Consider the following 56,166-nt stretch of genomic DNA (forward strand, 5'->3'; position numbering starts at 1 on the left):
GGCTGCGTATTGGCTGAGTTAATACCCAGGCTCGTGTTTCTTATGCACACGGATGGTTTCGAGCACCTCGCAGCTCCATTATTTCTAATTTTTAAAAGGATAAAAAATGCCCGCTCAATGGCTTATTGGTAACTGGAAAATGAATGGTAGCATGGACAGTAACGCAGCACTTCTGACAGAAATTCGCCAAGTCTCAGGTTCGGCCAAAATGGCAGTGGCTGTACCGCATCCCTATCTCTCGCAGGCGAGAGATGCATTGTCTGGCTCTGAGGTTCAAGTATCAGCTCAGAATCTATCCGCGTTCGAGAAAGGCGCTTATACAGGTGAGGTCTCAGCCCTAATGCTTTGCGAGTTCGGTGTGAAGCTCGCGCTGGTTGGCCACTCAGAGCGTCGTCATTTGTTTGGTGAGTCGGACGAAGTGGTTGCAGCCAAAACCATAGCGGCGCTTAATGCTCGATTAACACCTGTTGTCTGTGTAGGTGAGACTCTGACTGAGCGTGAAGCAGGCAATGCCAAAGAGGTTGTCTTGCGTCAGCTTAATGCAGTCATTGATGGCATCGGAGCAGAACGCTTAAGCCGCTGCATTTTGGCTTATGAGCCCGTATGGGCCATCGGTACGGGAAAAACGGCCAGTCCTGAGCAAGCTCAAGAAGTCCATGGCTGGTTGCGAGAGATCGCTGTGCAGTCAGGTGCGGCAGGTGTCAGCATTTTGTACGGTGGCAGTGTGAAAGCCAATAATGCCGCAGAGATGTTTGCTCAGCCCGATGTCAATGGCGGTTTGATTGGTGGAGCCTCGCTCGATGCCAATGAGTTTATCGCGATTTATCAAGCGCTGTGTGCATAGGTTTCGGGCGTTTTTATTCCGCTTGTGTATTTTAGTCACAGCCCGCAAGGCATCTGCTAGAATACGTGATTTTTATTTCGGAAATGCGGCGCGCTGTGTTTCCTCTACTTTCTCAATAAAATTGTTAAGAGGTTTTCATGTCAGCAAGCAATAAACAAATGGCGAATGCTATCCGTGCGTTGTCGATGGATGCAGTTCAAAAAGCGAATTCTGGCCACCCTGGGATGCCGATGGGTATGGCTGATATTGCTGTGGCATTGTGGAGTCCAGCCAGTGGGTTGTTTAAACATAACCCAACGGATTCAAAATGGTTTGATCGCGATCGCTTCATTTTGTCGAATGGACACGGCTCAATGTTGCTTTACTCGTTGTTGCATCTGACGGGTTACAAGCTGACAATGAATGACATCAAAAACTTCCGCCAATTGCATTCAAAAACAGCGGGTCACCCTGAGTATGGCTTTGCCGAAGGGATTGAAACCACCACGGGCCCGCTGGGTCAGGGTATTGCTAACGCAGTGGGTATGGCCTTGACTGAGAAACTCCTTGCGCAAGAATTCAACAAAGATGGTCACAATATCGTTGATCATTCGACTTTTGTTTTCCTTGGTGACGGCTGCATGATGGAGGGTGTGAGCCACGAAGCGTGCGCGTTGGCAGGTACATTAAATCTGTCGAAACTTATCGCTATTTATGACGACAACGGTATTTCGATTGACGGCCAAGTTGATCCTTGGTTCACAGATGACACGCCTAAACGCTTTGAGTCTTATGGTTGGAACGTGATTCGCAACGTCGATGGCCATGATGTTGCTGCCGTCAAAAAAGCGATTGAAGACGCGAAGAAAAACGCGCCAAAAGACACTGGCCCGACATTGATTTGCTGTAAAACCACCATTGGTTTTGGCTCACCTAAATTCCAAGGTACGGACAAAGTTCATGGTGCTGCATTGGGTGCTGAAGAAGTGGCAGCGACGCGCGCACACATTGGCTGGGAATATCCAGCATTTGAAGTGCCTCAAGATATTTATGATGCTTGGGACTCTAAAACCACGGGTGCAGCGGCACAAAAAGAATGGCAAGAACGCTTTAATGACTACGCGAAAAAATTCCCCAGAGAAGCCAAAGAATTCACACGCCGCATGAAAGGCGAATTGCCCGCGGACTTTGACAAGGCCGTTGAAGCATATCTCAAAACTTGCGCTGAAAAAGCGGAAACCATCGCTTCACGCAAAGCTTCTCAAAACGCCATTGAAGCCTATGCGCCTTCATTGCCTGAGTTCCTCGGCGGTTCGGCTGATTTGACCAGCTCGAATCTAACCAACTGGTCAACCTGCGTTCGCTTAAAACCAGGTCAATGGGGCAATCATATTAGTTACGGTGTGCGCGAATTCGGCATGAGTGCGATTATGAACGGCATTGCTTTGCACGGTGGCTATTTGCCGTTTGGTGCGACGTTCTTGACATTCTCTGATTACTCACGCAACGCATTGCGTATGGCTGCGTTGATGAAAATCCGTACGCTGTTTGTCTTCACACATGACTCGATTGGCGTGGGTGAAGATGGTCCGACACATCAACCTGTCGAGCACACAGCCAGCTTGCGTTTGATTCCGAATCTCGATGTATGGCGCCCATGCGATACCACCGAGTCAGTCGTGGCTTGGGCCCAGTCGATTAAGCGTCCAGACGGCCCATCGACCATGATTTATACCCGTCAAAATTTGCAGTTTCAAAAACGCAATGCGACACAAACCAAAAACATCGCCAAAGGTGGCTATGTTCTCCGCGATGTTAAAGCCGCGAAGGAAAAAGCACAAATCGTCCTCATCGCCACTGGCTCAGAAGTCGATCTTATTGTTAAAGCTGCAGACGTGCTCGTAGCCAAAGGTGTTTCAACTCGCGTGGTTTCGATGCCGTGCACCAATGTATTTAATCGCCAAACTGCTGCTTACAAAAAGAGCGTACTCGGCGAAGGCATCGCACGCGTGGCCGTTGAAGCTGGTGTGACAGATACATGGTGGCGTTATCAGTGCGCGGCGGTGATTGGGATGGAATGTTTCGGTGAGTCTGCGCCCGCGCCAGAGTTGTTTAAGTTGTTTGGTTTCACTGTTGAAAACGTGGTGAACACCGCTTTATCAGTATTGCAGTAAATGGCTCAAAGCATCTCGCTTTCATAGCGAGGTGCTTGTGAGTTGCGATAGACAGTAGTACCGTGGACAAGTCGCTTGTCCGTTTATAAAAAAGAGGGAAGTTATTTTTAACTTAATATTGGAGAAACAACAATGACCATCAAAGTAGCCATCAACGGTTATGGCCGTATTGGCCGAAATATTTTGCGCGCGCATTATGAAGGCGGCAAAAAGCACGACATCGAAATTGTCGCCATCAATGACTTGGGCGATGCAAAAATCAACGCTTATTTGACACAGTTTGATACGGCTCATGGCAAATTCCCAGGTACCGTAACCGTAGATGGTGACTCTATCATCGTCAATGGCGACCGTATCAAAGTATTGGCAGAACGCGATCCTGCCAAATTGCCTTGGGGCGAATTGGGCGTGGACGTCGTTATGGAGTGCACAGGTTTTTTCACCACCAAAGAAGCGGCATCTAAACATCTCCAAGGCGGAGCGAAAAAAGTCATTATCTCAGCACCTGGCGGTAAAGACGTGGATGCAACCGTTGTGTACGGTGTGAATCACCATGTGCTCAAATCAACGGACACAGTGGTTTCTAACGCGTCTTGCACCACCAATTGCTTGGCTCCTTTGGTCAAACCACTGCACGATGCGATTGGCGTGGTGAGTGGTCTCATGACCACTGTTCACTCATACACAAATGATCAACGTCTGACTGACGTTTATCACGAAGACATGCGCCGCGCGCGCTCTGCCACCATGAGCATGATTCCGACGAAAACAGGCGCAGCGGCGGCGGTTGGTCTCGTATTACCAGAGTTGAATGGTAAGCTCGATGGTTATGCGATTCGCGTACCAACCATTAATGTGTCTTTGGTGGATTTGTCATTCGTAGCAGCACGTGACACAACGGTTGAAGAAGTCAATAGCATCATGAAAGCAGCGTCTGAAGGCCCACTCAAGGGTATTTTGGGCTACGTCACCGAGCCGCTCGTTTCAGTAGACTTTAATCATGACCCAGCGTCGTCATCGTATGACGTGAGTCTCACCAAAGTTTCTGGACGCTTGGTCAAAGTGGGTAGTTGGTATGACAATGAATGGGGTTTCTCTAACCGCATGTTGGACACGACTGTCGCATTGATGAGTGCTAAATAAAATCAAGTATCAATGTACTTGAATGGAGGCGGGCTTTATGCCCGCCAACTGCGTATTAGAAGGTCATTGATTTGTGGTTTTGAGTACGAGACCAAAAATGAATCACCGTATTTAAGAAGATGAAAGCAGAGCGATGACAACACAAGATTTATTGGTTGAATTATTGACCGAAGAGTTACCACCCAAAGCCCTCAACAAATTATCAACAGCCTTTGCCAATGGCGTGTATGAAGCATTGACTCAGCTGGGTTTGGCGGGTTCAGAATCACAACGACACGCTTATGCGACACCGCGTCGTTTGGCGGTCAGTATTTCAAATGTTGTTGAGCAGGCCGCTGATGTTACGCGCCGCGACAAAGTGCTGCCTGTTTCAGTCGGCTTGGATGTGAATGGTCAGGCGACAGCGTCACTGACGAAAAAACTCACAGCGATGGGTTTTCCAGACAAAACGCCAGCAGACTTAGACATTGAAAATGATGGCAAGCAAGACGTGTTTTTTATTAGCTATACCCAAAAAGGGGCGATTTTGGCTGAGGTTTTGCAAACAGTTTTGTCGGACGTTTCTGCCAAATTACCGATTCCGAAAGTCATGACCTACCAAATTCACGCAGGCACGGCAGCGCAAGAAGATGTGCAGTTTGTGCGACCCGTCAAACGCGCCTTGGTTTTGTGGGGCGATGATGTGTTGCCTGTGACTGTATTTGGTGTCAAAGCCGACCGCTTGACCGATGGTCATCGGTTTATGAGCGAGCCTGCATTGTCTGTAAAAAACGCCGCAGATTACACCCATGTGCTGCGCAATCAAGGCATGGTTGAACCTGATTTTAAAGTGCGTCGTGAAAGCATTTATGAGCAGTTGAAACTAAAGGCAGACGCTCATCAAGTCATCATGCCCGATGAGTTACTGGATGAAGTGACGGCCTTGACTGAGTGGCCTGTGGTATATAAGGCATCATTCGATGAATCGTTTTTATCTGTGCCGCAAGAGTGCTTGATTTTGACGATGCAAACCAATCAAAAATACTTTGCCATGACAGACGCCACAGGTGCGCTGGTTAATGAGTTTTTGGTCATATCAAACATTCTCACAGATGAACCTGATAACATCATCGAAGGCAATGCGCGTGTGGTGCGTCCCCGTCTGGCCGATGCGCAGTTCTTCTTTGAGCAAGACAAGAAAAAATCACTCGATAACATGGTGGCCAAACTGAGTAATGTGGTCTACCACAACAAACTCGGTTCGCAAGGCGAACGCGTCACGCGAGTGAAAAACATCGCGGCTTATCTCGCCACAGCCTTGAATGCGAATGTCGCTAACGCACAGCGTGCCGCAACCATTGCTAAAGCGGATTTGGTTAGCGACATGGTCGGTGAGTTTCCTGAGTTGCAAGGTGTGATGGGGCGTTATTATGCAACGCACCATGGTGAGAGTGCTGATGTTGCTGCGGCGTGTGCAGAACACTATCAACCGCGCTTCGCAGGTGATGAGTTGCCAGCCACAACCACGGGTTTAATCACTGCGTTGGCTGACAAGCTCGAAACCTTGGTGGGAATCTGGGGGATTGGTTTGCAGCCGACAGGCGAGAAAGACCCATTCGCTTTGCGTCGCCACGCCTTGGGCGTGGTGCGGATGATTCTTGAGAAAAGACTACCTTTATCTTTATCTGAAACCTTGGCGGCGGTTCAGTCAGAGTTTAACGACAATATGCAAGTGAAAAACAGCGAGCAAGCTGTGAAGACGTTCATGCTGGATAGGCTCAAAGGCATGCTCAAAGACCAAGGCTATGCACCCGCACACATTGAAGCGGTGTTGTCGAATAACCCTGATCGTTTGGATGAAGTTGAGGACAAGCTTGCTGCTGTCAAGGCATTCGCAGTGTTGCCCGAAGCCACGAATCTGGCTGCTGCCAACAAACGTTGCGTGAATATTTTGCGCAAAGCGACTGAGAAAGATGAAGCCATTGCGCCTGAAGTCGATAAAACCCTATTGTCTGAGTCCGCTGAGCAAGCATTGGCCAATGCGGTTGAGGCGGTTCGCCCATCGGTACAAACGGCGATTGAACAGCGTGCTTATCAGACAGCCTTGACGTCATTGGCGAGTTTACGTGAACCTGTTGATGCGTTTTTTGTGGATGTGATGGTGATGGTGGATGATGCGGCGGTGCGTGCGAATCGCTTGAAACTGTTGCAAGACTTGGCGCAATTAATGAACGGCGTTGCGGATATTTCGCAACTTGCGGTGTAAACACGGTGAATAACATGGACAGTGTTGAGCGTCTGATTATCTTGTCTCGTGATGGTGTGATTAACGAAGATCGCGGCATCATCACAAAGCCAGATGACTGGGTGCCGATTGAAGGTAGTCTGGAGGCTTTGGCGCGCTTGCATCGAGCGCATTTTAAAGTTGTGGTTGCCACCAATCAACCGGGCATCATGTTGGGCAAGCTCACGGTGTCCGATTTGAATGCGATTCACCAAAAAATGCATGCAGAGGTTGATGCGGCCGGTGGCAAGATTGAAGCGATCTTTTTCTGCCCGCACACGGCCGATGCAGGTTGTAATTACCGAAAACCATCCCCTGAAATGCTCAATGACATCGCACAGCGGTTCGATGTGAGTTTGAACGAGGTGATTTATGTTGGCGACACGCTCAACGATATGAGTGCAGCGCATAAAGCGGGTTGCCAACCGTATTTGGTACTCACGGGGCAAGGCGGTAAAACTTACGCCGATGGGGTGCTCAATGATACGCATGTTCGCGTCAATTTGGCAGCGGTAGTGCGTGAGTTGGTGGGTAAAGTTTGACTGTGAGAGGCCAAGAACACCTAATTTTGTGTCGAGCCTCAAATCTTCATTGGATGAAGTGCTAACACTTCAATAAAAAAACAGATACGTATCGGTATCTGTTTTTTTATTGATTGAGTATTTTTCCAGGATTTATCATGTTTAGTGGATCTAAGCTCTGCTTGATGACCCTCATTAGATTGAGTTCTACAGGGCTTTTAAGTTGTTCTAACCAATCTTTCTTAAGTAACCCTATCCCGTGCTCAGCAGAAATACTGCCCTTGTGCTGTTGGACTTGATTGTAAACAATTTGGTTGATGTCTGTTTCAGCGGCCATGAGGGCGTTCGCGTTTGCAAATGCCTGACCACGAGACACATTAAAGTGCAAATTGCCGTCGCCGATGTGGCCAAAAATGGTTGGTTCAATGGAGGGGTAATGTTGCTCTAGTTGCGAGCACGTGACTTCAACAAAGTTGGCAATGGCACTGATGGGAACACTAATGTCGTGTTTGATGTTTTTACCCACTCGTTTTTGAGCGGCAGATATCTGTTCACGAATTTGCCAAAACTGCATTTGTTGTGTACCGCTTTGTGCAACGATGGCGTTTTTGATGAAGCCTTGCTCAATGGCTGCGCTGATGTGATGATTGAATGATTGATGCAATGCGTTCAGTGCATCGGTTTGTGTGCTGGTGTGGCTGATTTCAATCAAGGCAACGTGGGCTTGGGTATCGTCGGCGAAAGGGTGCTGATGGTTAAACTGGTCACAAACCAAGTTCAGCGCATTCGGCGAGATGTATTCAAAAGCGGTGAGTTGTGCATCAAATTGTTTTTGACAGGTATTGAACGCTTGTACGATGTGATGCAAGTCTTTGGTGGCAATAAAAGCGGTCAATGTATCAACGGGTGAAGGGAATAATTTGAGCACCGCTGCCGTGATGATGCCCAGTGTACCTTCGGCACCGATGAACAGGTGTTTCAAGTCGTAGCCTGTGTTGTTTTTGCGCAGCGTATTCAATCCTGACCAAATATCGCCGTTCGGTAAGACCACTTCTAAACCCAGACACAGATCACGGGTGTTGCCGTAGCGTAGGACTTGCGTGCCACCTGCATTGGTGGCGAGATTGCCGCCAATGGTGGCCGTACCTTCTGAAGCGAGTGACAGTGGATAAAGCAAGCCATGCTCTTGTGCGATTTGCTGAGCGTGTTCAAGTGTGACGCCTGCCTCAACTGTCATGGTGCGATTGGCCTCGTCAATCTGACGTACCGCATTCACTCTTGTGAGATTGAGCAACACGCTGGGGTGATCGGGTAACACAGCAGCACCGCCGACCAAGCCTGTGTTGCCGCCTTGCGGAATGATGGCGATTGGCGGGTTTTGAGCCACACAAAGTTTGACCACTTCAGCGACTTCGGCGGTGTTTTTGGGCAATACAACAGCGATGGGCGCATGATGATAGCGGTTGCGCTCATCTGTGTGGTAGGGCTGTGCGGCTTCATTTGTCCGAATGTTTGTCGTACCAACGATGCTGCCCAATGATGTTAAGAAATCGTTCATGATGCATTCCGTGGTTGAGCGCGTCGAATGCTCAAATAGACACCCATCAAGCTCAAGACCAAAGCCGACCATGCATAAGGGGTTTCATAAAGCAAAGGATCGGCGGGAGCCGACCACAAAAGAGCGGCACTAGTGGTCAAAATAATCGGGCAGGTGATGAACAAGGCGGCTTTTTCGGTCAATATAAAACTGACAATCAATGGTAGAAACAGCGCAACTTTTAATGCCAAATAGCCATCCGTGGTAAAGCCAATGGCGCCCCAAATCACACACAAAGCAATGATGTATTGTGGTCCTGTGATTTTTTTTCGTGCGGGTTTTTTAGTGCTTGGTGGGGTGTGTTGGAGATTTTCGGTACGTAGATGGCGCAAAGTGAGGATGAAAATCAAAGTAGATAAAACAATCTCGCCCCAAGCAAATGCGCGTTGCATCGGCAATGTGTCTGCATAAGCCCGCATAATGCCTTCGAGTAAATAAGCCAAAATCAACAAGCTGAGTATTTGGAAGGCTCGTCGTTCACCACGCCAAGTTTTCCAGACAAATGGCAATAGCAAAAGACCTTTTAAGGCCAACCACGAACCACCTACTCGAATCGGTGCGCCGATGGTCTCCCACACCGCGCAAAAGACAATCAATACGGCCAGCGTGAGTGATACTTGCTGTGCAGACTTCATGGCGTGCCTAACTTTTGGGCGATGCGTGCCAAATGCTGCCCCATGAAAATAGCGAGCTTTTTCTCTGTGTCATCAACAGAGCGAGTGCCTGAATGACCTGCTAAATGAGACACCCCATAAGGTGTACCGCCACTGCTGGTGTGCATTAACTCCGATTGACTGTAAGGCAGCCCGACGATGAGCATACCGTGGTGCAGCAAAGGAATCATCATGGAGGTGAGGGTGGTTTCTTGACCACCGTGTAACGAACCTGTACTGGTGAAGACACTCGCGGGTTTTCCGATCAACGCACCGTTTTGCCACAAAGGGCTGGTTTGGTCGATGAAGTGTTTCATCGGCGCTGCCATGTTGCCGAATCGAGTGGGGGAACCGAGTGCCAGTCCTGCACAACTTGCTAAATCATTGAGTGTGGCATAGGGCGCACCTTCAGGCGGGATCGGTGCGATAGTTTGTTCTGTTTGTGCTGCCACGGGGGGGACAGTGCGTAGGCGGGCCTCTATCCCAGCAACTGACTCGACGCCTTGTGCAATACACTCGGCCAGTCGTTGCGTGTTGCCATTGCGTGAGTAAAATAAAATTAAGACGTAAGGTTGGCTCATGTGGAATTTCAAGGGTTTGTGACCGCAGAATCGGGAAGTTGTTTACAATGGCGCATTATATCAGTGTATCTGTGCTGCTCAATACAGCGAGTCCACTGAACAGATGCAGTGAAACGCAATAAATAAAGAATTGAATTGATATGAAACAGTTTTTCCCTCTCATTCGTGAAGAATGGCAACGCTTTCGCGCGGCGATGCGCTTTTTGACGGCTCGCATGGCCACGCATCGTCTCACGCAGGTTGCGGGTAGCCTGAGCTTTACCACGGTGTTGTCCTTGATTCCCTTGTTGGTTGTGACCTTGTCGGTACTCACAGGTTTTCCCGTGTTTGCTAAATTTCAAACCGAAATCCAACAAATGATGCTCGAGAACCTCATGCCTGAGCGAATGAGCCAAGTGGTGATGAAACAAATCACACAGTTCGCTGAGCAAAGCTCGAAGTTGTCGGTGCTCGGTGGTGCGCTGTTGTTTGTCTCTGCGCTCTTGACCATGGGTACAGTCGATCGCGTGTTCAATGATATTTGGCAGGTGAGACGCCGTGGGCTTTTACGCAAAAATGTCTTGGTGTATTGGGCGATTTTGACGGCAGGGCCGATATTGTTTGTATTGGTTTTGTTGTTGGGCAATTATTTCGTGGATGTGTTGAAGGCTTGGCCTAGAGTTGAAGTCGCTTTGAGTTTGGTGGTTCCCTTTTTGGTGGCAACGTTTGCATTCTCTTGTCTGTATGTGTTTGTCCCGAATCGGAAAGTGGCTTGGAAAGATGGTTTGGTTGGTGGCGCAGTGGCCGCGGTGTTGTTTGTGGTTTTGACGCAGTCATTTACGGCGATCTTTAAAACATTCCAAGTCTATGCGGTCTTGTACAGCGCTTTTAGCATTATTCCCGCGTTTTTTCTGTGGCTTTATGTATTTTGGTTGGTGATTTTGTTTGGCGCGAGCATTGCAGCGAGTTTGCCGATTCTCAAGTATGAGCGTTGGCGTAAAGTACCGCGAGCAGGTGATGATTTACCAGAAGCATTGATGATTTTGTATATTCTGTATCAGGCGCAACGCTCGCCATCACGGATGGTGAGCTGGTCATCGATTCAGACGCAGTTGCGGCTCAATAGCGAAGACTTGGCTGACATCATGAACAAACTTCAGGAGCATGGCTGGATTGGTCGTGTGCGGCGCCCTGACGACAGCACGGGCTGGGCGTTGATTTGTGACACTGGCGAAGTGACATTGGCTCATTTATACGATGTGTTTGTTTTTGACTCACAGTATTTTGCAGCCCAAGCACAGAAACACGAGTTGCCGTGGGCTCGTCGATTCACGGATATGCATAAATCTGGTCATCACCGAATTTATCTTAGTGAGCTTTTTGAGCAGAGATAGAAGAATCAAACCGTGGTTTTTGGTTTTTCGGTGTTTGTGTGATTAAAAGGGGTGCAATTGCGCACACTTATGGTTACAATGCGCTTAAATTATGTGCTGCTTGTTGCGTGGCTCATCTCACTATTTACATTTCCTGTTGGAGAAGATAATGAAAGTCGCTGATATTTTAAAAACCAAAAGTTTTGCGCTTTTTACCGCTACCCCTGATACTGAGCTTCAAACGGCTGTTGACCTAATGGCTGAAAAAGATATGGGTTCGCTGGTGGTCTTGGAAAATGGCTTTTTGGTCGGTATGCTCACTTTCCGTGAAATCAATAAATCATTGAGCTTCACACGCGGCACGATCACTGGCACATTGGTTAGAGACGTCATGGATGCAGCGCCATTGATTTTGACCTCCGAAACAGATGTGAACGAAACGCGCCAACAGATGCTTGACCGTCATGCACGCTATGTACCGATTATGGACAATGGCACCCTCATGGGGGTGGTGTCTTTTTATGATGTGGCCAAGGCGATGCTGCAAGCGCAGCAGCTCGAAAATCAAATGCTCAAGGCTTATATCCGCGACTGGCCAGCTGAAAACTGATTCAAGATAGATTTGATTAAAACGGGCAACGATGGGTTGCCCGTTTTTTTGTCCTCTTTTACTTGGGTTTTGGCAAGATTGGAACTTTGCTTTGTCTCATTGGCTCGCTATGATGCTTGTTGGTCAATGACTGAATCTTTTGGAAAGAAAAACATGGTCTTAAAACGAAATATCTCGATGCGCCAAGGTGTCATACTCGCTATTGGCATGGTGTTGGGTTCTGGATTATTTGGCTTGCCTGGATTGGCAATTGAGCTTGGTGGCGCAGATGTGGCATTGCTCGGCTGGTTGGTGATGGCGCTGGTGATGTCGCCAATGCTGTATGTGTTCATTGTGTTGGGACGCGCTTACCCACAAGCAGATGGTTTGACGCAGTATGCGCAGGTGGCGGTGGCGGGAGCGGCGCTTGATTCTGTCCGAGGTCGTATGGCAAAGGGGGCTGTGTTGGTTTTGCTCACAGGGACTTTTGCACTCGGGATTCCCGCATCGATTTGGGTGGCTGCTAGTTATGTGTTGCATGCTTTTGGTGTGGAGGCCTCATGGGCAAGGGCAGCATTGACAGCCGTTTTCTTGTTGGCGTGTACAGTGATGAATTTACGTGGTGTGAGCGTGCTGGCTAAGGTGAATGCGGCGAGTCTGTATGTTTTACTGGCGGTGGTGGCTGTGCTGATTGTGGGCAATTGGGATGCTTTGGACGGTACGGTGACGCATGTGGTGGCATGGCGAATTCAGAATTTTTCAGCTCAGTCATTGTGGGCTGTGATGGCGTTTCTGTTTTGGGCGAGTTGCGTGACCCGCAACGAAACATCCCGCGCGTGTATGTCTGGAGTTTCATACTCGTGGTCGCACTGTACGTGGCACTGGCTGCTGTGATGTCGGGTGCTGCGTGGCGCGGGCAAAATGTGGCTGGCGAATCGGGTTTGTTGGTGTTATTTAACAGGCCGTGGCTGATATTTGTTTTAGGTGTGACGATGGGATTGATGATTATCGCATCGCAAAATGCGTGGATTTTTGGGCGTCACGGATGTTATATAGTGCGGCAAATGAGGGGTTTTTTCCAAAATCATGGGCGGTTTTGAATCAGGCACAGATGCCTGAGCGGGCATTGTGGCTTTTGTTTGTTGCGTTTAGCTTATCCTTGGTGATTTTAAGCGTCGGTTGGCTGAGCGTGGCACAGATGATGACGCTGGTGAGCCAAAACTTCATGGTGTTGTATGCGGTTTCATTGCTTGCATACTGGCGTATTATTTGGCTGCGGCCAAGTGTGGTGGCTGTGCTGATGGGCATCGTAGCGACTGGGTCGTGTGTGTTTCTGTTGCAGGGGTTTACTTGGTGGTGGTTGTTTCCTTTGACTTTGCTCGGGTTTGGTGCATGGCGCGGTCGATGTTGTTTGGGAACTTAGAAGGCTGAAAACGCTGTGTTATGATGTGAGTCACATCAGTTTTTATGATTTTTTATTGAGCAAAATATGAATGTTGAAAAGAACTCTCCTTTGCAATTTGAAACGGCCTACGACTGGCTTGGTGGCGAAGCGCGTGTGCGTGAGCTGACGACACGGTTTTATGATTTGATGGATTTGGAGCAGAAATTCGCTGCGCTGCGTGCCGCGCATGGTGTGTCGTTGGGTGAGGCACGCGAGCGCCTGTTTCTGTTTTTGTCGGGGTGGTTAGGCGGGCCACCGTTGTACATGCAGACGCATGGTCATCCGAAGCTGCGTGCGCGGCATTTGCCATTTAAAATTGGTGTCACTGAACGTGACCAGTGGGTGGCGTGTATGGCGCAGGCGATGCGTGAAATCGGTGTGCCTGATGATTTATATCAGCGGTTAATTGAATCGTTTTATAACACAGCCGACTGGATGAGGAATCAACCTGACTCGGTAGAAGGCGCGCCGCAGATGCCGTCACCTGCTGGGGTTTATCAGCCACAAGTCAAACAGAAGTTGCATCAAATCACTGAGGCTTATGGTGTGCCGAAAGAGTCAATATGAATAACATCCTAGTGTTTTTGTACCTTTTGTTGGCTATTTTATTGATTTTGTTGGGGTTTGTAATGGTTTTGTGGTTGCGTTTAAACCAATCGCAAAGAATCAGCGACCAAATTTTGAATAATCTTGATTCATCGTTTGATGAAACGCATCAGTTGTTTCGTGAGCAGGGTTTAAAGGCGCGTGAGCACGCTGGTGTGTTGGCTCATCAGCAGCGTGACGAGTTGGGGCAGTCGTTATTTCAAGTGCAAACGCTGCTCAATACGCAGCTCAAAGAAGTGCGTGAGACGCAAAGCACTGAGAGTGCCAATGCACGAGAGACGCTGGTGCAGCAGCTCAATGCAACGACCTCACAGCTCATGCAACAGTTGCAACTGCTCAATGACACCACGGAGCGACGTTTGACCCAAATGCGTGAAAACATTGAGCAGCGTCTTACCTCCATCGAGCAAAAAAATGAAACCAAACTCGAACAAATGCGCCAAACCGTGGATGAAAAACTACATGCCACATTGGAAAAACGCTTGGGTGAGTCCTTTAAACAAGTCTCCGATAGGTTGGAGCAAGTGCACAAAGGCTTGGGCGAGATGCAGTCGCTCGCGGCGGGTGTGGGTGATTTGAAGCGCGTGTTGACCAATGTCAAAACGCGCGGCACGTGGGGTGAGATGCAACTGGCTAATTTGCTTGAGCAGGTATTCACCCCCGAACAATACGCTGCCAACGTGGCCACTGTGCCCGAATCAACCGCACGTGTTGAGTTTGCCATCAAACTGCCTGGACGTTCTGAGAGCGAGCCTGTTTGGTTGCCGATTGACGCGAAGTTTCCGCGTGAGCAGTATGACCGAATGCAAGATGCCCAAGACGCTGCCGATGCTGAAGCATTGGCCAAGTCGCAAGGTGAATTGGTGAGTGCCATACTGAAAGAAGCCAGAACCATTGCTGAGAAGTACGTCTCTCCACCGCATACCACGGACTTTGCGATTTTGTTTTTACCCACAGAAGGCTTGTATGCCGAAGTGGCTCGTCAAGCCGGGCTGCTTGATACCTTGCAGCGTGAGTACCGTGTGGTGGTCGCTGGACCGACGACGCTGATGGCAATTTTAAATAGTTTGCACATGGGCTTTAGAACCCTCGCTTTAGAAAAACGCGCCAGTGATGTGTGGCAGGTATTGGGCGCGGTGAAAACAGAGTTTGGCAAATTTGGCGATGTGCTGGCCAAAACCCGTGATAGCTTAGAGCGTGCTGCAAAGAATATAGACTCTGCGCAAGTGCGTACACGGGCCATGACGCGCGCGCTATCTGGTGTGGAGCAATTAGAGACGGGCAAGAGTGCGGCGTTATTGTCTTTAGATGCAGAATTGCCTGATGAGTGAGGATATCAGAGGGGCGCAAAACCGCTTTCCCAATTGTATTGCTCTATGTCACAATACAGTTTATCCGCCAAATTTTTAACTGTATCGGTACTGTACTGTTTAAATGCGCTATATTAAGGTCGCAATATCATCCCCCATGAGGTCATTATGTCGTATTCCCAATTGTTTTCTCAACGTGCCACAGCCATCAAAAGCTCAGTGATTCGCGAAATTTTAAAAGTTACCGCGAATCCTGATGTGATTTCGTTTGCAGGTGGCTTGCCTGCGCCTGAAAGTTTTCCTGTGGCGCAGATGAAAGCAGCGTTTGATAAAGTGCTGGTCACCGACGCTCAAAGCGCCTTACAGTATTCAACCACCGATGGTTATGCGCCGTTGCGTGAGTGGGTAGCGAGTCGTATGAGCACTGATGGTGCGACCATTACACCAGACCAAGTGATTATTGTGTCGGGTTCGCAGCAGGCACTGGACTTGATTGGCAAAGTGTTCATTGATGAAGGTGATACGGTATTGGTTGAGACACCGACTTATCTAGGGGCATTGCAGGCATTTTCACTGTTTGCGCCCAAGTTTGTTTCCGTGGCATCAGATGAGCAAGGTTTGGATGCGTCTCAATTAACGGCAGAGGATGCTCAAGCGGCTAAGTTTCTCTACGCATTGCCAAACTTTCAGAATCCCACAGGGCGTATGATGAGTGAAGAGCGTCGTGCGAAATTGGTGGAAGTTGCTCGTGCGAATGATTTATTGGTGGTGGAAGATGACCCATACGGTGCGTTGTGGTATCAGGCCGCACCGCCAGCGTCGTTGTTGTCACGCATGCCTGAGCGCGTGATTCACATGGGTTCGTTCTCAAAGGTACTCGCACCTGGTTTGCGCCTTGGTTACATTGTCGCTCCCGTAGAAATCGCGCGCAAGTTTGAGCAGGCCAAGCAAGCGACCGATTTGCACACCTCAACCATTGCACAGCGTGTGGTGTACGAAGTGGTCAAAGATGGCTTTTTGGATGAGCACATTCCCTCGATTCGTACCCTTTACCATGGTCAAGCACAGGTGATGTTAGAGGCATTGTCTGAGCACATGCCAAACGGTGTGGTTTGGAATGTGCCTGCGGGTGGGATGTTTTTGTGGGTGACTTTGCCTGACGGACTCAATGCAGAAAAACTGCTTGAAAAAGCTGTGGCGCGCAATGTCGCTTATGTTCCAGGCACACCTTTTTATGCGAATGTGGCGCAGGACAATACGTTGCGTCTGGCTTTTGTGACGGTACCTGCTGAGAAAATTCGGCATGGCGTGGCGCAGTTGGCTCAAATTTTTGGTGAGTAACGTGGGCTTCATCAATAAAAAACGCGCCGTGTTGACACGGCGCGTTTTTTGTTGTGAATAACGATGAGCGGCTATCGCTTGATCAGACGCAACAGCAGGAGTAGAACCACTGCGCCGATAGTACCCGTGAGAATAGCACCCAAAAGACCGCCACCTAGAGACAATCCAGCCATATTGAGTAAGTAGCCGCCCACGACGGAACCAATTAAACCCACAATGATGTCACCAATAAGGCCAAAAGGACCGCCGACCAAAACACTGGCCAACCAGCCAGCTGCCAAACCAATCAGTATGGTGATGATAATGCTTTCCATAGCCACGACAATCTCCTTATTAAGGAATTAAAAATCACACTTAAGGTGTGTTGATTTTAGTATATGGGTTCTAAAATCTGAATTTATTGTATCAGAAGTTTTACGTCAATACTACTAAATGTCGTTTTTTTGTGAATTGATTTTTTGCCCTGTAAGCAAAAAAAAGCTGCTCAAATAATGGAGCAGCTTTTTGTGAGGGGTGTAGATTACGCAAAGTTTGCCGCAACAAAATCCCAGTTCACCAAGCTCCAAAACGCTTCCACATACTTTGGACGCGCATTGCGGTAGTCCACATAGTAAGCGTGTTCCCACACGTCGCAAGTGAGCAGAGGTTTGTTGTCCGTGGTCAATGGTGTGGCCGCGTTAGAGGTTGATACCAATTCCAAATCACCCGCTGGTGTCTTGACCAACCATGCCCAGCCAGAACCAAAGGTGGTGACGGCTGTTTTGGTGAATTCGGCTTTGAAATTGTCAAATGAACCCCATTTGGCGTTGATTGCTTCAGCCAAAGCACCCGTTGGTTCGCCTCCGCCGTTGGGTTTTAAACCATTCCAGTAAAACGTGTGGTTCCAAACTTGAGCGGCGTTGTTGAAAATGCCAGCAGATGATTTTTTGACGATTTCTTCGAGGCTTGAGTTTTCGAATTCTGTGCCTTTAATCAAACCATTGAGGTTGGTGACGTAGGTTTGGTGGTGTTTGCCGTAGTGAAACTCAATAGTTTCCTGTGAAATGATTGGTGCGAGTGCATCGGTAGCGTACGGCAGTGCGGGTAACGTGTGTTCCATGGTGTTCCTCTTTTTTGGTTGAAATTAGGGTGACTCTGTGTGATTGACTGTGCTTATCACACGCCCATCGGCGAATTGAATCGTGATGCCATCGCCTGACTGTAGTGACGCTGCATTATAAACGATAGTGCCGTCTTGCGCACGGACGTAGGTGTAACCTCGTGCGAGCACATTGTCAGGGTTCAGTTGTTTTAGGTGGCTGATGCGGTGGTTGAGCTTTTGTTCTTGCAGGACGAGGTGACGGCTCACGGCATGGCATAATTGGTTGTTGCTGCGCTGCAATTGGCTGATAGGTTTCGATAAGTTTGGGCGAGCGCGTTGCCAACGTTGGCTCATCTGTACCACCGCGGTACTTGTGCGCTCAAATTGACGAAGCATACTGTGTTTTAAGCGGGTGCGCAGCTCGTTTAGTGTCTGTTGTTTGTTTTGTAGCCTTTGCGCGGGTGTGAGTAGACGCAGCATGATATGGTCGAGCTGCTGTTCTTTGTCATGCATTCGGCTCATCATGGCACGGTTGAGGTGGTTCTGTTGTTGTTCTATGTGGTGGAGCAATGCCTCTTGACTGGGCGTGCTGATGATTTCAGCCGCAGCGGTTGGTGTGGCTGCTCTAATGTCCGCAACATAGTCAGCGATACTGGTGTCGGTTTCGTGACCTATGCCGCTGATGGTGGGGATTCGTGATTGGAAGATGGCGTGTGCGACTTCGGGCTCATTAAATGCCCATAAATCCTCAATGCTGCCACCACCTCTGACGATGAGAATCGCATCAAGGACTTTATTTTGATTGGCTTTTTGAATTGCAGAGGCGATTTGGCGGGGAGCTTGCTTACCTTGTACCAGTGTGGGGTAAAGCAAAATAGAGATGTGCGGCGCACGACGTTCTAATGTGTGACAGACGTCTCGCAATGCCGCGGCTTGTGGCGAGGTGATGATGCCAATGTGGTGAGCAAAGCTGGGTAAGGCTTTTTTGTGTGCTGCATCAAACAAGCCCTGACGCTGTAGCTCATCTTTGAGTTGTAAAAAGCGTTCGTGTAAGTTTCCTTGACCAGCACGCCTCATGGTCTCGACAGACAGCTGAAAGTCGCCACGTGGTGCATACAAAGAAGCCAAAACGTGTGCTTCTACGGCATCTCCTTCGCGTGGTTGAAAGCTCAGCAAGCTATTTTTGTGGCGAAACATCACGGCACGGACTTGAGCTTTGTCATCTTTGAGTGAAAAATACCAGTGGCCACTGGCAGCACTCGTGAGGTTTGAAATTTCACCTTTGACCCAAAGCAAAGGAATTTGTCGCTCAATTAGCTGGGCGACGCGTGTATTAAATTCTGATACGGAGAGGCTATCGGTGCTCATGGTTTCTTTGATGTTTTCGTTATACTGGTTTGTTCTATGATAAGGGTTTTGTATGAGTAGGTGGTTTTTACTTGGGTGTATTTTTGGGGAATTTTATGGATTTTGTTCTAAAAAAATTTGATTTACTGTTTTTTTGGGCAATCCTCCGTAAATACCGATGTATTGCTGTTTTTTGAGTTATACTTAAGTTTAGTCATTTTTCGTTTTGTGGTAGATACGTATTGCAAACTATTTTAATTTTATCAAAAAAATTCACATTTTTGAGAAATACTCATGCGGAAATAAGGACAGAGGGTGGGAATTAACAAAAAACACAGAATCAAAAGTACCACCAGTGATCAAACTTATCATGGTCAGTGGGGTGCAGGGTTTGGACAGGGCATGAATGGCTTGTCCATGAGCGCTCGCGCGCAGAGAGAGGCTGCATGGCTGTCTCTGTGGGGGCAGCGTGGCTTAAAAAACTACGCATTGGCACCTTTGGCTGCTTTATTCCAATTGTTTTCGTGGTTGCGACGGGTCTTTTACCAGACTGGCGTGATGGATGTTTTGTTCGCTCCAGTACCTGTGGTGGTGGTGGGTGGTGTTATGGTTGGGGGCGTGGGGAAAACCCCCGTGGTGACTGCGTTAGCGAGGACATTGCGCCGAGCTGGTTATCGACCAGGCATTATTGCGCGTGGTTATGGTGGCTCTAACGCACGACAAAGTCGGATGCCGATGGCAGTGACGGCTATGAGTGATAGCCGAGTGGTGGGTGATGAGCCAATGCTGCATTTTCTCAATACAGAGTGCCCTGTGTGGGTGGGCGCGGATCGTGCGAGAGCTGCCAAAGCTCTTTGTTCAGCTCATCCTGAGGTGGATGTTTTGCTGTGCGACGATGGCTTACAGCACTATCGTTTGTCGCGAGATATTGAAATTGTGGTCATGGATGGGCGCGGTGTCGGCAATGGTTTGTGTTTGCCTGCTGGACCTTTACGTGAAGGGCTCAGCCGATTGAAAGAGGTTGATGCGGTCGTGTGGCATCGACGTGGTGATACGGCGATGACGTGCCCCGTTCAGCAAGTCACTCGAAATGACGTCCCTCATTTTGTTTTTGAGAGTCACATTGCGGATGCTTATGATTTGCTCAATCCTTCCGACCGTGTGCCATTGTCATTCTTTTCTGGTAAATCTGTCACAATGATGGCTGCAATTGCTCAGCCTGTCAGGTTTTTTCGGATGCTCGAAGGACAAGGCGTGGTGGGGTTAGAGGTGCCGCTACCCGACCATGCTGCATTTGATTTGTCGGTCTTTAGGCAATCGCTGGTGCTCGCCTCTAAATATGTGCTGATGACCGAAAAGGATGCGGTAAAATGCCGAGACATCCTTGAAAAATCGAATGAGGACAAAGGCCGATACTGGGTTGTGCCACTTGATGTGGTCAACACCGATGATTTGGCTCGATTACAAAGCTTTCTGCTTGAACGTTTGGAAAGCCTTAAGTCGATATGAATGGCATAAGCTGATTTTATGGCACTTGGCCTTCTTAGGGTTTTAAAGCAAAGCCAAATAATGCGTGTTTTATTGCTCAAGGGGCGCTCATTTTCTGGGCGTCGTACTTACATTTTTTATGAGAAACATTTTTATGTCCCAACCATCGTGGCTCACACACATTACCTGTCCCAAGTGCCAAGGTAAACTGACGCAAATAGAGAATGCAACAGGTTTGTTGTGTGCTCATGATCAATTGGTTTTTCCCGTGCGCGACGGCATCCCCATTATGTTAATGGAGCAGGCTGTTGTTGTGGATCACCAAGCATGAGCCAAGTTCACATTGTTATCCCTGCCCGTATGGGCAGTTCTCGTTTTTATGGCAAGCCTCTGGTGAAACTTTCTGGGAGAGAGATGGTGCTGCGCGTGGTCGATCGCGCGAAATTGACGGGCGTCTCCAGCATTGTGGTTGCGACGGATGATGCAGCGATTGCGCAATGTGTCCAGCAAGCTGGTTTCGATGCCCAGATGACGGATGTGGATCATCCTTCAGGCACAGACCGAATCGCGCAAGTTGCAGAGGCTCGAGTATGGCCAGATGATGACATTGTTGTGAATGTGCAAGGCGATGAGCCACTGATAGAGCCTGAGCTGATTGAGGAGGTTGCTTTGGCCTTATCTGCTCATCCTGATTGTGTGATGTCGACGGCAGCACATGTATTGATTGACGCGGCCAGTTTGCTTAATCCGAATATCGTTAAAGTGGTTTTAGACAATCAGCAGCGCGCATTGTATTTTTCTCGTGCGCCGATTCCTTTTCCGCGTGATGCGATGCGAGCGGCAGGCGGTGATGGATTGGTTGCGTTGCCCGCAGGGCTACCAGTGCTGCGTCACATGGGTATTTATGCTTATCGTGTGGGCTTTTTGAAACAATACGCTGATTTACCTGCCAGTCCTTTAGAGCAGTTTGAAAGCTTGGAGCAATTGCGGGTCTTGGCCAATGGTCATCAAATCAGCGTCTACATCAGCCCAATGGCTTCCGCGCCGGGTGTCGATGAACCGAGCGATGTGGCTATTGTTGAAAACTTTTTGGCTCAATATTCTAAATAAAAAGCTAAAACCACATTTTTATTGCTTTACCGTCACCCTAAATCTTGACCAAAAGGCTCGACTGCGGTAAGGTTACGTGTCAGGGTGCGACTTGAGTAGTCGCGTTTTTTGTGCCCAAAGTTGCAGACCACTCAAATATCCATTAACCAGCAGAGGAAAAAATATGCGCATCATCCTGTTAGGCCCACCAGGCGCCGGAAAAGGTACACAAGCCGCTTTCATCAAAGAGCATTTTGCCATTCCACAAATTTCGACAGGTGATATGCTGCGCGCGGCAGTCAAAGCAGGCACTCCACTGGGCATTGAAGCTAAGTCGGTTATGGAAGCGGGTCAACTGGTTTCCGATGCATTGATTATTAATTTGGTCAAAGAGCGTCTGACTGAGTCTGACTGCCAACAAGGTTACTTATTTGATGGCTTCCCTCGCACCATTCCACAAGCCGATGCACTCAAGGATGCCGCAGTGAGCATTGGCTTTGTCCTCGAAATTGATGTGCCTGCCGAAGAAATCGTCACACGAATCAGCGGTCGCCGTGTACATGAGGCTTCTGGCCGTGTTTATCACACTACATTCAACCCACCGAAGGTTGAGGGTAAAGATGATGTGACTGGTGAAGACTTGATTTTACGCGAAGACGATAAAGAGGAAACCGTACGTAAGCGTCTGGATGTTTACCAACAGCAAACACGCCCACTGATTGACTATTACAGCGCATGGGCTGCCAACGGTTCACAAGATGCACCGCAATATCGCAAAATTTCTGGTTTGGGTTCGGTTGATGAGATTCGCCAACGGATTTTGGATGCTTTGAAATAATTTTGTTCAGTGATACAAAAAATCCCGATGCACGTGCATCGGGATTTTTGCTTTGGGCTTTAAGCCGCAGTTTAATCAGCGTTCGCCGTAAATGTGGTGTTGTTGACCCCAAACATTTTACGATAGACCACCCCCAGAGTAGTGTAGGTCGCTGGAATCGTCCAAATCCAACCAATGACGGTAACAAATCCCAAAAGGTTGATTAAACCCAACATCAAGATGAGCCCAAACATAGAAAACCAGCGGTGTGTGATCGCTTTACGTGAGGCTTCCATTGATTCCCAAACAGGTATGCCTTTGTCAGCACGAACGCGCAAGGCAAATACATAAGCAACCGATAGGTAAAGACCTGGAATGACAAGTAATACAAAACCGATGCAAATCAGCAATACCATCAATAAAAATGACCCCAATAATGGGCCAAACAGTTTAAAGCCATCAAAAGCCTGTCCCACATCTGTTTTTTTGCCCACTGCTGCACGAACGCCCATCATTTCCAAACTTGCCGTAAAAGGGCCTGCAATTAACAGTGATGCAAAAGGAATAAACGCCGCAATCAAGCTCAAAACATAAATAATCAACATGCCAATATTGATGGGCAGCTTGTGGCCGTTACTCAAAGTAAAGCCTTCTGAAATGGCATCGAATACACGAAAATCGTATTGTCCTTGAATTGCATTATCTAAAGAGCCTTCTCCAATCGTGCCATCCGAGTGGATAGTGTTTGTGATTAGATCAGTTTTGGGTGTACTGTAAGGATTGTGGCTATTCATTTGAGCTCCCTTTCTAAAATTGTGAGTGAGGCTGTATTTTAAACTGTTATTCCATTCTGCTATAGGTTGTCATCGGTCTTTATACGAAGAAGCGTTGATTTGTCTTTGGTGATGTCTTTGGTTGGGAGCGTGGGTCAAGCTCTCGCAAAGAGCTGTCTCAGTAAAAATTGTGTATGGTTTATATGACGAATATCAACTTAATGACGCTACTAGCTGGTCAAAATGACTGAAAATGCGCACGGTATTGTTCTGTGTGAGTGCATGCTCAATCGCTACGCCTTCGTTGTAACCATAATTAAACACGACACATTGACAGTTGGCTGCCTGTGCGGCAAGGACGTCGTTCATGGAGTCACCAACCATAAGTGCTTCGCTGACCGAAATGTCCAGCTCTGAGCAAGCATGGAGAATCGGTGCTGGATGGGGTTTTTTGTGCGTCAGCGTGTCGCCGCAGACGATGCTGCCAAAATACTCTTTCCAGCCAAATTGTGTGAGTAGGGGGAGGGTGAATTCGCTCGGCTTATTGGTGACAATGGCCAGTTTGAATCCTGCCCGATATAATGCACTTAGGCCGTTGGTGACTTCAGCGTATTCTTCAGTCGAATCGCCATTGATAGCATGATAGTGCTGTGAAAACTGCTGGTAAGCCATGGTCAAGTCAACCGTGGTGAGGGCATCGGCGAGGGCGCGTTTGACGAGGTTTTGTGCGCCTTTGCCCACCATGCTAATAGCCGATTCAAATGGCAACGCGGCCAAATGATATTCATGGCGCAGCTGGTTGATGGCTTTGACCAAGTCAGGCGCGGTGTGCAGCAATGTGCCATCTAAGTCAAACAAAATGCCACGTGGTTGAGAATGAGGAGGCATGGATAAATCAACCCGTAGATTAAAAAAGAGACTGAATGAGCGGTAGGGCTTTATGAAACGGATGTTTTAGCGTATGACTGTCGCGAGTTCAGCACGCATGTTATCAATAACTGTTTTGTAATCTGGGGCGTTAAAAATTGCAGAACCTGCCACGAAAGTATCTGCACCCGCAGCAGCGATTTCAGCAATATTGTCTACTTTGACACCACCGTCCACCTCAAGCAAAATCGGTTGGCCGCCAGCAGCGACATGAGCGTCAATTCGTGCGCGGACAAGTTTGATTTTGTTCAGTGTCTCTGAGATGAACGACTGACCACCGAAACCTGGGTTGACCGACATGAGGAGAATCATGTCGAGCTTATCCATAACGTGACCAAGCACAGAAAGTGGTGTGGCAGGATTAAGCACCAAGCCTGCTTTACAGCCTGCGCCTTTAATCAAAGATAAACTTCTGTCGACGTGACGAGACGCTTCAGGATGAAAGGTAATCATGTTCGCGCCTGCTGCTGCGAAGCTACTGATGAGCGAATCGACAGGCTCTACCATTAAATGTACGTCCATCAAAGCACTGCCTGCGTAAGGTTTGATGGCTTCTAAAATCATCGGGCCAAAGGTCAGATTGGGCACATAATGATTGTCCATCACATCAAAGTGAATCCAATCAGCACCAGCGGCCAATACGTCAGAGATTTCTGCGCCAAGCTTGGCAAAATCGGCGGAAAGAATGGAGGGAGAGATGCGGTAGGTGGTCATGTGATTGCCCAAAATGGATGAAATAAAAGACTTGCGGTCAACTCCCCGTTATTTTACTATGAGTCCATTCACACGGCTGATAAAAAGAGGTTATGCATGTTTGATATTCACGTCGAGAGTGCTTTTTGGCCAGAACAATCTGAGCCAAAGAATGATACCTATGTGTTTGTTTACACGATTCGCATCACCAATAACGGTGAGCAAACGGCTCAACTGATTTCGCGTCACTGGGTGATTACCGATGGTTTTGGCGTTAGTCGTGAGGTTCGTGGCGATGGTGTGGTGGGGATGCAGCCACACATTGCTCCCAATGAAACATTTGAATACAGCAGCACCTGTCCGCTATCTACGCCGTATGGCACGATGCATGGTGAGTATTATTGTGTGGATGAGCAGGGTGGGCAATTTATTGTCGACATCCCGCAGTTTTTACTGGTAGCGGCGACGGTGGTTCATTGATTGAAAAAAAATCCCAAAACGGGATAAAAAATAAAATGCTGCTTTCATTGATTCAATAAAACAACATCGGCAACACATTTATTGGTTGCTGCGTGGGTGTTTTTAAGGTGCTGTTGGTACTTCTTCTGGTGCGCTCATATCACATATTTGAGCGGTTGTATCCCATGCCCCTCCCGCGTTTTGGCATCGAGCGATGCTTTGCGTGTTGTCATAATACAGATAAGCCATCGTGGCAATCAGTGTGATGAGCGAGGCAATGAGTAGAGTTCGGATGGGATGGTTCATAACGTCTGTTTGCGTAGGTTGTATATGGCGGGCAGCATGACTTCGGTGACCATCATGCGGCTGTTTTTGTGGCGGTTGTGGTGAAAGATGCAGCGGCGCGCCCAAATGTGCTTTGGTAAAACCAGCCCATGGTTGGCGACGGCTGCTTGAGTGGTTTGGTATAGCTCGTCTCGTTCGCTCAGGCGAGTGTATTCAAAGTGTGCGCGTCGAATCAGGGGGTTGGCAAATAATGCCACACCGAGTGCTTGATTGCCCAGTCGTTTAAAAAATGGCCAGTCGCGAGAAACGCTTTCGAGCGGGGTAATGGTGTGCGCGTAAACCACAGGGATGCCATCACAGAGCAATAAAACTTCGCGTTGCCATGTACGTCGTCGGTTCGGCATATTGATGGCGTGACTTTCGGCTAAAGGGGTGGGCGCACGTTGCTGGGCTTGGCGAAGTACGGTAAATCCTTGACTGTGTTGTTTGAGCTTTTGAGTCAAAGAACCGACGTCGGTCAGCCAATGACGATGTGCTCGGTCAATGCGTGGCACATAAATTTGCCAAGGAGAGTGTAAAGCTGGCATGCTGGTTAGGGCTGTGGTGGTGTGGTGACGGGAAGATGCAAATACTCAAAAAATCCTCGGCTCTTTGGCCAATACAAACTAATTGGGCGTGAGGCTGCTGCGATGCCAAGCAACAAACACAGGACAAACAAAGCGCCTATCCATTGATGGCGACGTGTGAGGCGACGTTTACTGTTGTTGAGGTCTTCTGTGTTGGCTACTGCTTGCTCGGTCGGGGGTGTCAAGAGAGCTGCTGTCTCTGGTAAGGTCACCATCGGTACTACATTGGTGGTGTGGATGTGTACGTTGCCTAAGGCGGTGTTTTTGATCTCTTCTAAATCATTGCTGGTTTTAGATGACTGCGTGACTTTGGTGTTTGGTTTGATGATTGTGAATGCTGCAGTTAAACGGGGCACGCCGCTACTATTGGGTGATGCATTTTTTGGTAAAAACGTCAGCGTGTGGTCAGGTGGCAGAAGTTGCAACCTAGCTTGTGCATCAAACACATGCTGACACTGGCCACACTCACACCAGCCAGAAGCCACGCGCAATAAATCGTGCGTGAGCTTAAATGAGTTGTGGCAAGCAGGGCAGGTGACCGCGTATGTGTTCATGGCTTTTTACTGTGTTAATTGACTGAGGTGGTTTTTTGGCCGACCAAGCAAATCCAACCATCATCTGCTCGCCACACGTGCATTGGCATGTAGGGTGCATAAGCGGCGATGAGCTCGTTGGTTTGACGCTCTAATATACCAGATAGAACCAAATGTCCACCATCTGCGACGTAGCCAACCAGCGCTGGTGCGAGTAGCTTAAGAGGGTTGGATAGAATATTGGCCACCACCACACCATATTGACCTGAGGACATACCATCCGGCAAAACAAACTGTGCTGCCGCGTCGTTGGCCGATGCGTTGTCCACCGCACTTTGTACGGCTTGAGGGTCAATGTCTGTGCCGATGACCTTGCTTGCGCCGAGTTTTTTTGCGGCAATAGCCAAAATGCCACTGCCACACCCATAGTCCAGAACCGTTGCATCTTTGGGCAACTCAGCAGAGAGCCACTGTAAACACAGGCGTGTTGTGGGGTGACTGCCTGTGCCAAACGCCAATCCTGGATCAAGGCGTAGGTTGATTCGAGTCGCATTGCCCTCAGTCTCGTGCCATGTTGGGACAATCCATAAATGTTCGGTGATGGATATTGGTTCAAATTGACTTTGTGTTAAGCGAACCCAGTCTTGGGCTTCGACCTTGCGTGTTTCGTATGCGGGTACAGTCATCGAGATAGCATCGCAGGCAACATCCAGCATGTCATCAATACCTGTCTCAGGATCAACCAATATCACCAGTCGAGATTGTGCCCATGCATTAGTAGTGGGCTCTAAGCCTGGTTCACCATACAGTGGTTGCTCAGCGTCAGTGTCCGCCCACTCGTCCTCCACTGCGACTGATAGTGCGCCAGCTTCCATTAAGGCATCAGACAAGTCTTCTGTATGCTCAGCAGGCACACTTAGTATTACTTCAATCCACATAAATCAGCTTTCAATCGTAGGAAAATTAACATTTTCCGAAGGTTAACATCAATAAAATAAAGCATCACAAGTTCAGTAATACCTCACACAGTTCAATCGGCGCACTAATCATCGCGTCATGACCTGTTTCAATTTCACGCACATGCCAATGCGGTTCAGTGCGGACACGCTCCCGCATCACTGCAATTGTTTTTAAAGCGGGTGATGTGCAGTCGATGAACGTGCGTGGCACGCCCGAGAGACGAGGTGCATTGAAGTGCAGCACATCTTCATACACGCCGAACGGTTGCGGAGTCATGCGTCGATTCACCCAGCGCAAATCGTCACCAGTCAGACCAAAAACAGAAGCATCAGATATGGGTAATGCCAATCCATTTTCCTCGGAAGCGCTGGCTATTCGTGCGGCTTTAGTCTCGGGTGAGTGACATGAGCTCCAGGATTCACCATCGTGTGGTGTGACAGCGTCGAGATACACCAAGTGCTTGATAGGATGCTGCGTGCTTTGGAGTAACTCATCTGCCACGCCCGTGATGACCATGCCCGCATAACTGTGGCCGACCAGCACCACATCGGTCAACTCTTCATGACGAATCACCGCCAGCACATCTTCAATGTGGGTTTTCAAATTTATTCTGGCGTTAAGTAAGTGCTCGCGCTCACCGACACCCGTTAAGCTCACGGCATGTACCTCATGTCCTGCCTGACGTAAAATCGGACATACGCGTTTCCAACACCACGCGCCATGCCAAGCACCGTGAACGAGAAGGAACTGAGCCATAACGAAATCCTGTGAGGGTTGAAATTGGCCGTATTATCGCAGATATCGCAGTGATAAATCAGTTCTTTGGTTCGGGGGATTAATCTCAGCTATGCCTCAGAAAGCTTCATTTTTACTGAGACAATCGATGCCATGCCATCGGAATGTCCGCTTCTAATGCACCAGTCAAGCCTTTAATACGTCCTTTAAAAACCCCCTCGATCTCAAAACCCAGTGTTTTATAAAAATCAATGGCGCGTTGGTTGCTTTCCCTTGCCAGTAATTCTACTCGTAATATGTGGCGGTGCTCCTTAGTAACTTTTTGTAATAACTCACAGAATAGGGCACGTCCAATACCCCGTCCCTGATAAGCTGGATGGACGGCAATGGTGAGGTCAGACAGTACATGAGAAAACACCTTAGGAATTGGTTGAAAAGCGTGAATTTCGCCGACAATGCAATCACCAATGCGTGCGACCAAAGAAATGCCACGGTTTAAGCTCGACGAGATATTGTCTCGGACATAAACCTCTGAGATTTCATCAGCCGTTCGCGCTAGTCCTCCTTCAATAGCCGCCACGCTGACATACAGTGATAACACAGCGGGTATGTCCGCTAGTGTTGAATGTGTGATGAATAGTTCAGGCATCAATATTTCCTCGTAAAATCGTCAATCATGCAAGCAAAATTGCACCAGTCTGTTTTCTTATTGGGTGGTGTTTTGGTTTAAATGTGACCCAGCAGGAGTGCTTTTAACGCCGTCAGTGAGTTGACTTCGTGATGTGGTCGTATGTTTTCAGATGCGATTTTGCCGTTCGAATTAACCCAGCAGGTTGTCATGCCCGCATTCAATCCGCCCAGAATGTCAGACTCCAGTGTATCACCCACCATCAGCACGCGTTCCCGTGCAGGTGAGCCCATTAATGATAAAGCATGGTCAAAAATTCGTGCATCAGGCTTGGCCACACCCACTTCCTCAGAAATGACCAAAATATCAAAGTGCTTTTGTAGCCCTGTTGCAGCTAATCGAACACGCTGTAGCTGCGTGAAGCCATTGGTAATGATTCCGAGCTTCACACGATGGCGTAAAGAATCCAGTAAATTGACAGCCCCTGACATGGGTGCACAGATTTCTGCCATGGACGTTAGAAAAGCTTGATTCAAGTCATGCGGGCCTGTGGCGAGTTTCTTTGCCCAGCCATCGAATCAGCGCACTTGTAATTCACGTGCGCTGATGATGCCATTTTGACAGTCCACCCACAAGGGTTGATTGACTTGTTGGTATTGGGCGAAATCTGCTTGGGTAAATGTGACGCTAAACCCTGTCATCATACGTTGCAAACCCGCAAACGCATCGAAGTGAAATAGCGTGTCATCTGCATCAAATAGCACCCAATCATAATTTTAAAAACTCACCAAACGCCCTCAAGCGAAATAAGCCTCACAAAAACGCCCCATCGCAGCCAAACAGGCTAACCACCAAAACGCGCAATCCAAGTCTCAACCGCCAAATACAGTTGCGCCGCAGCCAAGCCTTTTTCCGTCAGCGTATAACAACCGTCCACCTTCGCAATGATGTTGTGCCCCATCGCCTGCACCAGCGTTCGATTCAACTGCCCAGCAGTCATCAGCGGAAAATTATCTTCAAGTGCGCCAAATCGTTTCTCAGACTCATACAAGCTGAGCACAATCCCGCCCAGCCAACGCGATTTAAGCTGCGCAACGCCCTCACTGAGCGCACATTGGTTGATATTGCAGTCATCAGAACGAACTATTTCAGTCATTTAAAGCCTTTGGTTTGGCAAGCCTAATCATCCAACCGCGCTCGCAATATTGAGAGTATTTATACGTGCGTAAAACATTTAGAATGCCGCACTTGCCATCATTCAACGGCATGTTTTGATATTTTACAGGAATCTGACACATGTCTAAAAAACTCATCGTTATCACAGGCGCCAGCAGTGGTTTTGGTTTAGAACTGGCCAAAGAGTTTGCCGCGCAAAATTATCCCATGCTATTAATTGCGCGCCGCACCGAAAACTTACACGCATTTAACTTTAAAAACACGCTCATCAAATCAGTGGACGTTGCAGACTATCAAGCATTTCAAAATGCCATTTTAGAAGCCGAGACCCTGTACGGCAAAACTGACTTACTGGTCAACAACGCAGGCGTGATGCTGCTGGGCAGCTTGTTAGATCAAAACCCAGACGAATGGCAAACCATGCTCAACGTCAATGTCACAGGCGTTTTAAACGGCATTCAGTTGGTACTCAAAGACATGGTTGCCACCAACACGGGCACAATTGTGAACGTGTCATCAATTGCAGGCAAAAAAACCTTTGGCAGCCACGCGGCGTATTGCGGCACAAAATTTGCCGTACATGCGCTCACTGAAACCGTGCGCCAAGAGGTCGCGCTGAGCAACGTGCGCGTGTTGACCGTTGCGCCAGGTGCCGCAGAAACTGCGCTATTGAGCCACACCACGTCACAAGACATCATTGACGGCTACAACGAATGGAAAGAAACCATGGGCGGCAAATCGCTTGACCCAAAATACATCGCTAGCTCGGTACGCTTTATGTATGAGCTACCCCAAGAAGTCTCGATTCGTGAATTGGTTATTTCAGCGACGCGTCAAGACGCGTAATTGACTAAACAGAATCGCTTCAACAGTGGCCGAATGGCAAAGAGTTTTGCCCATTCGGACTTTATTGTCAAAAAAATTTGAAGTTTTAATCAAGCGTTTTTACGTATGTTTTTTTAGGATTGTTATGAAAAAAAATTTCACCTTTAAGTTACTCAATGCCACTTTGGCCACCTCATTGCTATTTGGTTTTAGCAATAGTTATGCCAAAAACCCTGCACCACACACTGGTGCGCCCATTTTGCAAAACACAATATCAAACGTAGCGGGTATTGAGTCTGTGGTATTTGACGCCAAAAGAAACCGCTATTTTGCGAGCTTGCAAGCAGGCGATAAAGTTGGAGACGGCTCAATTGTCGTTATCTCAGCCGATGGCACAACAGTCGAAAAAACCATCGCTACAGGTTTGGATGATCCCAAAGGCATCACCATTGTGAAAGATCAGCTTTACGTTGGCGACTTAACCAAGCTCGTGCAAATTGACTTGAATACTGGCGCCATTACCAAGCATTCACCAGAAAACGCACAATTTTTAAATGACACCGTTGCAGACAGTCAAGGTCGTGTTTATGTGTCTGACATGTTCACTTCGGCGATTTATCGCTTGGAAAATGGCAAAGTTTCATCGTGGATGCAATCGCCTGAACTCGAAAATCCAAATGGCCTGCTCTTTGTTAAAAATGACCTGTATGTTGCCGCTTGGGGGGCGTTTCAGGATGGCAAACCCATCAACGCACCGCATGGTCGCTTGTTGAAAGTCAATCCAAAAACCAAAAGCATCACACAAGTCACCCCAGAAACTTTTGGTAATTTAGATGGTTTGCAGCTTGATGACAAAGGCAATTTTTTAGTATCCGACTGGAAGCAAAGCGCTGTATTTTCAGTCACCCCCAAAGGCGTTGTGACCAAAATACTTGACTTACCAAGGGGTGCGGGCGATATTTTGTATCAACCCAAACAAAAATCATTGCTCATCCCAATGGCGCGCGACGGACAACTGCATCGCTACACTTGGTAATATATGGCGCCGTGCGGCGCTTGCCCACGGCGCAATCGCAACAATAAAAAAACAGCGACGTGTCGCTGTTTTTTGTTTAACTGGAATCAACACAAACGTTTTGCACAACCAACGGTTCTGTTGCATTAAGGTCAAAATTGCCCGAGACTGTCGAAAAAGAGGCAATAAGTAGCCCATTGCCTGAAATGCAGGCCGAATTATGCCACTACGGCATTAAATCTTTGAAAAATGGACATGTTTTTGCTGTTAGGAATGTCAAATTGATTCTTGCGCAGCATGTGCACGATTTCAATAGCAGACAGAATATTGCTAGCGGAGTTAAAGGATTTGAAACCGAGCATGGGTCTGACTGCGTTTAATGGCTCGATGGTCTTGCTCGACAATATTATTTAGGTATTTGACTTGTCTCACGTTGATGGCAAGGTGTTTATTATCGATGATTTTCTCGATGGCCGCTTTGTTGGAACCGCTTTTGTCCATCACCACTGTTTTAGGAGAACTGTGCTGTTTGATGGCTTGATTGAAGAAGCGCATGGCGGTAGTTTTATCGCGTTGTTTGCTCAACAGGAAGTCGATTGTTAACCCATGTTTATCAACGGCTCTGTAATAGTAATACCATTGACCGTTGATGAGAATGTAAGTTTCATCCATGGGCCAGCTGGGGTTCACTGCCCATTTGCGCTTGCGGACCAACAAGTTTAATACGGGGATAATCTTGCGGGTCCATCTATAAATCGTGGTGTGGCTTCAATCAAACAAGCCACGCTCTTCCATCATCTCTTCTAAGTTGCGGTAACTCAATGAATACGATGCATACCAGCGAGCGCACTGTAATATAATATCCCAGGGGTAACGCATGCCTCGAAATGCAATATCCAATGCGTTCATTTCCTTACTCCACTATTAATTCGTTGAACCCAAAATTATAAACCTTTACCCGTCAACGCAATAGAACCTTGTTCATCCATTACCGTAAGAAAAAATGGTGGTTAAACCACCCAGTTCTTCATCTTATTTCTGCGCCAATGCAGCGAGTCTGTCTGCTTCTCGTTGCGCCATTTTTGCATCATGGCGTGCTGCTGCGACTTTTTGTACGTCGCCACCGATGTGGGATTCACCACGTTGCTCAGCGAGCTTGATTTGCTTGTCGCGCTCTAAGAATCGGGCTTTTCTATCAGCGTCCAGCGTGTCGTAGCAATGTGGGCAACTCACTTGTGGTTGGTACTTTGGACTCGCTTTATCCGCATCTGTGATGGGGTATCGGCAAGCGTGGCATTGGTCATAATGACCTTTTTCGAGCTTGTGATTGACGGCGACGCGGTCATCAAAGACGAAACACTCACCTTGCCACAGACTTTCTTCTTCAGGGACTTCTTCGAGGTATTTTAAAATACCACCTTCTAGGTGATAGACTTCCTCAAAGCCTTGTTCTTTCAGATAAGCGGTTGATTTTTCACAACGAATTCCGCCTGTGCAAAACATCGCAACTTTTTTGTGTTTTGTCGGGTCTAAGCTTTTCTTCACGTATTGCGGGAATTCTCGGAATGTTTCGGTGTTTGGATTCAGCGCGTGTTTGAACGTGCCAATCTCAAACTCGTAGTCGTTACGGGTGTCAATGGTGATGACTTCGGGGTCTGAAATCAGTGCATTCCAGTCTTTCGGTTTGATATAAGTGCCCACGACACGGCGCGGGTCAATGCCTTCTACGCCCATTGTGACGATTTCTTTCTTTAACTTCACTTTGCTGCGGTTAAATGGCATGGTGTCGTGGTGGGAGAACTTACAGTCAATGTTTTCTAGGCCATTTTGTTGGTTGAGCCACGCGCGCAGATGATCAATAGCCGATTGCGAGCCTGCAACCGTACCGTTAATGCCTTCTTTGGCCAGCAGCAGCGTACCGCGAATCGAGTTGATGGCCATGACATCTAAGAGTGGCTGGCGCAGTGATTCAAAATGCGGCAAATCAACGAATTTATACATGGCGCAGACAACAACTTGGGACATGATTCTTTTCCTAACACATTAAAAACAAAGGGCAATTATACGATTTTTGGCAGCTAAAAGCGAGTAGCGGCTGATGAGTGTTCTCCCATATTGCTGATTCACCGATGAATTTATACCAATGTTTCACCTACTGATTGACTGGTTTAAACTCTCTAGTTCGTCGTTCATGATTAACCACTCTTCTTCCAGCGGTGCCAATAGATTAAGTAAATCAGCATGTCGTTTGCTCGCGCTGATAACGGCCTCTTGCTGATCTGTTTGGTAGGCAACTTCCGATGCCAGCCAACCTTGCAACTCATCGAATTCGTTTTGAAAAATCGCCATTTGTTTTTCTAGCTTGGCGATTTTTTGTTTGAGTGCTTTTTGTTCAAATTGCTGTGTGGCGGCACTTTTGGCAGGAGCGTCTGGAGTTTTTTTGCCAGTTTTATCATTTGCCGAGTTGTGGTTGTTTTGTTTGTGCAGTTGCCAGCGCTGGGCGCACCAAGTGCGGTAGTCGTCAAGGTCTCCGTCGAATGGGCGCACTGTTTGGTCGGCAACCAGCCAGAAGTCATCCACGCAGTTGGCGAGTAGGCTGCGATCATGTGACACAACGATGAGTGCACCGTCGAACTGCTGTAGTGCCATGACAAGAGCGTGGCGCATGTCGAGGTCCAAGTGATTAGTTGGTTCGTCAAGCAGCAACAGATGTGGTTTTTGCCAAATGAGCAGGGCGAGTGATAAACGGGCTTTTTCACCACCTGAGAAATTCGTGATCGGCTCACTGACCATGTCGCCACCGAAATTAAAGCCACCCAAGTAGTTGCGCAGTTTTTGCCAGTTTTCGTTCGGCGCGAGGCGCTGCATGTGCCACAGTGGTGATTCGTTTTCGCGCAAAGTGTCCAAGTGTTGTTGCGAAAAGTAGCCGATGCGTAAGTTTGGCGCGGTGATGATTTCACCAGACAGTGGCGTGAGCTCGCCAGCGAGGGCTTTAATCAGCGTGGATTTACCTGCACCGTTCATGCCGAGTAGGCCGATGCGGTCTTGGGACTGGATGGTGAACTCGATGCTTTTGAGCAGAGTATTGTCCCCATAGCCCAAATCGAGCTTGTCGGCTTGCATCTGTGGGTTCGGTAGGTCAGGCAAACTGTGAAACTCGAACGAAAAGGGGGAGTCCAAATGCGCAGGTGCAATGAGTTCAAGCTTGTCAAGTGCCTTGATGCGACTCTGTGCTTGGCGAGCCTTGGTGGCTTTTGCACGGAATCGATCAATATAACTTTGCAAATGAGCCACGTGACGTTGTTGTTGCGCATACAGGGCATTTTGCTGCATCAGTCGCTCGGCACGGGTGCGCTCGTAATTGCTGTAGTTGCCTTTGTATGTCGTCAGTGTTTGCTGAGCCACTTCGATGGTGTGTGTGCATAGTGCATCAAGAAAGTCACGATCGTGAGAGATGATGAGTAGCGTGGCGGGGTGGCTTTTGAGGTAGTTTTCTAACCACAGCACCGTGTCCAAGTCCAAGTGATTGGTTGGCTCATCGAGTAGCAGTAAATCTGAGCGACACATCAGCGCACGCGCCAGATTAAGGCGCATACGCCAGCCACCAGAGAACGAGCGCACCGCATTGCCTTGCTGGGATTGCGCAAAACCTAAGCCATTGAGTAGTTGCGCCGCACGTGACGGTGCTGTGTACGCGTCAATTCGTGTCAGCTCTGCGTAGATTTGCCCGATTTTTTCACCGTCGTTTGATTGCTCTGCTTCAGAAAGCTGTTGGTTCAGGCTGGTTAATTCTGCATCGCCTGCCAAGACATAATCGAGCGCGGATTCATCGGTTTCGGGCATTTCTTGCGCCACATGAGCGATCACCCATCGAACAGGAATGGATACTTCGCCTTCGTCCGCTTGTAGCTCCTTGCGTAATAAGGCAAACAAACTCGATTTGCCAGTGCCATTTCTTCCCACCACGCCGACTTTTTGCCCTGTATCAATACGGGCGTTGGCGTCTTTTAACAAAACAGAGGTGCCGCGCTGGAGGCGCAGGTTGGAGATGGTGATCATATTCGTTGTGACAATAAACAAAAGCCTTGCGGATGCAAGGCTTAAAAAGACGGTAATTATAGCAAAATTAGTCAACAGACTCGTCTGTGAAGTCAACTTTCTCTGTGACTTTGATCAGATTAGGCGGGTACGGGTGGAAAAACGTTGCTATACAGGCCTCGATTAATTTTTTGGCTGGTGTGCTGATCTGGCTTGAATGCGGCAAGTAAATAGGTCTTTGCCTGATCCACTTCGGCGTCACCGCACATAAAAATATCAATCGCAGCATAACCATGCTCAGGCCATGTGTGGATGCTCATGTGTGATTCTTTGAGCAACAACACCCCTGTTACACCCAGTTGGTGGCCAAAATGGTGAAAATGGCTATTGATGATTGTTGCATTGGCTCGGTGAGCAGCGTTTTTGATAAGCAGGGTCAATTGTTCGAGCGAAGACAAAAGCGCAGCATCACACCCATACAAATCAAGTAAAAGGTGTTGCCCTGTTGCCGCGTGAGTGCTGGTGTGCATCATTTGTGACCACTGCCCGAGCTGCCCCATGAGCTACCACCAGATCCGCTTGACCATCCTGAGTTAGCGCGACCTGTGTTGCTATTCAAAAAGACAATGTTGAGGAATATGGTGAATGCAACAATAAAAACACAATAGATTTTATACATATTGATGGGGTTTGGTCTGTTGATAAATAAAATGTTAGATGCTGATATGCCGAAGATGATTTAATGAAACTGGTAAAACCCTCTTTGGTTGATTTGGGTGTCATGTTTGTTCACCATCACTCGCTTAGATTAAGAATATCTCTGTTATGGGGGGATGATATTCATTTACCAAATAACTTCATGAAAAATAGAGGTAGCCACAATAAAAGCGTTCCCAAGGCGGATAACAGTGCTGGAATAACCAAATGACCACCTACTAATCCTATGGTCAAGTTAACAATCCACAAAATCGCTAAGCAAGATTCAAAAAATGACTGAGTATCCAGCGATATTTCACCGCGGTTTTTTGTTTTGTCTGCGCGTAGTGAAGGAAACCAAACCTTGACCTCGTTTTCGTTGCGTAATCTGGCTTTTGACCATGTGATCTCATGCGCAGTTTGCTCTTTAATGAGTGCGGTGTTGTTGTTGGTATATTCTTCGATCCAAGTTCGGTCATTGACCGCGACGCGCCAATTAAAAGCACCTGCAGCATAGACGACATCTGAGGCGTAGCGTTCACTTAAGTGATAATTGACACTTTTGAATTTCACGACCTCCTCAGATTGCGTATTGGGATGTTGATTAAGTACTTCTGTTTCATACCATGAGCTTTCTGTTTGAACTAACCATAAAAACCCTTTTTTTGAATTAAATAGTAAGTATTCGACCCAAATTTCGTCATCGTACTGAGGGTCTTTGCATTCAATTAGGCCAATGATGGTCCAAGTATTTCCGTGAATCCTACCTTTTGCACCTAATTCTAAACGGGCGAATCTTGATTTGAGTTGGGCTTGCATCTTTGATAGCAGCACTGCGCGGTCGCCGCTGCAATCAACCGATGAGGCACAAGATGGGCAGGACAGCTGAGTGGCGACCCCCACGTTGTATTGCAAGGCAAAGCCGCAATTTGGACAGTGTAGTGTGTGAACGCTTCCCTTAATGCGTCCAGCTCTGGTCGAAATGTCGTTGTCACTGAGCAATAATTGGCATTTGAGTGTACTCAGATCAACCGCTCGGCCTGCGTAAAGCGTCGCGGTCTTTCCATGGCTGTAATCAATGGTTAAAAAATATTCGCCAGAACGATAATCAGCAACCTGCGCTTGGTAACCTGATCCAACCATGAAAGGCAACTCACCCTCGCCGCCGACGCATTGTGCTTTTCGCACGTCAGTGGCTGTGTAGCTAAGGCCTTGATGTTGATAGACAGAACCCGGCTTGATGGCAGGTAGCTCAGGTGGTGGGTTGTCAGGATTGACTTCATAAGTGATGGCGTACTGGCCAGAAGCTTCTCCTAGCCAAGCAGACTGATGGTTGTCAAACAGAATGTACCACTCATTCCACAGGCCTGCCTCGTAAGACAACTGCAAACGTCCAATGACCGTAAAATGCTCTTTCTGATAAATACCTGTTGTGCCGATCTGGATTGGTGAATAGTCTTCCAGTATTTGGCCGATTTTGCCGACATTGTCCACCATATCGGCCTGACGATATACGGTGCTTTGGCAATACGTGCAAATGGTCAATACAGATGCGCTGGATCGGAAAGTGGCTTGTGCACCGCAGCTGGGACAGTTGGTATGAAAAATCATGAATCAGTCTAAGGAAAATACGGGAAGCAAAGCTTTTAGAAAACGAAGCTTCTGTAAAAAGCAAGAAACTACTTTTTGCAGAAACTTCGCTGAAAACCGCTTTTTTTCAATGTTTTGTAAGGTTTAGCAAATTAAATCAGGGCAGGTTTGCACCAGAGTCGTTAGCCCACCAATTTTTTAAGGATTTCTGCTTTGCTATTGTCGTAATCAACGGCGCTAATCAGACCTTGATCAAGCAACACTTTGAGCTGGCTCAGGCGTTCTTGTGGTGTCGGCTCAGCTGGCGAGACAGGTTGTGCGCTAGGTTGTGCCATTTGCTGGGCAATGGTTTGACCAATGATGGTCCCCACACCCATGGTTGCGCCAAGTCCTGCCAAACCTGATTCGTTCTGCGCGGCTTGGTTGATGGCGTTGGCGGTGTTGTACTGAGTGAGTTTGTTTAAGTCACCCGCCATGCCGATGCTGATGCGGGTGTCGATGGCTTTTTGTAACTCGTCTGGTAACGAGACGTTTTCAACCGCAAAGTTGTCTAACAACAAACCATACTGAGCAAATACAGGGGTGAGGACTTCTTTGATTTTGTCGCTCATGAGCAATTGATTGGCCGCCATGTCGATAAAAGGCACACCGGAGCTGCCCAAAGTGCTGGTCATCGTGCTGATGACGAGATTGCGCAATTGTTGCTCTAAATCTTCAACGCTATAGGACTCACGTGTGCCGCTGATGTGGGTGTGCATGAGCTTAGGATCAACCAATTTGTATGAATAAATCCCGAAAGCGCGCATCCGCACCATGCCAAAATCTTGATCACGAATGGTGATGGGGTTCGGCGTGCCCCATTTTCGACCCAGTTGCAAGCGTGTGCTGAAAAACACCACGTCTGATTTAAAAGGTGACTCAAAGCCTTTATCCCAGTTTTCTAAAGCTGTTAAAACGGGCAAGGTTCGGGTGTTTAATTCGTATAAACCGGGGCCGAAGACGTCGGCGATTTTGCCTTCGTTGATGAAAACGGCCATTTGCGATTCACGGACTGTCAGTTGCGCACCGTATTGAATTTCTTGATCCGCGACAGGAAAACGCCAAGCCAAAACGCCATCGCTTTCTTCGTTCCATTGGATGATGTCGATGAATTGTTTGCTGATGAATGAAAATAAGCTCATGGTAACTCCTGGTAGTGAGAGTGAATTAAGATAAACAACCAGCGTTTAAAATGCCGACGGAAACAGACACGAATCCCAACAAAGCACCCATGGCGATGTTGTTGTCATTGAGCGCATCTGCTAAACCTTTGACACAATGTGATACCACATAGTAAACCAAGATTTGTACAAGGCCCGCTAACAAGCCCCAAGTCAGAAAAAGAACCAAAGTATTGGTGTGCATAGCGCTCGAGCATAAAGTCAAAGCAAAACCAATCAATGCACCGCCAAATGAGAGCATGGGAGCCAAATAGCCCTGGCGAATCAAAGAAATCTCATCGACCACGGTGACTTTCAGATAAGTCAAAATAAACAACGCGAGCAGCAGTAAACCAATCACCAAATAGGCAAAGTACGCTGTGAGTGCTGGCAAAAGTTCCTGAAACATAGTAATCCTGTGAAGACAAAAATGAGGCGCTATCATAGCATGCGCCTAAGTGTGTACATGTCTTAATTTCCCGGTTTTGTGTATAAACGATGAAAAGATGTGTGTGGGTTTTGTGTATACTTCCGGTCTTGTTTGATCAGCTGATTCAATCTAAGGAAACACAGGCTGGTTTGTTTTTAGACAACTTCCTGTGACGAAAAGTGCTGCTTTTTCTAAAATTTAACCTCATTTATCGTGATTTATCTTGTTGAATTTGTTGTGAGTTTTTTAGGTGCTCCTGAGTGAATTTCTAATCATCAATCAGCACTGGAAACGCTGGTTTTTACTTTTTGGCAAACGTCGTTTTATAAAAGCTTCATTTAGAAGCTTCACTTTCCGTACCGCCTTCCATCATTTAAATGAATTTAAAAAAATAAAAGGCGAGCCAGTCTCGCTGGAAATGTTTAGCTCATGCGCAATCGTTTACTCATTATTTCCGTTTTTGTTGTGGCTTCTTGTGGCTTGGCCTATGAGTTGATTGCGGGGGCTTTGGCCAGTTATTTATTAGGCGATTCGATTTTTCAGTTCTCCAGCATTATTGGCGCTTATTTGTTTGCGATGGGCGTTGGTTCGCATTTGTCTAAGTATGTGCCTGAGGAGCGGGTGCTGGATGTTTTTGTTGAAATTGAGCTTTTGGTTGGTTTGATTGGCGGATTTTCTGCGCTGATGTTGTTTTTGGCGTTTGGTTGGGTGATTGCGCCATTTCGGACGATGTTGTATGCCTTGGTCGTCATCACAGGGATTTTGGTCGGAATGGAGATTCCGCTGGTGATGCGGGTAATGAATAAGCAAAAAGTGGCGTTTTCTGAGCTGGTCAGTCAGGTGCTGACCTTTGATTATTTGGGGGCACTGGTGGTTTCGCTGCTGTTTCCGTTGGTATTGGCGCCTAAGCTGGGCATTTCACGCACGGCTTTGTTGTTTGGTGTTCTGAATGTGGTCGTGGCGTTACTGGCTGTGCGGGTGTTTTGGCATCAGTTGTCTCGACCCATGGTTCAAGTGTTGCGCGGCGGTGTGGCTTTGATACTCCTTGTTGGTGGGGTGGTGATGGCCGAGCGAATGGTGCATTGGAGTGAGCAGCAATATTTTGGCGACGAGGTGGTTTATACACAAAACACGCCGTACCAGAAGCTGGTCATGACACGTTGGAAAGACGATAGCCGCTTGTACATCAATGGCAACTTGCAGTTTTCAACTCGTGATGAGCACCGATACCATGAAGCGTTGGTGCATCCCGCGATGGCAAAGCTGCCCTGGGCGAAGCGAGTTTTGGTTTTGGGCGGCGGTGATGGTTTGGCGGTGCGAGAAGTGTTGAAATATCCTCAGATTGAGGAAGTGACTTTGGTGGATTTAGACTCTGCCATGACGGATTTGTTCAAAACCAACGCACAGATGGTTGCATTGAACCAAGGTTCATTGAATCATCCGAAAACACGCGTTATTAATGCTGATGCGGCGCGTTGGCTTGAGGAAAACAAAGGATTTTTTGACGCAATCATCATTGATTTTCCTGACCCATCAAATTTTTCGTTGGGAAAGCTCTATTCTGTGCCGATGTACCGAATGGTCAAAGAACATTTGGCTGACAATGGACTGGTCGTGGTGCAATCTACCTCGCCATACCATGCACCGCGCTCGTTTTGGTCAATCAATGCGACCTTAAAAGAAGCCAATTTTTATACCTCACCTTACCATACGTATGTCCCTTCTTTTGGAGAATGGGGCTTTATCATTGCTGCTAATCATCCTGACTATGAGCCGCCGACGACTTTTCAGGTGCCTTTGCGGTTTTTAGATGCGGAAATGACTCGATTGATGTTTCAGTTTCCTTTGGATATGAAGCCTTGGGACTCGAACCCCAATTATTTGAATACTCAAGAACTGGTGCATTACTTTGAAGAAGACTGGCGGCATGTGATTCGTTGAGTATTTTAACTGGTTTTTCATTTGTCTATTGAGTCCATTTTCCCATCACCCATGTCTATGAGCCATTCACGTCGTCGATTTTTAAAAACTGCTGCTGCGATTGGCCTCGGCGCTGGCGTGCTGGGCTACGAGCAATGGACGGGCAAACTCTCGCGCTGGGGTGTTCCGATTGATTTGTATTTGCCGGGTATGAAAGAAGGGCATAGGCTACGCGATAAGACGCCATTACCAGAACCGACTGAAGTCATGACAACAGGGGTAGTCATCGTTGGATCTGGCGCGGCTGGTTTGTTTGCTGCGTGGCGCTTACAGCAAGCTGGGCGTCGAGACTTTTTACTCATAGAAGGACCTGAGTTGGGTGGCAATATGGCGGGTGGGTCTTTTGATGGGCTGATGTATCCGCGTGGTGCGCATTATTTGCCTTTGCCCTCTATGTCTTCAAGGCATGTCCGTGAATTATTGTTTGATATGGGCGTGATTCAGACCGATCCTTTCTCAACATCGCCTGCTTATCGTGAGTCTGCGCTGGTTCATTTTCCGGATGAGCGGCTGTGGTTCAATCAGGCGTGGCATGAAGGTTTGTTGCCTAGCGAAGGGGTGAGCGAAGTCCATTTGGCACAGCAAACACGGTTTTTTCAGTATGTCGAAAAGCTCAAAACCACCATCGGACGAGATGGACGGCGTGCGTTTGATATTCCTTTAGTCTTGTCCTCTCAGGATGAGGAGTGGCGAGCTCTGGATCAAATCAGTTTTGCACAATGGTTAAGCCAAAAAGGCTACACCGCACCTGAGCTGCTCTGGTATTTAGATTACATTTGTCGAGACGATTACGGCATCGGTTCTGCTCAGACGTCGGCTTGGGCGGGTTTACATTATTTTGCCGGCCGTGATGGACGAGGTCAACAAAATGGACTGCCGTTATCTGGCGTGATGCTAACTTGGCCTGATGGGTTGGGAGCTGTGGCTCGGCATTTGGCTCAGAATCTGACCCTTGAGCAGCGCATCAAAGGTGTTGCGACTCGCATTCGTGAACATGAACAACAGGTGTCTGTCGATGTTTTGCTTGCAGACGGTAAAGTCTGTCGTATTCAAGCTGAACAAGTGGTGTGCGCCACGCCGCTGCATGTGGCAGCGAAAATCATTGAGGATTTTGCGTCTTTGATAGGTCAGCATTCGCTCGTTGAGCTTGAGCGCTCGGCGTGGCAAGTCAGTAATTTTCTCATGAAACGTCTACCAGACGAATCTACGCCGTCTAGTATGGCATGGGAAAATATTGTCTATGGCAGTCCTAGTTTGGGTTTTGTTAATGCCAGCAACCAATTAATCCGCCGTCATGTGGATGCGCCGGTGGTTTTGAGTGCTTATCATGCTTATGCTCATGAGTCGCCCACTCAGGCTCGTCAGCGATTGATCAAACAGGATGTGGATGAACTATTTGAAGTAGCTGCTCAAGATTTGAACGCGGTTTATGGCAAGCATTGGCTGCGCCAGTTGGAGCGTGTGGAGATTACTTTAAGAGGTCATGCCATGGCAAGTCCAACTGTGGGATTTCTCAGTCATCAGCGTTTGAATAGTTTGCGGAGCTTGGATGGGAGAATCATTTTGGCTCACTCTGACTTGAGTGGTTTGTCTGTCTTTGAGGAAGCTGCGTGGTGGGGCAATCGAGCCGCGAATGTGATACTGTCGCGATGAGTTTTCGTTGCGTTTTACTCGTGGAGCTAAAGTCAGAAAGACCATTGGCGACTGGTTTTTAACTTTTAATCAAAGTACCCATAGAGTACGCAATCAGTAACATAGACTCTGCCGAGATGATTCAGATAACTGGCTATCACTATTGATTCGGCCCGAATAACTCTGAATTGAGTAGAGGTTTTGCACGTGTCATGCCGTGGCAAACAACATCATCTTTTAACGAGGAGATTGCGGGGCAAGCCCGCAATGACTCAATAGTTATTTGGGCTAAATCAATAATAATTATCCATCTGTCAGAAAAAATAATAATCCACGAAAGTCTTTTTAATATTTGCCGTAAGAGCCCAATCTGAATGAAATGCCGTTGCCTCTCCAAAGACAAAGTCGATGTGTTCTAGGCGGTACGACATGTCGTTGTCTAAACTTTCACCTGAATATTGCCGTTGTTTATCGGTTGTGTTCATTTGCACCAAATAGGATAAAATGCCCGCCATGACACACATCTCTGAAACCGACCTCAAAAAAACCATGGACCAATTGGCCATGGGTGCTCTCCTGCCAACTAAAACTTGGTTTTATCGACAGGAGGGGCGCGTCTGTGGCCCGCTTTCGGCGTCAGGTTTTGCTGCACTTGTGCGCATGGGGTATGTTAAAAGTGAAGCGATGGTGTGGCAAGAGGGCGAACCTGAACGTACTTTATCTAAATTGCCTGACATGATGGCTTTGTCTGTCAGTCCTTTTGCGGGTATGCCTGAGCTGGTTAAGCCGATAGTGACCCCTGCACCTGTAGAACCCGAAATCTCCTTTAATAACCCACCGAGTTTTGTGTCGCGTTTCGCTGCATTGATGGTGGATTTGTTTTTGATTGGCGGTATGTCCATTGGCTTGTCTTTGTTGGTTGTGCCCTTTTTGTTTGGTTCGGGGTTGGGCAATAGTCTTTGGGCGCTATTTGGCTGCTGGTTTGCCACGGCCAGTTTGTATTTTGCCCTCAGCGAATCTGGTGCGCATGGTGCGACATTGGGCAAAAGGTTGATGGGTTTACGCGTTGTCTCTGAATCAAAAAAAACTGTTGGCTTGCTGCGGGGTTTGTGGCGTGGTGTGGTTAAAACTGCCTCTGTGGTGGTTTTACCGATTGCTGGTGTTGTGGTATTGAATTCTAAAGACAAACGTGCAGTACACGATATGTTGGCTCAAACTCGGGTGGTGAAACGATGAATAATGATTTCCAAGTCCTGTGGCAGGCTCATCTTTTAGAGGACAGTGCTGCGCATGCGCTTGATGTAGAAGTGGTGCATGCTTTATGGTTGTGGCTGGATGGGCGGCGTGCGCAAAATCTTTCGCAGTTCGGCTCAGGCAATGCGGCTGTTTATAGCGAGGCGGTTGAACGCAGCCATGGCGTGGCGCATCATCCCTGCATTGTTCGTATCCGAGAGCAGCTACAGCAAATCGTCTCGGTTCTGACTCAATCAGGGCGAGCAGACTCTAAGAGTAAGATGCGCGAGATTGACAAGGCATTTGCTACCACTTTATGGCATGAGCGCGAACTTAAAAACCTGATTACTGTGTCTGAAGGTCTCCGAGTTGTGTTGCAAGAAACGAAAAGTGACTTACATCACCACAGCGCCGCATTGAGTATTCGTCTGACCCAATGGCGTATTAGCAACACAGATAAAAATCCACTCAGTGATGACACGGTGCGCAACGACACCGCAGAGCGACGCGCACAGAATCTGTTGGCACTGATACAATCATGTCATACATCACAGTTGCAACTGTCACTGATGTACAACCAGATGTCTCGTTTGCTTGAAAATCTCACCACTTTGCGTCAAGTGACCTACCCGATATGGCAGCAGCAAGCGATTCACCAAACCATGGCGGATGACCAAGCATTCTTGACGTCGTTGCAGCAAACCTTAAACGCTGTGAAATAAGTATTGGTTAAAAAAACGTGGTGTAGAGGAGACTATGGTCTGAATTAACGCCTGTAAAAACCAGTTTCTTTGACTCCTTCAGTTGGTCATTGTTTGATTGTTCTCTAAACTGTCTGAGTATCTAGACAGACCTTTTAACCCAAATCACGGAAAAATGATTTTTCGCGTTCCCGTATTTCTTTCATTTATCGCAGGAGTCTGATATGAGCCAAGAACTCACCCCTACCTTGACACAAGTGGCACAACCTGTCCTTGCATCCGCTATGAGTTTGACTCCGATGACATTGGCCGAGCAGTATTTGACAGAGCTTAACCTGCCTGTTGAGCAAGCCGCCGAAGCGGTTGAGCTATCTAATCAAATTAGTCTGATTCCGAATGACAAAACGGCTGTTTCCTCCCTCGGGAAAGAGTGCTCTTCGCGCATGACCGCTTACGCCGATACCATCCTCTCTCAAATCAAAGTGGTTGATGAGCATGGGGTGCAAGACCGCTTGTCTGAGCTTGTTCTCAATGCCAAGTCTTTGAATCTTAAAGGTTTGGGGCGACGCTCGAGTGTTCCTGTTATCGGTGGTTTGATTGACAAGTTTATTTATAAAACCGACGAATGGAAGCTCCAATTCCAAAGCGTTGCCTCAAAAATCAACACCTTGCTTGAAGAGCTTAAAAATGGTGAGCGAAACATCATCACTCGCCAAAAAGAGCTCGATGGTTTATTTGATGCCACGGAGCACGAGTACAAACAGCTCGGGCTCACGATTGTGGCGGGCAAGGTCAAGCAAGCGGAGTTGGCGCAGTTGATTGCACAAGAAACCCTTAAGGTTGATGGGGATCAACTCAAAGCCCAGCATGTCAGCGACTTGCGCTCGCTTGCTGTGGTGCTGGATAAACGAGTATCGGATTTATTGGCTTTGCAAACTTCGGCGATGCAGACATTGCCGTCGATTCGATTGATTCAACACAACAACCAGTTACTGCTTGAAAAATTAAACAACGTTCGTGAATTGACGATTCCAGCATGGAAACGCCAGTTTATGCTGCTGGTCGCTTCGCAAGAGCAAGAAAAAATCGTTGAGCTTGTCAATGATGTTGATAAAACCACCAACGAGTTGCTCAAAAGCAACGCAGAGCTGCTTCAGCAAAATACATTGGAAACCGCTAAAATTAGCCAGCGCAGCGTGATTGACTTGGCCACACTGGAGCAAGTCCAACAAAGCCTAATCACCACCATCGAGGGAGTGAAAAGTATATACCACGAGGGAGCTGTACATCGTCAGGAAGCAGAACGCAAGATGATGGCTTTGCAAAAAGATTTGCGCGAGCGATTGACCAACCCTGCTAATCAGCCGTAGTGAGTGGTTTTGTCTACGAAAAAACCTTGCCGATTGGGCAAGGTTTTTTTTCATACTGATGGTTGTTTATTTTGAGGATTTGAGTTGTTGGGCGATGGCCCATTGTGCGGCGGTCATGCCAAAGCTGGCGGTAACCATGACGCTTGAGCCAAAGCCTGCGCAGTTTAAACCTTGAGGTGCTGATTCTGTATCGCAAGTACTGATGCTCGGGTAGCGAATGGCCTCGTCGGAGTAAAGCACGGCGACGTTGAGTTTTTTGACGGTTTTGTTTTTGCTGGTGGGATTTGTTTTAAGAATGGCGCGCAGCTTTTGGCGAATTTTCGCAAGAATCGGGTCTTGGATACTTTGTGAGAGGTCGGCGATTTGAATGCGCGTGGCATCAGTTTTACCCCCCGCAGCGCCACAAGTGAGCAGCGGTTGGCGACGGCGTTTGCATTCGATAATCATGGCGAATTTCGCATTGATTTGGTCGGTGCAGTCAAGGATGATTGCATCTGTGGGCAGCAGTGACAGATTGGTCTCATCAATAAACTCATCAATTTCAACAACACGGCAGTCAGGGTTGATGCTGGCAATTCGTTCAGTCAGTGCGGTGATTTTTGCCTTACCAAGATTGTCTGTGGTGGCTTGGACTTGGCGATTGACGTTGGACTCAACGACGTGGTCTGCGTCAATCAGCGTGAGTTGGCCGACTCCACAACGAGCGAGTGCTTCGACCGCCCATGAGCCGACACCACCCACGCCGACGACGCAGACATGGCTGTGTTTGAGATGTTCGGCAGTGTGCTCGCCATAGAGTCTGTCGAGGCCAGAAAAGCGACGTGATGTGTCGGTCATGGTGTTCTTTTTGTACAAAGCGTGATTTTAACACAGGGTGAATGAGGTAAAATAATGCCCTCACTAAAAGAGGTTTAATATGCTCAATTTAAACGAGATGCGCCAAGACTACCTGAATGCATCTTTGTCTGAGACTGATGTGGATGCCAATCCACTGATGCAGTTCGCACGCTGGTTTGATGAGGCCCAAGCCGCCCAAATACCTGAGCCGAATGCCATGACCTTGGCCACCGTCAATGAACAAGGTCAGCCATCAGCGCGCACGGTTTTGATTAAAGAGGCGCGTACCGATGGTTTTGTGTGGTTTACCAATTACGATAGCCGAAAAGGACACGATTTGGAGGTCAACCCCAAAGCCGCTTTGTTGTTTTTTTGGCAAGCTTTAGAGCGTCAAGTGCGCGTCGAAGGCGTGGTGGAACGAATCTCTGAGTCTGACTCGGATGCTTATTATCACAGTCGGCCAGTCAATAGCCGTCTTGGGGCATGGAGTTCCCCGCAAAGTGAAGTGATTGAGAGCCGCTCGATATTGGAAGCGCGGTTGGCTGATTTTAAGGCGCAGTTTGGTGATGAGCCACCGCGTCCGCCGAATTGGGGTGGCTATATTCTCAAGCCCACCTACTTTGAGTTTTGGCAGGGGCGTGCGTCGCGCTTGCACGACCGTATCGCTTATTGTTCAGATAATGCGGCTTGGCGTGTGGTGCGCTTGGCTCCTTGATTGTTGATGAAAGAGAATATGAATCCACAAACACAAGAATTGTTACAAGCTAAATTAAATTTAGAAACGGCGATGATTTCGTGGAAAGAGCTACAACGATTTTTTGCCACGGGTGTGGTTATCTGGGTTGATGATGCGCTTGATATGGTGGATGTGGCGTTGAAAATCTCCGAGGATGACAGCGCAGCTGTGGCTGATTGGCTCAATTTTGGACAGCTCGCTCGTGTGTCTGATGAGCAGGCTCTGCGGTGGTTTGAAGACGATGCTATGTTGTGGTCTGTCGTGGTCAAGCCGTGGATTTTGGTGCAAGAAAAACAATAAGTCATAAAAAAACCGCTTGGGTTGACCCAAGCGGTTTTTTTACGATAGGTGTTTAGACACGAATGTTGCCATCGCCAAAGACAATATACTTCAAGCTGGTCAAACCATCCAAGCCGACAGGACCACGGGCGTGGAGTTTGTCGTTTGAAATGCCGATTTCAGCACCGAGACCATATTCAAAACCATCGGCAAAGCGCGTTGAAGCATTTACCATGACAGATGAAGAGTCCACTTCGCGTAAAAATCGTTGGGCAGTGGAGTGGTTCTCGGTCACGATGGCATCGGTGTGTGCTGAACCATAGTGATTGATGTGCTCAATCGCTGCATCAAGGTTTGTGACAGTTTTAATCGATAAAATCGGTGCCAAGTACTCAGTACTCCAGTCATCCTCTGTTGCGTCAACCAAGTCAGTGAAGCCAGCGGCTTCTAATGTGGTTTTGGTTGGTGTATCAACGCGAAGCTCAACGCCTTTGTCTTGATAAATTTTGCATAAATCAGGCAACACTTGATCAGCGATTTCGCTATGTACGAGCAGTGTTTCCATGGTGTTGCACGGTGCGTAACGCTGGGTTTTTGCATTGTCACAAACTTTGATGGCTTTTTCCAGATCTGCCGCGACGTCCACATAAGTGTGGCAAATACCGTCAAGGTGTTTGATCATCGGCACACGCGCATCGTTCATGAGGCGTTCAATCAATGACTTACCACCGCGTGGCACAATCACATCCACATAGTCTGTCATGGTAATCAATTCGCCAACGGCAGCACGGTCGGCGGTGTTGACCACTTGTACTGCTGAAGCTGGTAAACCAGCATGCGACAAACCTTCTTGAACAATCTGCGCCAAGGCCTGATTCGAGTTTAGTGCTTCCGAACCACCTCTCAAAATGGTGGCATTGCCCGACTTGATACACAGCGCGGCTGCGTCAATCGTGACATTGGGGCGTGACTCATAAATGATACCGATGACGCCGAGTGGGACGCGCATTTGACCGACGTTAATCCCCGACGGCAACGGTTTGAAGTTGCTCATTTGCCCAATGGGGTCGGGCAATTCGGCGACCTGCTTGAGGCCTGCCACCATGGTGTGAACGGCTTTGTCAGACAATGTCAGACGGTCGATAAAAGCAGCATCCATGCCTTTGGATACAGCCGTTTCAACGTCATTAACATTGGCTGTTTTAAGTGCATCCATGTTGGCTTCAATCAGCTCAGCCATTTTGAGTAAGGCGGCATTTTTTTGGGCTGTAGAGGCACGAGCCATCTCACGAGAGGCGGCGCGGGCTGTTTTGCCCAATTCATGCATGTAGGTTTTTACGTCAGTCATGCTGCAAGGTCTTTATTTGGCAGCATTGGCTGTGCGGTAAAGCTCATCTTTGAGTTTGGCACGTTGCTGTTTCAAGGTGTGTAAAGTGGTGTCGTTGATGGCTTTAACGCCTTCTTCGTCTTGGGTAATTTGCGTGTCAATGGCATCGTGCTCTTCGAGCAGTTTTGCAAAATGAGCGTCTTCTTGCTTGAGTTGTTTGATTGTGTCAGCCAATTCTGGGAACTCGACAGCCAAAGCGTGGGGTAGGAGATTTGATTGCATGTGATTCCTTTTTTAGTTGGGTTTAAAGATTGATTATCGCACAACGGGTGTTATTTGTCTTTGTCGTGGCGGGTTGAAAAACCACATGGTTTATGCGGTTGATAAAAATTCTCATTTGCATTACAATGTGCATTGATTCATTTAACTAACTAAGGAGTATGCTGTGAAAAAATCATTGTCTCTTTTGGCGGTGGCTGTGAGCGCGTTGTTTTTGGTGGCATGTGGGGACAAGCCCGCCCCGAAAGCAGAAGAAAAACCCGCAGAAAAAACCGCTGAGGCAACCCCGTCTGTGCCTGCGGATGCTCAATTGGTGATTTATACCTCTCGCGCCGAACAATTGATTAAGCCAATTGCACAGGCGTACGAGAAAGAAACGGGTATCAAAGTGGCTTTTGTATCTGATAAAGAAGGGCCCTTGATGGAGCGTTTGGCAGCTGAAGGGGCGAATACACCTGCGGATGTTTTCATGACGGTGGATGCTGGTAATCTGTGGCAAGCCACACAAAAAGGGCTTTTGCAACCCATTGATTCAGCAGTGCTCAAAGCAAATGTGCCTGAACATCTGCGTGATCCTAAAAATGAGTGGTTTGGTTTGTCTGTGCGCGCACGCACGATTTTCTTTAACAAAGACAAAGTAAAACCTGAGCAACTCTCGACATACGAAGATTTGGCATCAGACAAATGGAAGGGCAAGTTGTGCTTGCGCACCTCTAAGAAAGTGTACAACCAGTCTTTGGTAGCGATGCTGGTAGCCGAAGACGGCAAAGAAGCGACAGAAAAAACAGTCAAAGGCTGGGTGGCTAATCTGGCTGCACCTGAGTTCGCTGATGACACCAAAATGCTTGAAGCCATTGCCGCTGGTCAATGTGAAGTGGGTATTGCGAACACTTATTATTATGGTCGCTTGGTCGAAAAAGACCCGAAATTTAACGTTGGTATCTTCTGGGCGAATCAAAAAGCCAAAGGCACGCACGTGAACGTCTCTGGCGCGGGTGTGGCGAAAAATGCCAAACACAAAGAAGAAGCTGTGAAGTTCTTAGAGTGGCTCTCATCTGAAAAAGCACAAGGCATGTTTGCAGACTCAAATTTAGAGTTCCCTGTCAACCCTAAAGTCAAACCGAACAGCATCGTGACGGGCTGGGGTGAGTTCAAACAAAATGTCATCAATGTCGCTCAAGCTGGTGCAGGTCAGGCCGATGCGGTGATTTTGATGGACAAAGCGGGTTACAAATAAACGAAATAGAAGTGATTTTTGTTTATATTGTTTATAATGTGTTTCGTCTGAACGGCTGGGAGACCAGCCGTTTTTTTGTCTGGCTTGCATATGAGCACAGCTTGTCAAGCTGATGATAGGCAGGCCAGCTTTGTATTTTTTGTTGCGGTTATGATTCGAGCATTACTCTCTTCGTTCAAGTTTGATAAAGCCGCGCTGGTTTTGCTGGTGCTGTGCTTACTCACGCTGGTACCGTTGCTTGTGGTGGTGTCTGGTTTGGGGCGAGCTGACCCTGCGATTTGGGCGCATTTGGTCGACAATCAATTGCCTACTTTGGTGCGCAATACGTTGGGGTTGGTTGTGTTGACCGCTGTTTTTTCGTTATTGATTGGCACATCATTGGGCTGGTTGGTGGCGATGCACGACTTTGCGGGGCGGCGTTGGTTGGAGTGGGCGCTGATGCTGCCTTTGGCTGTGCCTGTGTATGTGATGGCGTTTTCTCAGCTCGGACTATTTGACTACACTGGGCCGATTCAGACCTTGCTTCGTGGGTGGACGGGGGTGAATGTTCAGGCCTTCTTCCCATTGCGCAGTATGGTTGGCGTGTCACTGGTAATGAGTTTGGCGTTTTATCCGTATGTGTATTTGTTGGCGCGCAATGCGTTTAAGACCATGGGACAGCGTGCCTTAGAAGTCGGGCAGTCACTGGGGTATTCGCCACGCCGTGCGTTTTGGCGTGTCGCTTTGCCGATGGCGCGGCCTTGGTTGTTTGGTGGTGTGATGTTGGTGGTGATGGAGACATTGGCGGATTTTGGCGCGGTGTCTATTTTTAACTTTGACACACTCACGTCGGGTATTTATAAAGCATGGTTTTCGTTATTTTCGTTGCCGACAGCGCAGCAGCTGGCGGCGATTTTGTTGTTGGTGGTGTTGCTCGTGGTCGGATTTGAGCAATATTGGCGTGGTCGCCGCCGTTATGCGGCGGTGGGTGGTGCGTCAAAAAGCCGACGGGTTGTCCTAACTGGCTGGGCGGCTTGGCGCGCGAGCGTGTGGGCGGGTTGGGTGTTTTTACTCGCATTTGCGTTGCCTGTCGGGCAGTTGGTTGTGTGGGCTTTGCCCAGTTTGTCNGTGTGGTGTTGGTTGCGTTGTGTTTGAGCATGGCCAAACGTCGGACACATTCACCATTGGCCGCACCGTTGCAGACGCTTGCCACCATGGGCTACGCTGTGCCGGGTACGGTATTGGCGGTCGGGGTCTTTGTCCCTGTGGCATGGTTGGATAATGTTTTGCTTCAATACGTCTGGCACAATGCGGCCAGTGGTGCGATTCTCAAAGGCACGCTGTGGGTGATGATGTGGGCGTATGTGGTGCGTTTTTTGGCTGTGGGTTACTCCTCTGTGGATGCGGCGATGCAACGTGTGACGGTGAATCAGGAGCGCTCGGTGCGCTCGCTGGGCGTGAGTGGTGTGGCTTTGGTTCGACGCTTGTATTTACCGCTGATGCGCGGAGGGCTGTTGACCGCCATTATTATGGTGTTTGTCGATGTGATGAAAGAAATGCCGATTACGCTGATGACTCGGCCCTTTGGTTGGGATACGTTGTCGGTGCGGATTTTTTCTTTGACCACAGAGGGTTTGTGGCGTGAAGCGGCATTACCCGCTTTGGCATTGATTGTGGCTGGGTTGTTGCCTGTGCTGTATCTGGCGCGGCAGGATGAAGCGTAGGAGGCAAGATGTGGTTGGACGTTAAAGGTGTAGGCAAACGCTATGGCGATAAAATTGTGCTCGATGATTTGAGTTTTTCGCTCAAAATCGGCGACATTGCCTGTCTGCTCGGTAGCTCAGGCAGTGGTAAAACCACTGCGCTGCGTGCCATCGCAGGGTTTGAGCATGTGGATGCTGGTCAAATCTGCCTCGGTGAGCAAGTGGTCTGCGATGAGCGGACCTTTGTTCCCGCCCATGAGCGCAATGTCGGGATGGTGTTTCAAGACCACGCGTTGTTTCCTCATCTGACCGTGGCCGATAACATTGCTTTCGGCTTGTCTTGTTCAAAGGTGCAAAAGCAGCAGCGTGTCGAACGATTATTAGACCTCATCCACTTGCCACAGCACGCACAGTCTTATCCGCATGAGTTATCGGGAGGGCAACAGCAGCGCGTCGCGCTGGCTCGCTCGCTCGCACCACGTCCCAAGTTACTTTTGCTCGATGAGCCGTTTTCGAGTCTCGATGTGGAGTTGCGCGAGCGGCTGGCGCGTGAGGTACGAGAGATTTTAAAGGTAGAAGGTGTCACGGCACTGATGGTCACACACGATCAACAGGAAGCCTTTGCCATGGCCGATGTGGTTGGTGTGATGAATCATGGCCGCATAGAGCAGTGGGATGCGCCTTATCCTTTGTATCATGAGCCAAAAACCCGCTACGTGGCAGACTTCATTGGTCAAGGTGTGTTCATGACGGGGGTGGCTGAGAATGAAACGTGCATTGATTTGGAGTTGGGGCATTACTGTGGCAAAGAGGCGCATGGTTTCGCAGCGGGTCAAACGCTGAATGTCTTGATTCGTCCTGATGACGTGATACACGATGACCAAGCCGAACAAACGGCGGTGGTCAAATCCAAAGTCTTTCGTGGGACAGACTTCATCTACACGCTGATTTTGCCGTCAGGGCAAGAGGTGCTCGCACAAGTGCCCAGCCATCATCGCCATGATGTCGGAGAGGCGATTGGGATTTATTTGGATTTGGATCACTTGATTGCATTTGAAAAATAATTGTTAAAATACACCAATAGTTGAAAAAGAATAGGCTTGGAGTCATCCAAGCCTATTCTTATTGGGTTAGCGTTTAAGTTTTGCAAATGCCGCTGCGAAAGCAGTCTCTGTTTGCGGTGCTTGTCGTGTATTGCCACGGTCATGATTGCGCTCTGTGCGGCGTTCTGGGTTACGAGCCGCCGAGCCGCCTTTGCTGCCTGCGGATGGTTCGTCGTCTAAGCGCATCGACAGGCCGATTCGGGCGCGTTGGACATCGACTTCCATGACTTTGACTTTGACGAGTTGGCCTGTTTTGACAACTTCGCGTGGATCAGATACGTATTTGTTTGAGAGCGCTGAGATGTGGACGAGGCCGTCTTGATGCACGCCGATGTCAACGAATGCGCCAAAATTGGCGACGTTGGTGATGACGCCTTCGAGAATCATGCCTGTGGTCAAGTCTCTGATGTCCTCAATGCCGTCACTGAACGTGGCAGTTTTGAATTCACCACGCGGATCGCGTCCTGGTTTTTCCAGCTCGTTAAAAATGTCTTTGACGGTAGGTAGACCGAATTTTTCGTCGGTGAATTCACTGGGTGATACACCTTTGAGGGCTTCTTTTTTGCCCATGACGTCTTTAATGCCTTGCTGAATTTTTGCCAAGATTTTCTCAACGACAGGGTAAGCTTCAGGGTGAACCGCAGACGCATCGAGCGGGTTGGTTGAGTTGGCGATGCGCAGAAAGCCTGCTGCTTGCTCGAATGTTTTATCGCCCAAGCGGGGCACTTTTTTGAGCGCGTTGCGATTCTCAAAAGCACCGTTCGCGTCACGATAGTCCACGATGTTTTTCGCGAGAATGCTGTTTAAACCCGATACGTTGGCGAGGAGCTGAGCCGAAGCTGTGTTGACGTCAACGCCTACCGCATTCACACAGTCCTCAACCACAGCAGTCAACGCACGGGCGAGCTCGCGCTGGTTGACGTCGTGTTGGTATTGACCGACACCAATCGCTTTGGCATCAATTTTGACCAATTCGGCGAGCGGGTCTTGCAATCGGCGAGCAATTGAGACAGCACCACGGATGCTGACATCAAGATCGGGGAACTCTTTGGCGGCCAACTCTGAGGCGGAGTACACAGACGCGCCAGCTTCAGAGACGACGATTTTTTGGAGCCCCAGTTCTGGATGGCGTTTCATGAGGTCGGCCACGAGTTTTTCGGTTTCGCGTGAGGCTGTGCCGTTACCGATGGCGATCAGTTGCACACCATGTTGTTTGGCGAGCACGGCGATGCGGTGCAACGAGCCTTCCCAGTCATTGCGCGGTTGGTGAGGATAAATGGTGTCGTGTGCAAGAAATTTTGATGTTGAGTCAATCACCGCGATTTTACAACCAGTGCGAATGCCTGGGTCAATGCCCATGATGGCTTTGTGGCCTGCTGGCGCGGCGAGCAGTAGATCTCGCAAGTTTTTACCAAACACGTTGATGGCTTCGAGTTCGGCGGCTTCGCGCAAATTGCCCAGCAGCTCGGTTTCGAGGTGTAATTGCAGCTTGACGCGCCAAGCCCAACGGCAGCAATTGAGTAAAAATGCATCACCTGAACAGTTTTGGTCAGCGATGTTGAATTGTTGGGCGATTTGGGTTTCGCACGGGTGTGGCGTGACTTGCTCAAGCTCTTCGGATAAGCCCAAACGCACGGTCAAAATCCCTTCATTGCGGCCGCGGAAAATGGCCAAAGCACGGTGTGACGGCACGTTGGCTAGTTTTTCATCATAAGCAAAATAGTCTAAGAATTTTTGTCCCTCGGTTTCTTTGCCTGCGACAACAGCGGCGTATACGACCCCGTTTTTATTGAGGTAAGCGCGCAAATTGGCCAGTAACTCAGCGTTTTCAGAGAAGTTTTCTGCCAAAATGTCGCGCGCGCCATTAAGTGCCGCTTTCACGTCATTGATGCCAGCTTCGGCGTTGAGGTATTTGGCCGCTTCGGTAGCGGAGTCCAATGTGGGATCGGCGAGCAATGCCAAT

General features: G+C 48.3%; 57 protein-coding genes and 3 pseudogenes (1 of these 60 cut by a window edge). 30 read left to right on the forward strand and 30 right to left on the reverse strand.

Annotated elements, in window-relative coordinates:
- The first annotated feature begins 106 nt into the window (after window positions 1–106).
- The 5 genes from tpiA (at window position 107) to gmhB (ending at window position 6,945) form a co-directional block, all read left to right on the forward strand.
- Complete coding sequence (gene tpiA, locus IE082_RS03140; protein ID WP_189491457.1) at window positions 107–844, forward strand: triose-phosphate isomerase; 738 nt, start codon at window positions 107–109, stop codon at window positions 842–844.
- A 137-nt stretch (window positions 845–981) separates the two neighbouring features.
- On the forward strand, window positions 982–2,997 hold the full coding sequence (gene tkt, locus IE082_RS03145) for a transketolase (protein WP_229809692.1): 2,016 nt from the start codon (window positions 982–984) through the stop codon (window positions 2,995–2,997).
- Window positions 2,998–3,129: 132 nt separating this feature from the next.
- Window positions 3,130–4,140, forward strand: a complete 1,011-nt coding sequence (gene gap / locus IE082_RS03150; RefSeq protein ID WP_189491460.1) for a type I glyceraldehyde-3-phosphate dehydrogenase — start codon at window positions 3,130–3,132, stop codon at window positions 4,138–4,140.
- Window positions 4,141–4,273: 133 nt separating this feature from the next.
- Complete coding sequence (gene glyS, locus IE082_RS03155) at window positions 4,274–6,385, forward strand: glycine--tRNA ligase subunit beta (protein WP_189491463.1); 2,112 nt, start codon at window positions 4,274–4,276, stop codon at window positions 6,383–6,385.
- A 14-nt stretch (window positions 6,386–6,399) separates the two neighbouring features.
- Entirely contained in the window at window positions 6,400–6,945 is a 546-nt protein-coding gene (gene gmhB, locus IE082_RS03160; RefSeq protein ID WP_189491466.1) for a D-glycero-beta-D-manno-heptose 1,7-bisphosphate 7-phosphatase, read from the forward strand.
- A 106-nt stretch (window positions 6,946–7,051) separates the two neighbouring features.
- On the opposite strand, the gene IE082_RS03165 is transcribed toward gmhB, so the two are convergent.
- The 3 genes from IE082_RS03165 to wrbA are packed head-to-tail and all read right to left on the reverse strand — an operon-like array spanning window position 7,052 to window position 9,755.
- Window positions 7,052–8,482 (reverse strand): FAD-binding oxidoreductase, encoded by a 1,431-nt coding sequence (locus IE082_RS03165; RefSeq protein WP_189491469.1) that lies wholly within the window; start codon window positions 8,480–8,482, stop codon window positions 7,052–7,054.
- Window positions 8,479–9,156 carry a DUF2069 domain-containing protein gene (locus tag IE082_RS03170; protein WP_189491472.1) on the reverse strand — a complete coding sequence of 226 codons (678 nt, stop codon included), beginning with the start codon at window positions 9,154–9,156 and terminating at the stop codon, window positions 8,479–8,481. The genes IE082_RS03165 and IE082_RS03170 overlap by 4 nt, the downstream gene beginning before the upstream one ends.
- Window positions 9,153–9,755 (reverse strand): NAD(P)H:quinone oxidoreductase, encoded by a 603-nt coding sequence (gene wrbA, locus IE082_RS03175; protein WP_189491475.1) that lies wholly within the window; start codon window positions 9,753–9,755, stop codon window positions 9,153–9,155. The genes IE082_RS03170 and wrbA overlap by 4 nt, the downstream gene beginning before the upstream one ends.
- Before the next feature lie 140 nt (window positions 9,756–9,895).
- On the opposite strand from wrbA, the gene IE082_RS03180 reads away from it, so the two are divergent.
- The 7 genes and pseudogenes from IE082_RS03180 to IE082_RS03210 all read left to right on the forward strand — a co-directional run bounded on the left by IE082_RS03180 (window position 9,896) and on the right by IE082_RS03210 (window position 16,397).
- Window positions 9,896–11,128, forward strand: coding sequence for a YihY family inner membrane protein (locus tag IE082_RS03180; RefSeq protein ID WP_189491478.1), 1,233 nt, complete (start codon window positions 9,896–9,898; stop codon window positions 11,126–11,128).
- Window positions 11,129–11,276: 148 nt separating this feature from the next.
- Window positions 11,277–11,717 carry a CBS domain-containing protein gene (locus tag IE082_RS03185; protein WP_189491481.1) on the forward strand — a complete coding sequence of 147 codons (441 nt, stop codon included), beginning with the start codon at window positions 11,277–11,279 and terminating at the stop codon, window positions 11,715–11,717.
- 153 nt (window positions 11,718–11,870) lie between these two features.
- Window positions 11,871–12,590 (forward strand): amino acid permease, encoded by a 720-nt coding sequence (locus IE082_RS03190; protein WP_189491484.1) that lies wholly within the window; start codon window positions 11,871–11,873, stop codon window positions 12,588–12,590.
- A 151-nt stretch (window positions 12,591–12,741) separates the two neighbouring features.
- Window positions 12,742–13,119 (forward strand): APC family permease, encoded by a 378-nt coding sequence (locus tag IE082_RS03195; protein ID WP_189491487.1) that lies wholly within the window; start codon window positions 12,742–12,744, stop codon window positions 13,117–13,119.
- A gap of 66 nt (window positions 13,120–13,185) precedes the next feature.
- Window positions 13,186–13,587 (forward strand): annotated as a pseudogene (locus IE082_RS03200) (group II truncated hemoglobin); the annotation flags it as partial.
- 116 nt (window positions 13,588–13,703) lie between these two features.
- Window positions 13,704–15,077 (forward strand): DNA recombination protein RmuC, encoded by a 1,374-nt coding sequence (locus IE082_RS03205; protein WP_189491492.1) that lies wholly within the window; start codon window positions 13,704–13,706, stop codon window positions 15,075–15,077.
- Window positions 15,078–15,224: 147 nt separating this feature from the next.
- The gene (locus tag IE082_RS03210) at window positions 15,225–16,397 is read left to right on the forward strand and encodes an aminotransferase-like domain-containing protein (protein ID WP_189491495.1); all 1,173 of its coding nucleotides are present in this window, start codon (window positions 15,225–15,227) and stop codon (window positions 16,395–16,397) included.
- Window positions 16,398–16,468: 71 nt separating this feature from the next.
- On the opposite strand, the gene IE082_RS03215 is transcribed toward IE082_RS03210, so the two are convergent.
- From IE082_RS03215 to xseA, 3 genes are all read right to left on the reverse strand, one after another.
- Window positions 16,469–16,711, reverse strand: a complete 243-nt coding sequence (locus tag IE082_RS03215) for a GlsB/YeaQ/YmgE family stress response membrane protein (protein ID WP_189491498.1) — start codon at window positions 16,709–16,711, stop codon at window positions 16,469–16,471.
- 206 nt (window positions 16,712–16,917) lie between these two features.
- Window positions 16,918–17,496, reverse strand: a complete 579-nt coding sequence (locus tag IE082_RS03220) for a superoxide dismutase (protein WP_189491501.1) — start codon at window positions 17,494–17,496, stop codon at window positions 16,918–16,920.
- A gap of 24 nt (window positions 17,497–17,520) precedes the next feature.
- Window positions 17,521–18,846, reverse strand: a complete 1,326-nt coding sequence (gene xseA / locus IE082_RS03225; RefSeq protein ID WP_189491504.1) for an exodeoxyribonuclease VII large subunit — start codon at window positions 18,844–18,846, stop codon at window positions 17,521–17,523.
- 294 nt (window positions 18,847–19,140) lie between these two features.
- Between xseA and lpxK the strand changes: the two genes are divergently transcribed.
- From lpxK to adk, 4 genes are all read left to right on the forward strand, one after another.
- Window positions 19,141–20,334, forward strand: coding sequence for a tetraacyldisaccharide 4'-kinase (gene lpxK / locus IE082_RS03230; RefSeq protein ID WP_189491506.1), 1,194 nt, complete (start codon window positions 19,141–19,143; stop codon window positions 20,332–20,334).
- A 133-nt stretch (window positions 20,335–20,467) separates the two neighbouring features.
- Window positions 20,468–20,644, forward strand: coding sequence for a Trm112 family protein (locus IE082_RS11430; RefSeq protein WP_373295047.1), 177 nt, complete (start codon window positions 20,468–20,470; stop codon window positions 20,642–20,644).
- Window positions 20,641–21,423: a 3-deoxy-manno-octulosonate cytidylyltransferase gene (gene kdsB / locus IE082_RS03235; protein WP_189491509.1), complete on the forward strand. Its 783-nt coding sequence runs from the start codon at window positions 20,641–20,643 to the stop codon at window positions 21,421–21,423. The genes IE082_RS11430 and kdsB overlap by 4 nt, the downstream gene beginning before the upstream one ends.
- A 163-nt stretch (window positions 21,424–21,586) precedes the next feature.
- Window positions 21,587–22,240 (forward strand): adenylate kinase, encoded by a 654-nt coding sequence (gene adk, locus IE082_RS03240; RefSeq protein WP_189491512.1) that lies wholly within the window; start codon window positions 21,587–21,589, stop codon window positions 22,238–22,240.
- 71 nt (window positions 22,241–22,311) lie between these two features.
- Here adk and IE082_RS03245 read toward each other — a convergent pair whose 3' ends face one another.
- The 3 genes from IE082_RS03245 to rpe form a co-directional block, all read right to left on the reverse strand.
- Window positions 22,312–23,013, reverse strand: coding sequence for a hypothetical protein (locus tag IE082_RS03245; RefSeq protein ID WP_189491515.1), 702 nt, complete (start codon window positions 23,011–23,013; stop codon window positions 22,312–22,314).
- Between the two features lie 192 nt (window positions 23,014–23,205).
- Window positions 23,206–23,880, reverse strand: a complete 675-nt coding sequence (locus tag IE082_RS03250; protein WP_189491518.1) for a phosphoglycolate phosphatase — start codon at window positions 23,878–23,880, stop codon at window positions 23,206–23,208.
- A 66-nt stretch (window positions 23,881–23,946) separates the two neighbouring features.
- Entirely contained in the window at window positions 23,947–24,633 is a 687-nt protein-coding gene (rpe, locus tag IE082_RS03255) for a ribulose-phosphate 3-epimerase (protein WP_189491521.1), read from the reverse strand.
- A 96-nt stretch (window positions 24,634–24,729) separates the two neighbouring features.
- Between rpe and apaG the strand changes: the two genes are divergently transcribed.
- On the forward strand, window positions 24,730–25,092 hold the full coding sequence (gene apaG / locus IE082_RS03260; protein ID WP_189491523.1) for a Co2+/Mg2+ efflux facilitator ApaG/CorD: 363 nt from the start codon (window positions 24,730–24,732) through the stop codon (window positions 25,090–25,092).
- Between the two features lie 102 nt (window positions 25,093–25,194).
- Here the strand turns inward: apaG and IE082_RS03265 are convergent, their stop codons facing one another.
- From IE082_RS03265 to IE082_RS03300, 9 genes and pseudogenes are all read right to left on the reverse strand, one after another.
- Window positions 25,195–25,377: a hypothetical protein gene (locus tag IE082_RS03265; RefSeq protein ID WP_189491525.1), complete on the reverse strand. Its 183-nt coding sequence runs from the start codon at window positions 25,375–25,377 to the stop codon at window positions 25,195–25,197.
- Entirely contained in the window at window positions 25,374–25,943 is a 570-nt protein-coding gene (locus IE082_RS03270) for a chorismate--pyruvate lyase family protein (protein ID WP_189491528.1), read from the reverse strand. Before IE082_RS03270 ends, IE082_RS03265 begins: the two co-directional genes overlap by 4 nt.
- A 5-nt stretch (window positions 25,944–25,948) precedes the next feature.
- Window positions 25,949–26,536 carry a zinc-ribbon domain-containing protein gene (locus tag IE082_RS03275; protein ID WP_189491531.1) on the reverse strand — a complete coding sequence of 196 codons (588 nt, stop codon included), beginning with the start codon at window positions 26,534–26,536 and terminating at the stop codon, window positions 25,949–25,951.
- A gap of 14 nt (window positions 26,537–26,550) precedes the next feature.
- The gene (prmA, locus tag IE082_RS03280; protein ID WP_189491534.1) at window positions 26,551–27,453 is read right to left on the reverse strand and encodes a 50S ribosomal protein L11 methyltransferase; all 903 of its coding nucleotides are present in this window, start codon (window positions 27,451–27,453) and stop codon (window positions 26,551–26,553) included.
- A gap of 64 nt (window positions 27,454–27,517) precedes the next feature.
- Window positions 27,518–28,231, reverse strand: coding sequence for an alpha/beta fold hydrolase (locus IE082_RS03285; RefSeq protein ID WP_189491537.1), 714 nt, complete (start codon window positions 28,229–28,231; stop codon window positions 27,518–27,520).
- Window positions 28,232–28,343: 112 nt separating this feature from the next.
- Window positions 28,344–28,859, reverse strand: coding sequence for a GNAT family N-acetyltransferase (locus IE082_RS03290; RefSeq protein WP_189491540.1), 516 nt, complete (start codon window positions 28,857–28,859; stop codon window positions 28,344–28,346).
- A gap of 77 nt (window positions 28,860–28,936) precedes the next feature.
- Window positions 28,937–29,404, reverse strand: a pseudogene (yjjG, locus tag IE082_RS03295) (pyrimidine 5'-nucleotidase); the annotation flags it as partial.
- A 12-nt stretch (window positions 29,405–29,416) separates the two neighbouring features.
- Window positions 29,417–29,602: an HAD family hydrolase gene (locus tag IE082_RS11195; protein WP_229809694.1), complete on the reverse strand. Its 186-nt coding sequence runs from the start codon at window positions 29,600–29,602 to the stop codon at window positions 29,417–29,419.
- A gap of 80 nt (window positions 29,603–29,682) precedes the next feature.
- Window positions 29,683–29,994 (reverse strand): winged helix-turn-helix transcriptional regulator, encoded by a 312-nt coding sequence (locus IE082_RS03300; protein WP_189491543.1) that lies wholly within the window; start codon window positions 29,992–29,994, stop codon window positions 29,683–29,685.
- 140 nt (window positions 29,995–30,134) lie between these two features.
- Between IE082_RS03300 and IE082_RS03305 the strand changes: the two genes are divergently transcribed.
- Window positions 30,135–30,860, forward strand: coding sequence for an SDR family oxidoreductase (locus IE082_RS03305; RefSeq protein WP_189491546.1), 726 nt, complete (start codon window positions 30,135–30,137; stop codon window positions 30,858–30,860).
- A 124-nt stretch (window positions 30,861–30,984) separates the two neighbouring features.
- Window positions 30,985–31,875, forward strand: a complete 891-nt coding sequence (locus IE082_RS03310) for an SMP-30/gluconolactonase/LRE family protein (protein WP_189491549.1) — start codon at window positions 30,985–30,987, stop codon at window positions 31,873–31,875.
- Window positions 31,876–32,072: 197 nt separating this feature from the next.
- Here the strand turns inward: IE082_RS03310 and IE082_RS03315 are convergent.
- The 7 genes and pseudogenes from IE082_RS03315 to IE082_RS03345 form a co-directional block, all read right to left on the reverse strand.
- A pseudogene (locus tag IE082_RS03315) lies at window positions 32,073–32,763 on the reverse strand (IS6 family transposase).
- Window positions 32,764–32,886: 123 nt separating this feature from the next.
- Window positions 32,887–33,879: an oxygen-dependent tRNA uridine(34) hydroxylase TrhO gene (trhO, locus tag IE082_RS03320; RefSeq protein ID WP_189491552.1), complete on the reverse strand. Its 993-nt coding sequence runs from the start codon at window positions 33,877–33,879 to the stop codon at window positions 32,887–32,889.
- Between the two features lie 123 nt (window positions 33,880–34,002).
- On the reverse strand, window positions 34,003–35,913 hold the full coding sequence (locus tag IE082_RS03325; RefSeq protein WP_189491555.1) for an ATP-binding cassette domain-containing protein: 1,911 nt from the start codon (window positions 35,911–35,913) through the stop codon (window positions 34,003–34,005).
- 119 nt (window positions 35,914–36,032) lie between these two features.
- A complete protein-coding gene (gene speD, locus IE082_RS03330) occupies window positions 36,033–36,425 on the reverse strand; it encodes an adenosylmethionine decarboxylase (protein WP_229809695.1) in 393 nt (130 codons plus the stop codon).
- A gap of 307 nt (window positions 36,426–36,732) precedes the next feature.
- Window positions 36,733–38,199, reverse strand: a complete 1,467-nt coding sequence (locus IE082_RS03335) for a DUF4178 domain-containing protein (RefSeq protein WP_189491558.1) — start codon at window positions 38,197–38,199, stop codon at window positions 36,733–36,735.
- Between the two features lie 161 nt (window positions 38,200–38,360).
- Window positions 38,361–39,359, reverse strand: coding sequence for an SPFH domain-containing protein (locus IE082_RS03340; protein WP_189491561.1), 999 nt, complete (start codon window positions 39,357–39,359; stop codon window positions 38,361–38,363).
- A gap of 25 nt (window positions 39,360–39,384) precedes the next feature.
- On the reverse strand, window positions 39,385–39,786 hold the full coding sequence (locus IE082_RS03345; protein ID WP_229809696.1) for a DUF350 domain-containing protein: 402 nt from the start codon (window positions 39,784–39,786) through the stop codon (window positions 39,385–39,387).
- A gap of 450 nt (window positions 39,787–40,236) precedes the next feature.
- On the opposite strand from IE082_RS03345, the gene IE082_RS03350 reads away from it, so the two are divergent.
- On the forward strand, window positions 40,237–41,748 hold the full coding sequence (locus IE082_RS03350; RefSeq protein WP_189491564.1) for a polyamine aminopropyltransferase: 1,512 nt from the start codon (window positions 40,237–40,239) through the stop codon (window positions 41,746–41,748).
- Between the two features lie 57 nt (window positions 41,749–41,805).
- Window positions 41,806–43,440, forward strand: coding sequence for an FAD-dependent oxidoreductase (locus IE082_RS03355; protein WP_189491566.1), 1,635 nt, complete (start codon window positions 41,806–41,808; stop codon window positions 43,438–43,440).
- A 293-nt stretch (window positions 43,441–43,733) separates the two neighbouring features.
- Here the strand turns inward: IE082_RS03355 and IE082_RS03360 are convergent, their stop codons facing one another.
- Window positions 43,734–43,934, reverse strand: a complete 201-nt coding sequence (locus IE082_RS03360; RefSeq protein ID WP_189491569.1) for a hypothetical protein — start codon at window positions 43,932–43,934, stop codon at window positions 43,734–43,736.
- On the opposite strand from IE082_RS03360, the gene IE082_RS03365 reads away from it, so the two are divergent.
- From IE082_RS03365 to IE082_RS03375, 3 genes are all read left to right on the forward strand, one after another.
- Entirely contained in the window at window positions 43,933–44,655 is a 723-nt protein-coding gene (locus tag IE082_RS03365; protein ID WP_189491571.1) for an RDD family protein, read from the forward strand. The two genes, IE082_RS03360 and IE082_RS03365, sit on opposite strands and share 2 nt — an antisense overlap.
- Window positions 44,652–45,374 (forward strand): hypothetical protein, encoded by a 723-nt coding sequence (locus tag IE082_RS03370; RefSeq protein WP_189491575.1) that lies wholly within the window; start codon window positions 44,652–44,654, stop codon window positions 45,372–45,374. Before IE082_RS03365 ends, IE082_RS03370 begins: the two co-directional genes overlap by 4 nt.
- A gap of 203 nt (window positions 45,375–45,577) precedes the next feature.
- Window positions 45,578–46,723, forward strand: coding sequence for a toxic anion resistance protein (locus IE082_RS03375; protein ID WP_189491578.1), 1,146 nt, complete (start codon window positions 45,578–45,580; stop codon window positions 46,721–46,723).
- 66 nt (window positions 46,724–46,789) lie between these two features.
- Here IE082_RS03375 and IE082_RS03380 read toward each other — a convergent pair whose 3' ends face one another.
- On the reverse strand, window positions 46,790–47,560 hold the full coding sequence (locus IE082_RS03380; protein ID WP_189491580.1) for a tRNA threonylcarbamoyladenosine dehydratase: 771 nt from the start codon (window positions 47,558–47,560) through the stop codon (window positions 46,790–46,792).
- Between the two features lie 79 nt (window positions 47,561–47,639).
- Here IE082_RS03380 and pdxH point away from each other — a divergent pair, with 79 nt between their 5' ends.
- On the forward strand, window positions 47,640–48,275 hold the full coding sequence (pdxH, locus tag IE082_RS03385; protein WP_189491583.1) for a pyridoxamine 5'-phosphate oxidase: 636 nt from the start codon (window positions 47,640–47,642) through the stop codon (window positions 48,273–48,275).
- Between the two features lie 18 nt (window positions 48,276–48,293).
- Entirely contained in the window at window positions 48,294–48,596 is a 303-nt protein-coding gene (locus IE082_RS03390) for a DUF2288 domain-containing protein (RefSeq protein ID WP_189491586.1), read from the forward strand.
- Window positions 48,597–48,648: 52 nt separating this feature from the next.
- Here IE082_RS03390 and IE082_RS03395 read toward each other — a convergent pair whose 3' ends face one another.
- Together IE082_RS03395 and IE082_RS03400 are read right to left on the reverse strand one after the other, a co-directional pair.
- Complete coding sequence (locus IE082_RS03395; RefSeq protein ID WP_189491589.1) at window positions 48,649–49,923, reverse strand: glutamate-5-semialdehyde dehydrogenase; 1,275 nt, start codon at window positions 49,921–49,923, stop codon at window positions 48,649–48,651.
- 12 nt (window positions 49,924–49,935) lie between these two features.
- Window positions 49,936–50,184 (reverse strand): HP1242/YdcH family protein, encoded by a 249-nt coding sequence (locus tag IE082_RS03400; RefSeq protein WP_189491592.1) that lies wholly within the window; start codon window positions 50,182–50,184, stop codon window positions 49,936–49,938.
- Window positions 50,185–50,347: 163 nt separating this feature from the next.
- Between IE082_RS03400 and IE082_RS03405 the strand changes: the two genes are divergently transcribed.
- The 4 genes from IE082_RS03405 to IE082_RS03415 all read left to right on the forward strand — a co-directional run bounded on the left by IE082_RS03405 (window position 50,348) and on the right by IE082_RS03415 (window position 54,164).
- The gene (locus IE082_RS03405; protein WP_189491594.1) at window positions 50,348–51,418 is read left to right on the forward strand and encodes an extracellular solute-binding protein; all 1,071 of its coding nucleotides are present in this window, start codon (window positions 50,348–50,350) and stop codon (window positions 51,416–51,418) included.
- 150 nt (window positions 51,419–51,568) lie between these two features.
- Window positions 51,569–52,552: an ABC transporter permease gene (locus IE082_RS11200; protein ID WP_444542692.1), complete on the forward strand. Its 984-nt coding sequence runs from the start codon at window positions 51,569–51,571 to the stop codon at window positions 52,550–52,552.
- Window positions 52,549–53,121: an ABC transporter permease gene (locus IE082_RS11205; protein ID WP_373295049.1), complete on the forward strand. Its 573-nt coding sequence runs from the start codon at window positions 52,549–52,551 to the stop codon at window positions 53,119–53,121. Before IE082_RS11200 ends, IE082_RS11205 begins: the two co-directional genes overlap by 4 nt.
- A gap of 8 nt (window positions 53,122–53,129) precedes the next feature.
- Window positions 53,130–54,164 carry an ABC transporter ATP-binding protein gene (locus IE082_RS03415; RefSeq protein ID WP_189491596.1) on the forward strand — a complete coding sequence of 345 codons (1,035 nt, stop codon included), beginning with the start codon at window positions 53,130–53,132 and terminating at the stop codon, window positions 54,162–54,164.
- A 66-nt stretch (window positions 54,165–54,230) separates the two neighbouring features.
- On the opposite strand, the gene IE082_RS03420 is transcribed toward IE082_RS03415, so the two are convergent.
- A protein-coding gene (locus IE082_RS03420; protein WP_189491598.1) for a Tex family protein crosses the window boundary here: on the reverse strand, window positions 54,231–56,166 show its 3' portion. 404 nt of this gene lie beyond the right edge of the window; the window shows 1,936 of its 2,340 coding nt (coding positions 405–2,340); its start codon lies beyond the right edge, outside the window — the gene reads right to left on this strand; it ends in the stop codon at window positions 54,231–54,233.

This window comes from Formosimonas limnophila (assembly GCF_014652675.1).
GTDB classification, from domain to species: domain Bacteria; phylum Pseudomonadota; class Gammaproteobacteria; order Burkholderiales; family Burkholderiaceae; genus Hydromonas; species Hydromonas limnophila.

What these genes read in the sequence shown, in the direction of transcription:
- tpiA (WP_189491457.1), top strand. Translation starts at nt 107, where the DNA reads ATGCCCGCTCAATGGCTTATTGGTAACTGGAAAATGAATGGTAGCATG.
- tkt (WP_229809692.1), top strand. Translation starts at nt 982, where the DNA reads ATGTCAGCAAGCAATAAACAAATGGCGAATGCTATCCGTGCGTTGTCG.
- gap (WP_189491460.1), top strand. Translation starts at nt 3,130, where the DNA reads ATGACCATCAAAGTAGCCATCAACGGTTATGGCCGTATTGGCCGAAAT.
- glyS (WP_189491463.1), top strand. Translation starts at nt 4,274, where the DNA reads ATGACAACACAAGATTTATTGGTTGAATTATTGACCGAAGAGTTACCA.
- gmhB (WP_189491466.1), top strand. Translation starts at nt 6,400, where the DNA reads ATGGACAGTGTTGAGCGTCTGATTATCTTGTCTCGTGATGGTGTGATT.
- IE082_RS03165 (WP_189491469.1), bottom strand. Translation starts at nt 8,482, where the DNA reads ATGAACGATTTCTTAACATCATTGGGCAGCATCGTTGGTACGACAAAC.
- IE082_RS03170 (WP_189491472.1), bottom strand. Translation starts at nt 9,156, where the DNA reads ATGAAGTCTGCACAGCAAGTATCACTCACGCTGGCCGTATTGATTGTC.
- wrbA (WP_189491475.1), bottom strand. Translation starts at nt 9,755, where the DNA reads ATGAGCCAACCTTACGTCTTAATTTTATTTTACTCACGCAATGGCAAC.
- IE082_RS03180 (WP_189491478.1), top strand. Translation starts at nt 9,896, where the DNA reads ATGAAACAGTTTTTCCCTCTCATTCGTGAAGAATGGCAACGCTTTCGC.
- IE082_RS03185 (WP_189491481.1), top strand. Translation starts at nt 11,277, where the DNA reads ATGAAAGTCGCTGATATTTTAAAAACCAAAAGTTTTGCGCTTTTTACC.
- IE082_RS03190 (WP_189491484.1), top strand. Translation starts at nt 11,871, where the DNA reads ATGGTCTTAAAACGAAATATCTCGATGCGCCAAGGTGTCATACTCGCT.
- IE082_RS03195 (WP_189491487.1), top strand. Translation starts at nt 12,742, where the DNA reads ATGTTATATAGTGCGGCAAATGAGGGGTTTTTTCCAAAATCATGGGCG.
- IE082_RS03205 (WP_189491492.1), top strand. Translation starts at nt 13,704, where the DNA reads ATGAATAACATCCTAGTGTTTTTGTACCTTTTGTTGGCTATTTTATTG.
- IE082_RS03210 (WP_189491495.1), top strand. Translation starts at nt 15,225, where the DNA reads ATGTCGTATTCCCAATTGTTTTCTCAACGTGCCACAGCCATCAAAAGC.
- IE082_RS03215 (WP_189491498.1), bottom strand. Translation starts at nt 16,711, where the DNA reads ATGGAAAGCATTATCATCACCATACTGATTGGTTTGGCAGCTGGCTGG.
- IE082_RS03220 (WP_189491501.1), bottom strand. Translation starts at nt 17,496, where the DNA reads ATGGAACACACGTTACCCGCACTGCCGTACGCTACCGATGCACTCGCA.
- xseA (WP_189491504.1), bottom strand. Translation starts at nt 18,846, where the DNA reads ATGAGCACCGATAGCCTCTCCGTATCAGAATTTAATACACGCGTCGCC.
- IE082_RS11430 (WP_373295047.1), top strand. Translation starts at nt 20,468, where the DNA reads ATGTCCCAACCATCGTGGCTCACACACATTACCTGTCCCAAGTGCCAA.
- kdsB (WP_189491509.1), top strand. Translation starts at nt 20,641, where the DNA reads ATGAGCCAAGTTCACATTGTTATCCCTGCCCGTATGGGCAGTTCTCGT.
- adk (WP_189491512.1), top strand. Translation starts at nt 21,587, where the DNA reads ATGCGCATCATCCTGTTAGGCCCACCAGGCGCCGGAAAAGGTACACAA.
- IE082_RS03245 (WP_189491515.1), bottom strand. Translation starts at nt 23,013, where the DNA reads ATGAATAGCCACAATCCTTACAGTACACCCAAAACTGATCTAATCACA.
- IE082_RS03250 (WP_189491518.1), bottom strand. Translation starts at nt 23,880, where the DNA reads ATGCCTCCTCATTCTCAACCACGTGGCATTTTGTTTGACTTAGATGGC.
- rpe (WP_189491521.1), bottom strand. Translation starts at nt 24,633, where the DNA reads ATGACCACCTACCGCATCTCTCCCTCCATTCTTTCCGCCGATTTTGCC.
- apaG (WP_189491523.1), top strand. Translation starts at nt 24,730, where the DNA reads ATGTTTGATATTCACGTCGAGAGTGCTTTTTGGCCAGAACAATCTGAG.
- IE082_RS03265 (WP_189491525.1), bottom strand. Translation starts at nt 25,377, where the DNA reads ATGAACCATCCCATCCGAACTCTACTCATTGCCTCGCTCATCACACTG.
- IE082_RS03270 (WP_189491528.1), bottom strand. Translation starts at nt 25,943, where the DNA reads ATGCCAGCTTTACACTCTCCTTGGCAAATTTATGTGCCACGCATTGAC.
- IE082_RS03275 (WP_189491531.1), bottom strand. Translation starts at nt 26,536, where the DNA reads ATGAACACATACGCGGTCACCTGCCCTGCTTGCCACAACTCATTTAAG.
- prmA (WP_189491534.1), bottom strand. Translation starts at nt 27,453, where the DNA reads ATGTGGATTGAAGTAATACTAAGTGTGCCTGCTGAGCATACAGAAGAC.
- IE082_RS03285 (WP_189491537.1), bottom strand. Translation starts at nt 28,231, where the DNA reads ATGGCTCAGTTCCTTCTCGTTCACGGTGCTTGGCATGGCGCGTGGTGT.
- IE082_RS03290 (WP_189491540.1), bottom strand. Translation starts at nt 28,859, where the DNA reads ATGCCTGAACTATTCATCACACATTCAACACTAGCGGACATACCCGCT.
- IE082_RS03300 (WP_189491543.1), bottom strand. Translation starts at nt 29,994, where the DNA reads ATGACTGAAATAGTTCGTTCTGATGACTGCAATATCAACCAATGTGCG.
- IE082_RS03305 (WP_189491546.1), top strand. Translation starts at nt 30,135, where the DNA reads ATGTCTAAAAAACTCATCGTTATCACAGGCGCCAGCAGTGGTTTTGGT.
- IE082_RS03310 (WP_189491549.1), top strand. Translation starts at nt 30,985, where the DNA reads ATGAAAAAAAATTTCACCTTTAAGTTACTCAATGCCACTTTGGCCACC.
- trhO (WP_189491552.1), bottom strand. Translation starts at nt 33,879, where the DNA reads ATGTCCCAAGTTGTTGTCTGCGCCATGTATAAATTCGTTGATTTGCCG.
- IE082_RS03325 (WP_189491555.1), bottom strand. Translation starts at nt 35,913, where the DNA reads ATGATCACCATCTCCAACCTGCGCCTCCAGCGCGGCACCTCTGTTTTG.
- speD (WP_229809695.1), bottom strand. Translation starts at nt 36,425, where the DNA reads ATGATGCACACCAGCACTCACGCGGCAACAGGGCAACACCTTTTACTT.
- IE082_RS03335 (WP_189491558.1), bottom strand. Translation starts at nt 38,199, where the DNA reads ATGATTTTTCATACCAACTGTCCCAGCTGCGGTGCACAAGCCACTTTC.
- IE082_RS03340 (WP_189491561.1), bottom strand. Translation starts at nt 39,359, where the DNA reads ATGAGCTTATTTTCATTCATCAGCAAACAATTCATCGACATCATCCAA.
- IE082_RS03345 (WP_229809696.1), bottom strand. Translation starts at nt 39,786, where the DNA reads ATGTTTCAGGAACTTTTGCCAGCACTCACAGCGTACTTTGCCTATTTG.
- IE082_RS03350 (WP_189491564.1), top strand. Translation starts at nt 40,237, where the DNA reads ATGCGCAATCGTTTACTCATTATTTCCGTTTTTGTTGTGGCTTCTTGT.
- IE082_RS03355 (WP_189491566.1), top strand. Translation starts at nt 41,806, where the DNA reads ATGAGCCATTCACGTCGTCGATTTTTAAAAACTGCTGCTGCGATTGGC.
- IE082_RS03365 (WP_189491571.1), top strand. Translation starts at nt 43,933, where the DNA reads ATGACACACATCTCTGAAACCGACCTCAAAAAAACCATGGACCAATTG.
- IE082_RS03360 (WP_189491569.1), bottom strand. Translation starts at nt 43,934, where the DNA reads ATGGCGGGCATTTTATCCTATTTGGTGCAAATGAACACAACCGATAAA.
- IE082_RS03370 (WP_189491575.1), top strand. Translation starts at nt 44,652, where the DNA reads ATGAATAATGATTTCCAAGTCCTGTGGCAGGCTCATCTTTTAGAGGAC.
- IE082_RS03375 (WP_189491578.1), top strand. Translation starts at nt 45,578, where the DNA reads ATGAGCCAAGAACTCACCCCTACCTTGACACAAGTGGCACAACCTGTC.
- IE082_RS03380 (WP_189491580.1), bottom strand. Translation starts at nt 47,560, where the DNA reads ATGACCGACACATCACGTCGCTTTTCTGGCCTCGACAGACTCTATGGC.
- pdxH (WP_189491583.1), top strand. Translation starts at nt 47,640, where the DNA reads ATGCTCAATTTAAACGAGATGCGCCAAGACTACCTGAATGCATCTTTG.
- IE082_RS03390 (WP_189491586.1), top strand. Translation starts at nt 48,294, where the DNA reads ATGAATCCACAAACACAAGAATTGTTACAAGCTAAATTAAATTTAGAA.
- IE082_RS03395 (WP_189491589.1), bottom strand. Translation starts at nt 49,923, where the DNA reads ATGACTGACGTAAAAACCTACATGCATGAATTGGGCAAAACAGCCCGC.
- IE082_RS03400 (WP_189491592.1), bottom strand. Translation starts at nt 50,184, where the DNA reads ATGCAATCAAATCTCCTACCCCACGCTTTGGCTGTCGAGTTCCCAGAA.
- IE082_RS03415 (WP_189491596.1), top strand. Translation starts at nt 53,130, where the DNA reads ATGTGGTTGGACGTTAAAGGTGTAGGCAAACGCTATGGCGATAAAATT.